The sequence below is a fragment of the Pseudomonas sp. MF09150 genome (genome assembly GCF_059862355.1).
Genome location: NZ_JCBCUS010000016.1, coordinates 55,843 through 105,796 on the forward strand (window position 1 = coordinate 55,843; position 49,954 = coordinate 105,796).

A 49,954-nucleotide genomic window follows, 5' to 3' on the forward strand; every position below is an offset into this window, starting at 1 on the left:
TGGTCGAAGATCCCGATGTACTTTTGTGAACGATTGAAATGCAGGCGGCAGATGGGTTTGCGGTTGTTGTCATCGAGCAATATGCCGAAGTAGCTCTGGGTATCTCGCTGCACAATGCGCTTGGCATCGACCACAGAACGCACTACTGCACGCACGATGTGGTAACCCTCCAGTTCCTCCAAGGTGGTAAACACCTTGTCCTCGATCTGGTCGAGTTCCTCTTCCTCCGCGCCCCCAGCAGCCCTCCCGGTAGTGGCCATGACAGCAATCGGCGGTTGAATCGCGCCACTCATTGCCGACTTGAGCCGATCGTTGATCTGGTCATTGAGAAATTGCCCCAGGGCCTTTCTCGTCAGCTCATAAAACTGCTCGCGAACCTTCTGGGTAATCACCCCGTCATAGACCCGCGAAGCAAAGACTTTGACAAAGTCGTCGTCGGGTTTGCTGACCTGCGAAGCGATGACCTTTTTAATCTGACTGACATACTTCAACTCCCCCGCTGCATTGATGATCGACTCGACATCAAAGGCTGACTTGGTGAGTTTTGTCAGTTCCGGCACCGCGTATTCATCGATATCCAACAGGTCGAGTTCGAGAAACGGTTTCTCGTCCATCTTGTTCGGCGCATCCAGGTCCGTAAAAAATTTGTAGACCTGACCATTGGTCAAAATGGATATCCGCGCACTGGTCACGTGAAAGTAGCGAAAGAGTTGCGAGGCATGATTGATATGCAAAGGCTCGCCGATCTTTTTGCACTCGATCAGGATCTGGACTTCACCTTCCTTCATAACGGCGTAATCGATTTTTTCGCCTTTTTTGGTCCCGATGTCACACACGAACTCAGGGGTCACTTCCGTTGGATCGAATACGTCGTATCCCAGCACCGTACTGATGAAAGGCATGACAAAAGCATTTTTTGTCGCCTCCTCAGTTTGAATGGCAGCTGCTTGCAAACGTACCTTGGCAGCGAGACTGGCTAATTTTTCGAAGAATTCCATGGGTGACCTCTTACCTTTTCCGATCCGTGTATGAACATGCTGGCAATTTGCCGGCCAACTGATACTAGACACAAACCGACACAAAGAAAGATTTCCCCTCATATAGCGCTGCAACCTAGGGCCGCTAGACCTCGCGCAGTTAAAAGAAATTCCGCCACCGCGCTGCGGTCAGAAGCTCAGGTCCATTCTGATAAGGAATCCGCTCATGAAGTTTTCCAAGATCTCGCAATCGTTGTCGATGTGGGCCGGGAGCCCGAAGACGTTTCTGGTGGCGGTCGGCCTGATTGTGCTGTGGGGGCTGAGTGGGCCGATTTTCCATTTCAATGACACCTGGCAGCTGATCATCAACACCTCGACCACCATCATCACGTTTCTGATGGTGTTCCTGATCCAGAACACCCAGAACCGCGACAACGACATTTTGCATATCAAGATCGATGAGTTGCTGCGCGCCACCCAGGATGCGCACAACGCGGTGCTGAGCCTCGATGGGCTGGACCTCAAGCAGTTGGAGAAACTGCGCAGCCAGTACAAGGAAATCGGTCGTGGCGATTCCCTCAACCTCGAGGCCTCGGGCGCCGAAGACGGTCGCAAGACCGATTTGAATCAGTGCTGAATTCGCCCCGGGGCTGGCCAGCGGCCGGCACCGAAGCGCTGGGGCTTATGGCAGTGGATTGCCGCCGGTGACGCCGAACACTTCGCCGGTGATGTAGCTCGACTCCTGGGACGCCAGCAGCACATAGAGCGGCGCGCACTCTGCTGGTTGGCCGGGGCGTTTCATTGGGGTTTGCAGGCCGAATTCGGGAATTTTCTCCCGCGGCTGGCCGCCACTGGGCTGCAGCACGGTCCAGATCGGACCGGGTGCCACCGCGTTGACCCGGATCCCCTGCTCGATCACTTGCTTGGCCAGGGCCTTGGTGAAGGCCACGATCGCCGCCTTGGTGGTGGCGTAGTCGAGCAAGGTGGCCGAGGGCTGATACGACTGGATCGACGCGGTATTGATCACCGTGGCCCCGGCCGGCATCAGCGGCAACGCCGCCTTGCAGATCCAGAACATGGCGTAGACGTTGGTTTTCAGGGTGGCGTCGAACTGCTCGGTGCTGAGTTCGGCGATGTGTTGCTGCGCCACCTGCTTGCCCGCCACATTGACCAGGATATCCAGGCCACCCAGTTGCTGATGGGCGCTGCGCACCAGTTCCAGGCAGAAGGCTTCGTCGCGAATATCGCCGGGCAGCGCCACTGCCTTGCGCCCCTCGGCCTGGATCAGTTCGATGACCTGGCGCGCGTCCCGCTCTTCCTCGGGCAAATAGTTGATCGCCACATCGGCGCCCTCCCGGGCATAGGCAATGGCGGCCGCCCGACCAATGCCCGAGTCGCCGCCGGTGATCAGTGCCTTGCGTCCCTTGAGTCGGCCAAAACCCTGGTAGCTCTGCTCACCGTGGTCCGGCCGGGGCGTCATGTCCTGGTCGATACCGGGGGCGGTTTGTGGCTGATCGGGAAATTTCGGCTGCGGGTACTGGGTCAGGGGGTTTTGCATTTCGTACTGATTGCGCACGTGTTGAGTCGACATCGCCGGTCTCCTTGGAAGGGCTGATCAAAATCTGACAGTGGGCTGGGGGCCTGGAACAGGTCGCGGGTGAGCGGCCAAGGCGGCTCACCCGCAGGCCTCAGGAAATCAACGGCTGGCTTGCAGGGCCCGGGCCATTTGCAGGTGATTTTCCAGCTTGGGCAGGGTTTCCTCGGCAAACGCCTGGAGCTCGGGAACCTCGCTGGTCTGGGCCTGCTGCTGGATCTGCTCGATGGCTTCTTCAGTGGCCTTGACCTGGCTGGCGGCGTAGGCGGCGTCGAAGGCTTCGCCTTCGGGCACCTGCGGCATCATGGTCTTGGCCTTGCTCAGCACTTCTTCACGGGGCGCCACCGGCAGGTCCAGTTGCTTAGCGATCTTGGCCAGGTGCTGGTTGGCTGTGGTGCGGTCATTGATCACCACGATGGTGTAGTCCTTGACCTCCTTGGACGAGGTTTTCTGGTGCGCCATGCGGCTGGCTTCAATGTCGGCGATGCCCTTGGCCGAGGCGTCGTCGATAAATGCGGCTGGCGACTGCGCAAAGGCGCTGGTCGCGCCCAGGCTCAGCAGCAGTGCCAGGCTGGCAGTGCGTAATGGGTTGGCCATGCGGCTCATGGTTTCGCCCTCCTTACTCAGGGGTGAACAACTCAGGGTGTGATAACGCGACTCGGTAGTGCCGCCTGTACGGCATGTGAAATTTCGCGGCGACAAAGGTTTAGAAAAATCCCCCTTGCCGCGACGAACGGTGCCTGGCCGCGCCGGCCAACACCTGCCGATCGCCACGCGAACCGCGGACACAGGATGGGCCCCAGGTGCAGGTGCCAGCCACCTCGGGCAAGGTGCTTCAGTAGGCGGCAATCACGCTCGGGAGTGGGCCTTGCGCGCCCGCTTGGCCCGGTACATCGCGTCGTCGGCGTGCTTGAACAGTGACTGTTCTTCCAGGCCATGCTCGGGGTACAGACCGATGCCGATGCTGGGCCGGATGCTCAGGGAGTGGCCGTCCAGGCGCAGTGGGTCGCCCAGCACCTGGCAGATCTTGTCGGCCACGGTGTCGGCGTCCGCGGCCGCCTGCATGCTTTCAAGCAGAATCACGAACTCGTCGCCGCCGATCCGCGCCACGGTATCGCACTCACGCACACAGCCCTTGAGCCGGTTGGCAACGGCCTGCAGCAGCATGTCGCCGACGGCATGGCCGTAGGTGTCGTTGACCTGCTTGAACTGGTCGAGGTCGATGTACAGCAGGGCCATGCGCCCCGATTCGCGCCGGGCCCGGGCCAGTGAATGACGCAGGCGCTCCTTGAGCAGCTCGCGGTTGGGCAACTGGGTCAACTGGTCGTATTCGGCCATGTATTGCAGGCGGGCCTGCAACTGCTGGCGTTCGATGGCGGTGGTCAGTTGGGCGCAGACGTACTGCAGCAGTTCCTGGTCCTGCTCGGTATAGCGTTCGCCCCGCGCGCTCCTGACCACCAGCGCTCCGATGGTGCCTTTCTGCGAGTTGAGCGGCACCCCGAGCCAGCACGTGCTGTCCGGCTCCGGCATGGGTGGGAAAGACTCCGGCAGCGGCTCGCCGGAGTCTGGGGTCAGGCGCAACGGCAGGCCGCTGCGGATCACTTCGGCACACACCCGGCCGGTGAAACTGCCTGTGCGTTCCGGCTGCTGCTCGCTGGGGTCGACATGGTAGGCAAAGCTCATGGCCTGGGAGTGCGGGTCCTGCAGGGCCACTGAAAAATTCAGTGCCGGCAGCCATTCACCGATGATCCGATGCACCCGCTGGAACAGGCCGAGCAGGTCTTCGGCGCCCTGGGCCGCTTCGGAAATCGCATACAGCGCGGCCTGCCTGGACTCGGCCAGCTTGCGCTCGGTGATATCCCGGGCCACGGCAATGCGCAGTTGATCGACCTCCGACCAGCGCGCCGACCAGAGGATATGGGCGATGCGCCCGTCCTTGCGCAGGTAGCGGTTTTCGAAATTGGGCATCGGCACCCCGGCCATGATCTCCCGCGCGGCCTGCAGGGTGCGCTCGCGATCTGCCGGGTGCACCAGTTCGATCATGGCAGTGCCCACCAGCTCTTCGGGGGTGTAGCCGAAAATCCGCTCGCAGGCGGCGCTGACAAAGACGAAGCGGCCGTTGCTGTCCACCGCACACACGGCATCCAGCAACAGGTCGATAAAGCTGGCCAGAGGCGCTGAATTCTTGGTTGCCATCAGGGAAAGGGACTGCCTTGCAAATGAAACGCCGAGTATCAATCCCTGGGCCTGGTCAAACGGCATCGGCCGCTGACGCTTCGCTGCTGCAGCCTTGCAGCGCGGTTATCCCTTGTTGCTGATCAGCCCCGGCAGCGCATGCACCAGGGCATTGATGGCGAAGCCGATGAACATTACTCCGCAAACCCGCGTAATAGCCAGCTCATGGCGCTGGTACAGGGTGCGTATCTGACGGGCACCGACCACGCCGATCAGGATCGCGTAGGCCACCACACCGCCCAGGAAGCTCAGCAGAATCAGCCACGGCAGCATCGACCAGGTCAAGAGCTCGGCGCGGCTGGAAAGCAGCGCGGTAAAGGTCGCCACCGCCACCGGGTAGGCCTTGGGGTTGGTCAGGCCGAACAGAATGCCGTGCCAGAACGGTTGCCGCGCCGCGCCCTGAGGGGCGTCGCTGCCGGTACTGCGGGTGCGGATCGCACGCAGGCCGAGCCAGAACAGGTACAGGCCGCTGAGCACGCCCAGTACATCAAAGGCACTGCTGCCGATCTCACGGGCGCCGACAATGGCGACCAGCGCGGTGCTGCACCAGACCACATCACCCAGCAGATGGCCGCAGAGAAACCCGGCCCCGGCCCGTCGGCCCCGGGCGGCGCCAATGCCGAACACCGCCAGCACGCCCGGGCCGGGGGTGATGCCATAGATAAAGCCGGAAGCGAGCACGGCCAGCAACAGTGATGCAGTCATCGACAAAACTCCGCAATGTGCCCCGCAGACAATGCCTGGCACAGAATCAAGGGGGGATTCTGCACGAAGCCTGGCGCTGATCACCAGCCGGTTCGATCAAAAGACCAGGTCCGGTCGGTAGACCGCAACGCCCTTCTTCGCGACTCGGGCTGGGGCATCAACCCGACCTCGGCGTCGAGCGCCAGCGCCGCCGCGAGCCGGCCGTGGATCGGGCAGGCACCACGCATGGGTTCGCCGCAGCCCTCAGCGCCAGGCCTTCAGACCTGGGGGCACGCTGTAGCGCTGGCCGTCATAACGCAAGGTGGTGGTGGCGGTACGGGTGTGGCTGGAGGCCGTGGTGCAATCGTCGCCCTGCTCAAGGGCTTCGCTGTCGGTGGCCACGGTGGTGACGATCAGGTCGGCGTACCCCTGGCTGCGGGTCTTGGCCACGGCCACGGTACTTTTGCTGTCGGAGAAATGCCCGTTGCAGCGGGTATCCCATTCGCCACTGGAAGACTCCACCACCAGCTTCTTCAGGATCGGACGCAGCGTCTTGCCATCGCGCACGTACAGGGTCAGCCAGGTTTCGCCATCGGGGTTGGCGCGGGAGGAGCCTTCGAAAAAACTGCGGATGCCAAAGGCCCGCACCTGCTCGTTCAAGCGATAGCGCGCCGTGTCGATGCCCAGGCCACGGAAGGTGCTGGTGTCGGAAAGAATCGCCGCAGGCAGGGAGTAAGACGCCTGGACGCTGCCGTTGCGACTGGACACCAGCGCCAGCTGCAGCTCATAGCTGCCGGGCTCTTCGGGCGGCAAGGCCTGTTGCGGATGCTCCAACCGCGCCTGCCCGGTGATTCGGGTGCCGGGGTAGGCTGGCCAGTCCTTGCACACCTCATACAGCACCTCGGCCCCGGAATAGGCACTGGCTCGGCATTCGGCCGCAGCCTGGACGGCGACGCCACACAGGCCCAGCGCGATCACGCCACGCAGGCAAAACCGCTTCATGTTCATCCACACCTCTTGAAAATGTTCATTCATCACGCAGGCCCTGGGGCACCACGTAGCGTTGGCCGTCGTAACGCAGGGTGACCTGGCTGACCTGTGGCGGGCTGTTTTTTTCCAGGCATTGGTCGCCGCGCTGGGTGGCTTGGCGCTTGACCACAGAGGTCTTGACGATCAGGTCGGCGAAGCCGTGGCTGCGGGTGGTGGCCATGGCCAGGGTACGTTTGCGGGTGCTGAATTGGCCCTGGCAGCGACCTTCGCTTTCGCCCCCGTACTGATACACGTTGAGGTCGCTAAGCAGCGGGCGCAGTGCTTGCCCCTGGACCACGAACAGCGAGAGGTTTTCACTGGCGAACGGGTTGTACATCGATTCGTGGCTGAAATGGCTGCGAATGCCGAAGGCGCGAACACCTTCGCCCACCTGATAACGCGCGGTGTCCACGGACAACCCATCGAAGGCAACGGCATCGGAGCTGATGGCTTGTGTCTGCGTGTAAGACGCCTTGACCTGCTGGCTGCCCGCATCGACCTGGGTCACGAGCAGGTCGAACAGGCCGGCCTGCGCTTCGCCCGTGACGTTATCGGGCGCGGTGGCCAGGGCGCGGATCTGCACCCCGGCCTGGGCCGGCCAATCCTTGCACGCCGTGTACCCCAGGGTGCCCGGTGGCAGCGGCGGTTCCTGGCATTGCGCGTGACTCTGGCTGGCCAACAGCAGCAGGCCACTGGCGGCCAGGCCTGTCAGCAAAGGGTGGTTGAAGATCATTGCCTGCTCCCTGCGTTACCCAAAAAAGCCCGTTTCGGCGGCGCACTATCGCCGCTCAGCCGGTTGCTTTCAATGGTGCAGGCCAGGGAGTGTGAGGGCACGCCGGCCCCTGAGGTTCAGGGGCCGGCGTGGGGTGCGGGGTCAGCGGATCAGAAGGCGCTGCGGAAGATTTCTTCGATCTGCCGTTGGTCCGCCGCCCGAGGGTTGGTCAGGCCGCAGGCGTCTTTCAGGGCGTTGGCGGCGAGGATCGGGATGTCCGGCAACTTGGCGCCCAACTGGCGCAGGCCGGCCGGGATGTCCACGTCCCGTGCCAGGCTGCGAATCGCGGCGATGGCCGCCTGGGCGCCCTCTTCCGGGCTGAAGCCGCGAATGTCGGCGCCCATGGCGTGGGCCACATCGGTCAGGCGTTCGGCACAGACCGAGGCGTTGAAACTCTGCACATGGGGCAGCAACACCGCATTGCACACACCGTGGGGCAGGTCATAGAACCCGCCCAACTGGTGCGCCATGGCATGCACGAAACCCAGGGAGGCATTGTTGAAGGCCATGCCGGCGAGGAACTGGGCGTACGCCATGTTCTCCCGGGCCGTGAGGTCGGAGCCGTCGTGCACCGCCTGGCGCAGGTTGTTGCTGATCATGTCGATGGCTTTCAACGCACAGGCGTCGGTGATCGGGTTGGCCGCAGTCGACACATAGGCTTCGATCGCGTGGGTCAGGGCGTCCATGCCGGTGGCGGCAGTCAGGCCCTTGGGCATGGCGACCATCAGCGCCGGGTCGTTGACCGACAGCAGCGGCGTGACGTTGCGGTCGACAATGGCCATTTTCACGTGGCGCGCTTCGTCGGTGATGATGCAGAAGCGGGTCATCTCGCTGGCAGTGCCGGCGGTGGTGTTGATGGCGATCAGCGGCAGCTGCGGCTTGGCCGACTGGTCGACGCCCTCGTAGTCGCGGATATGCCCGCCATTGGTGGCGCACAGGGCAATGCCCTTGGCGCAGTCATGGGGCGAACCGCCGCCCAGGGAAATCACGAAATCGCAGTTGCCCTCGCGCAGACGCAGCAGGCCCTGTTCGACGTTATCAATGCTCGGGTTGGGCTTGGCGCCGTCGAACACCAGCGAGTCGATGTCCTGCATCGCCAGCTTCTCGGCGATCATGCTCGCCACCCCGGCTTTGGCCAGGCCGGCATCGGTGACGATCAGCGCCTTGCGAAAGCCGTAGTTGCGAATCGCGTTCATGGCCTCGTCGAGACAGCCAATGCCCATGATGTTGACCGCGGGAATAAAAAACGTGCTGCTCATGGAAAATCCTCTTGGCTGGGCCGAACCGCGAAACGCCAATTCAGCAAATGCCTACAGGATCGACCCATCGGTCACCGCCGATCTTGACCTGGCTCAACAGTCGGTCGTGATAAAGTCGGCGCCCTGTGCCTTGAGACGACGAACCGCGATGATGGATTTCCAGGAATTTGACGCCAACCTTGAAGACTGGGAGGCCTTGCGCGCCAGCACGCCGATTGCCGGGCTGTTGATCGGCAATGGTGCCAGCCGTGCGGTCTGGGACGATTTCGCCTATGACTCGCTGTTCGAAAACGCGCGCACCGTCGAAGAAAAACCCCTGAGCCAGTCCGAACTGAGTGTGTTCGATGCCCTGCAGACCCGCAGCTTCGAACAGGTGCTCGGCGCCCTGAAGACCACCAGCCGGGTCAACAAGGCCCTGGCCGTGAGTTCGGCAGCGCCGCGCAATCGCTACTACGCGATCAAGGAAGCGCTGATCAACACCGTGCACGCGGTGCACATCCCCTGGCGCCTGGTGCAGCCAGCGAGCCTGGCCTTGATCAATCAGGAACTGCGCCGCTATCGCACGGTGTTCACCACCAATTACGACCTGCTCAACTACTGGGCGATCCAGCATGACAACCCGGGTATCGACGACCTGTTCCACGGCAGCGAACCGATGTTCGATGTGCGCGATACCGCCAGCAGCGACACGCGCTTTTTGTACCTGCACGGGGGCCTGCACCTGGTGCGCAACGTCGACGGCAGCGCACGCAAACTGACCTCCACCGAGGGCACGCTGCTGGGCAGCTTCGCCATCAACAACACCATCAAGACCCTGGATGACGTGCCGCTGTTCGTCACCGAAGGGCCGCTGGCAGACAAGCTCAAGACCATTCGCAGCAGCGATTACCTGTCGTTCTGCTACGAGCAACTGCTGGGCCACGGCGACGCCTTGTGCATCTTCGGCCACAACCTCGGCCCCCAGGACAACCACCTGGTGCAAGCCATCCGCCAATCCGGGAGCAAGACCCTGGCGATCTCGATCCACCCGCGCAGCAAGGCCTTTATCCAGCACCAGAAACGCCACTACGCCACGCTGTTCGACGGCATGGACGTGACGCTGCGTTTCTTCGATGCCAAGAGCCATGCGCTGGGCAATCCGAAACTGTCGGTGCCTGTCGAACGTTGAATGCGTAACCCCGCGCATCCCCCTGTAGCCGCTGCCGCAGGCTCGGAGCCGCGTTCGGACGCTGGCCCTTACCGGCGCCGTGAGGCGTCAGGCAAATGGAGGTCGTTGCAGATGGCCTGCGCAGCCTCGCACGCTCGGCAGCGGCTACAACGCTCAACGACGGCGTTGTGTGTCATGCAGGTCGCTACTGCTCCCCGCTATGCACCACCACCAGCAACTGCGCCTGGACCTCGCCCACCGAGCGGATGCGGTGGGGTTTCTGGGCGTTGAAGTGCAGGGCGTCGCCGCGATTGAGCAGCACCCGTTCGCTCATGAAGTCGACTTCGACCTGGCCTTCGTGGACAAACAGAAACTCCTCCCCCAGGTGCTCCTTGAAGGTCTTGTCGCTGAACTCCCTGGCCGGATAAATGATGAACGGCAACAGGCTGCGCTCGCTGACCTGATGGGCCAGCACCGCATATCCCGGCTGGTCGCCGGCCGCCAGGGACTGGCGCTGGTCGCTGCGTACCAGGCTGTAGCTGTCGAGGCTGACGGCGTCTTCGGCGAACAGTTCCTCGACCTTGACGTTCAATGCCTTGGCCAATTTCAGCGCCGCGGCAATCGATGGCGTGTTCAGCCCGCGCTCGACCTTGGACAGGTAACTCTTGGTCATCCCGGATTTTTCAGCCAGGGCCTCCAGAGTCACGCCAAGTTTTTTTCTGAGTAATTTCAAACGGATAGACATGTAGAGCGGTTAATCCATTGAGGAGGCGACGATTTGTGCTTGCCAATGACACAAAGTGTCATATAGCCTCTTTAGTGTCATTTGCTTTAACCCAACGACCTTGCGAGCAGCGGGGGCTGGCAAATCCGACGTCCAATAGACTCAGCAAAGGACACCGATATGGCCAAGACATTAGCACTACCCAAAGAGCAACTGGTCAAGCAGGCGCTGACCCAGATGCAAAACACCCTGGCGGATAATACGTGGACCGACCGGCAAAAGCTGGCCCTGACCTGCCGCATCCTGTTCGAGAACGGCCACGACTCCGGCCTGGCCGGGCAGATCACCGCCCGCGGCCCGCAACCCGGGACCTACTACACCCAGCAATTGGGCCTGGGTTTCGACGAAATCACCGCCGGCAATCTGTTGCTGGTCAACGAAGACCTGGAGGTGCTCGAAGGCCACGGCATGCCCAACCCGGCCAACCGCTTCCACAGTTGGGTGTACCGTGCGCGGCCGGATGTGAACTGCATCATCCACACGCACCCGACCCACGTCGCCGCGCTGTCGATGCTGGAAGTGCCGCTCGAGGTGTCGCACATGGACCTCTGCCCGCTGTATGAAGATTGCGCGTTTCTCGAAGGCTGGCCGGGGGTGCCGGTGGGCAATGAGGAAGGCGAAATCATCGCCTCGGCCCTGGGCGACAAGCGCGCCATCCTGCTCTCGCACCATGGCCAACTGTCCAGCGGTGCGAGCATCGAGGAAGCTTGTGTGATCGCCCAGTTGATCGAGCGTGCGGCCAAGTTGCAGCTGCTGGCCATGGCCGCCGGCCGCATCAAGCCGATCCTTCCGGAACTGGGGCGCGAAGCCCATGACTGGATTTCCCGGCCCAAACGCCACGCCGCCGCCTTCAACTATTACGCTCGGCAGAACCTCAAGCAGCACGCCGATTGCCTGAACTGAAACCACCCGCACATTAAAGGAGCGACCCCATGTCGACCCCACGCATTCACGGCATCATCGGCTACACCATCACCCCCTTCAGCGCCAACGGCGAACAACTGGACCTGGACGCCCTGGGTCGCTCCATCGACCGCCTGATCGACAGCGGCGTGCACGCCATCGCGCCCCTGGGCAGCACCGGCGAAGGCGCCTACCTGAGCGACGCCGAGTGGGACCAGGTCAGCGAGTTCAGCATCCGCCACGTGGCCAAGCGCGTACCGACCATCGTCAGCGTGTCCGACCTGACCACCGCCAAGGCCGTGCGTCGCGCGCGCTTTGCCGAGCGCCACGGCGCCGATGTGGTGATGGTGCTACCGGCGTCGTACTGGAAACTCAGCGCGGCGGAAATTCTCGCCCACTACCAGGCCATCGGCGCCAGCATCGGCGTGCCGATCATGCTCTACAACAACCCGGCCACCAGCGGCACCGACCTGCCGGTGGAGCTGATCCTGAAAATCTTCCACGCCGTGGAAAACGTGACCATGGTCAAGGAGAGCACCGGCGACATCCAGCGCATGCACCAGCTGCAATTGCTCGGTGAAGGCCAGGTGCCGTTCTACAACGGTTGCAATCCCCTGGCTCTGGAAGCCTTCGCCGCCGGTGCCGCCGGCTGGTGCACCGCCGCGCCGAACCTGATCCCCGAGCTCAACCTGGCGCTGTACCAGGCGGTGCTGGCCAACGACCTGAACCAGGCCCGCGCGCTGTTCTACCGCCAGTTGCCGTTGCTCGACTTCATCCTCAAGGGCGGCCTGCCGACCACCATCAAGGCCGGCCTGGAGCTGACCGGGCTGCCCGTCGGCGAGCCGCGCCGGCCGCTGTTTGCCCTGGACGACGCCGGGCGCCACCAGTTGCGGCAGTTGCTCAACACCCTGGGTTGAATCCAGGCCGAAAAAAAACCCGGGCGCATCTGCGCTCGGGCTTTTGCCTGGGCGATGGCCAGCCACTGCTCAGTGGCTGTTCAACGCCGCCGCCGGCATCGGCTTGAAGATCGGGTCCTTGAGCATCTGCGCGATAAAGTCATCGGTGATGCGCTGCACGTGCGGGTACTGGCCGCCATCGAGATTGACCCAGCCGCGCCAGGAGCTGGTGTGATTGCTGATCAGGTATCGGGCCAGCGGCTGGTCGCCACGGCTGACATGGAAAACCACCTGGCTGTCCCAAGTGGCCGGGGCCGGCACGATAAACAGGGTCAGGGCGCTGAGCAGGCCCAGGGGGATATTCTGCCAGCCGAAGTAATCACTGTTGGCCGCCACGATCACGTTGTAGCCCTCGGCGCTGTGGCCATCGAGCACCTGTTCGAAGGTGCCACGGCGCCGCAGTTCATTGCGGATCAGCGCACCGGGGATGGGTCCGATCACGCTGACATTGATCGGCGGCAGCGACTGGCGGTAATCGACCTCGGCCGGCTTGAGGCTGTGAGTGGTCTGGCATCCGCCGAGGCCCAGCATCAGCAGCACCCACAAGCAAAACGTACTGCGCATCACAGGTCTCCCGACAGCATGGCTTTAAGCATCGAGGCCTTGGGCCCCTGCTCCTTGACGATCAACGGCGTGGCTTCTTCCATTTTCTCCAGGTCGACCCGTTGCAGGCTTGGCACCTGCGGGTACTTGGCCCGCACCAGGGCGGCATCGCGCTCCAGATGATCGCTGTGCAGGAAGATGCATTTGGCGCCACCAGCCGACAGACACCCGGCGCGGAAATCACCGACGTAATAGGCCTTGCCGGCTTCCAGCTCCAGGGGGATGGAGAAGTCTTCACGGCTCCAGGAGGTGGCGTTGCCGCGATCGAAATGCAGGTTGTAGATCTCATAGCGCCCGGGCTTGAGCGGCATCACGAACAGGCTGCCGATGCCGTGCCAGGTCTCGCGCACATCACGTGGGGTACGGGCATAGAACTGGTTGTACAGACGCGCGGTGGCAAACCCGTCGCCACCCCGTGGACGGATCAGCAGCTTCTGTTCGTTGGCGGTGTACACCGCCTGCGGCCAGATACCGACCACACCCACCACATAAGCCACGCCCAACTGCGGGTCGGGGTTCATGCTGTCGGCAATTTTGGTGGGAGACAGGCTGTAGCAGCCGCTCAGGGCCAGCAGCGCGGCGAGTAAGACGAGAGGGCGAATCATGAGGTCGCAGGTCCCTTGGACGATGATCGATAACGTCAGCCAGGGCACCAGGCATCCCCACTTCCCTGTGACGGGCGCGGAGGATAAAACAAGCGATAGCATTTCGCCATAATTCGGTCGTCAAACCGCTGACGGTTTATCTCGAAGACAGCCAGGCTGCGCCGCCCCTGGGAGCGGCGAGCCTGTAAGGACGCGGCCTACAGCGCCGGCGCGGTCTTGTCCTTGATCGGACCGACGGGGCCATTGGCCTTGACGCTGGCGATGCCTTTTTCCAGCGCAGCGCTGGAGGAATAGGCCTCGCCGTTGCCGATGACCTGGTGGTTGGCGGCCTTGAGGTTGAAGTACGGATGACCGTCCTTGGTGGTCTTGCGTTCGTAGCGCTCATCCAGTGCGCTGTTGGTGCGTACCGCAGCGATGCCATTTTCGGCGGCGCTGCGGGTGGTATACAGCTCGCTGGTGAGCAGGGTTTCGGCATTGGCCGCCTTCAGGACAAAACGGAACTGGCCATTGCTGCTTTTGCTCAACTCGTACCATCCGGACATAAACGTGCTCCTTGGGTGATCAGGCAGTGAAGGGTGCCTTGAGAGTAAAGACCCTGGCCAAACTTTAGCCACCCGCCCTCAACCACCCCTCGCGCCCTCCTCCACCACGCCCAGGCCCTGGGGTTGACGCTGGCGCAGCAGCACACTCACCGCCGCCCACACCGCCAGGGTCACACCGGCCAGAAACAGCATCACGGCGCGGTAACCGTTGAGAAAGGCAGCGTGCCCATCGTCCACCGGGGTCGCGGAAAAGTGGTGATACAGGCCCACCCCCAACGCCAGGCCCAGGCCGCCGCCGACGTTGTGCAAGGTCATCAGCGAGCCCATGGCCACCGAGCCGACCTCCTGGGGCACCGAGGAAATCCCCAGTACCGTCGATGGCCCGAGAATGCTCGCCCAGCCCAGGCCCATGATCACAAAGGCGGCCAACAGGTACGGCAGCGAGGTCTGGCCATCGAAACCGGCCTGCAACAGCGCCGACAGCACAAACAACAGCAACCCGGTCTTGATCAGCAGCGCCGGGCCCTTGCGGTCCACCAAGCGTCCCACCAAGGGCGAGAGCACGGCCACGCCGAGGGTGGTGGGCAGCAGCAGCCAGCCGCTGGCCTGCACGCTTTCGCCACGGATCAACGCCAGGTACAGCGGCATGACAAAGAACGCCACGCAATAGAACACCGCCAGGCCAAAGCTGGCCAAGACCCCGGCGACAAAGCGCCGGTTGGCGAACAGTTTGAGGTCGATGATCGGCGCCGCGACCCGTTGTTCAACCGCCACAAAGGCCGCCAGGGCCAATACGGCAATGGCGATCAGCGCCAGGGTGGTCGACGACCCCCAGCCCCAGGCCGCGCCCTGGACGATCACCAGCACCAGACTCGGCAAGCCGATCAGCAACAGCAGCGCCCCCAGCCAATCCAGGCGTGCCCCGCTGGCGGGTGCCCGCGATTCGTCGACGCTGACGCTGCAAATGGCCAGGCTCAGGAGCACGAATGGCACGTTGATCAGGAAGATCCATTGCCAGCCAAAGGCGCTGGTGATGACACCGCCAAGCACCGGCCCGATGGCCAGGCCCACGCCGTTGACCCCGAACAGCACGCCAAACGCCTTGCCCTGTTCGGCGCTGTCGAAGGTACTGGAGACAATCGCCCCCGACGCGGTGTAGAGCACCGCGCAGGCCAGGCCCTGGACGATCCGGGCGACGATCAGGCCGTCGATCCGGCTGGCCAGCCCGGCCGCCAATGACGCCAGGCCAAACACCGTCAGGCCGATAAACAGCACGCGCTTGCGCCCATGCAGATCAGCCAGGCGCCCCACCAGCACCATGAAACTTGAAAGGGCGAGGATAAAACCGTTGATCACCCATTGCAGGCTGTCGACCGAGGCGCCGAGGTCGGTTTGCAGTGCCGGCAGCGCGGTGTTGACGATGGTGAAATCGACACACCCGAGAAAACTGGCAATGCTCACTCCGAGCAGTGCCCACCATTTGCGTTGCTGTTGCGCAAAAACGCTCATGGAAACTCCTTAACGAAAAATCATGGAAATCTGCTGCCGCTGCGGCCGGCCGGGCCCTGGGCTGGACGATGGGCGGTTGGGCCGAGATCGTCCGGGGGCTGAGGGCCAGCGCCGCCTCGTACCTTGGCAGCGGCTACAGATGGCGGGTTGCAGGTGGGGCTAGATGGCGATGGCTCCACTGGACCAGTTGGGGTGGATGACGCCGGGCAAGGTGAAGGGGATCGGGATCCCGCGTTTCTTGAACTTGAGCGGCAGCCAGCGCACCCGGTCCGGGCTGTGGGGCTCGATCAACAGGTCGCGGCTGGTGGCCATGGCGGCGGTCATCTGCTGCGGGTACAGCACGTAGTCATACCCCTCGGCCGCCCACAGCGGCAGGATGATCGGGATTTCCTCGAGGATGTATTCGCGGCACTGGGCCGCCGCGCGCTCGATGTCGGCGTGTTCGTCCCGCAGACGCAGGCGATCGGTAAACACCGCGATGGTGCTTTCAATCGCTTCGCGCAGTTCGTGGCGCTCGTGGTAGACCAGGTTCAGTTGCTGGCGCAGTTCGGCGTAGTGATCGCTGGCCAGTTCCTGGTTCCAGCGGGTGATCTGGTACGGCACCCGCAGGCCATCGAGGATGCTCTGGTTGCGCGCCAGCCAGGCATCGCCGTCGCGGATCGAGGCCGACAGCGCTTCGCCCGGAGATTTGCCGTGCTTGTTGTGGCGCTGCAAGGTGTCGGCCACCACCACTTTGACGTGGCTGAAGCCGGACTGATTGATCAGGTGGATGGTCGAACGCAGCTTCTGGTCCTCGTGGTATTCCTGGCCGACGCTGACCGCCAGCACCACACGCTTGCCTTCGAACTCATGTTCTTCGCCGCCCTTGTTGAAGTAGGCCTTGAGGTTGATTTCCTGCACGTTGCTCATGGGGTTAGCTCCAGTAGGCCAAAGGCTGGTGTTCGCCGTAAAAACCGATAAAGACGCCGAGGGTGATCCGGGTGCTGCTCGCCGAAGGGCGGACCGCGTGGATCAGCCGTGGGTTGAGCAGGATCAGGTCGCCCGGTTCCGGCTTGATCACAAAATCCGGGGGCGGCAGCAGGTGGCGTTCGATGCCGTAGGCGCGCTCGCCGCGCAGGCGGTTGTATTCCTCCTCGTCGGGCTCGATGCCCCAGATCTCCAGCTCGCCGCCGTCTTCAGGTATCTCCAGGTAAATGTTGGTCGACAGCTGGCTCAGCAGCGGCTGGCTATGGCCCTCGGGCGCATTGCGTTCGAGGTTGTCGGTGTGCGGCGTCAGGTCCACGCCGCTGCCCTGGAAACGGGCGATGCCGACGAAGCATTTCTGCCCGTCCACCTGCAACAGGTGCGCGCCCTGGGGCCAGACTTCGTCCAGCAACAGGCGCAACTCGTCGATGGGTGAGGCCAGCGGGCGGAACACCTGGCGGATCTTGCGGATATTGCCCAGCGCCTGGGCGTGGTACTCGGCGCGGCTCTGCTCGTCCTGGATTTCGATGTAGGCCTTGCCGATGCGCACGAATTCCTTTTGTTCGCTGAAGGCGCTGCGCAGCTCGTGCTGGTACAGATGATCGCGCGCCACCTGCAAGGTATCCGGTGGGCAGAAACCTTTGAGCTGCACCCCATAAGAGCGCTTCTCCACGACATCGAGGATATGCCGTGCTTCAAGTTGATCGGCAGTAATGACTGTAAACATGCAAGCTCCCTTATTCCCTGGAAGTAGTGCGAAGAGAACAACGTAATATTTTGTTGCAAAGCCACCTTAGTCAGCCAAAAGTCCGTTGTGAAATACCCTTTACCTCTATTATCCAAACTTAAAAATGTATTGAAAAAAGAGCGAAAAAGGCCCTGCAACAGCCTTTACAGGCCGAGCAACAACGTACTTTCAAATACACTAAGAGCGCACGAGCAAATAACTTCAATCGCCGCACATAACAGCAAAACTCCCGAATTTAATTAATGAAAGCTTCATCTTCTTACTTCACTTCATTGAAGCGGTCATCAAAGTAGGCCGGTGCATCGAATGTGCTCTGGATAATGCCCTCCTCGCGATACAGATCGGCGGTGTGCTGGACGTCCTCGATCACCGCCGGGCCGATGGCGATCCGTTGCGGTCGTGAATAACGATTGGAACGTTCGTGGATTTCCACCGGCAGGCCGCTGTACACCGCCTGGATCCGGGAGAACTCTTCCTGGTGCTGGTCGGCCCAGACATAGGCCCGCGCCAGGCGCCGCAGGAAATCGTCGATCTGCGGCGCCTTGTCCTGGATCGCCTGATCGCTGGCCACCAGCAACATATGCCCGGCGAACAAGCCCTCGCCGCTGATCAGCACCCGGGTTCCACCGGCCATCTGCACCATGCTGGTGTAGGGGTCCCAGGTCGACCAGGCATCGGCCTGACCGTTGGCCAGCACGCTGCGCGAGTCGCCGGGCTGGAGGAAAATAAACTGCGCATCGGTGCCATGCAGGCCCACCGAGCGCAGGGCCGCCAGGGCCAGGAAATGGCCGATGGAACCGCGGGTAGTGGTGATGCGCCGGCCCTTGAGGCTGGCGGCGTCGGTCAGGGGCGAATCCTGGTTGACCACGATTGCCACCGCGGTCGGCGTGACCTTGAGTTTGATCACCCCGACGGTCTTCATCGCCGCCCCGGCCGCCGCCGCAAACACAAAGGGCGCATCGCCCAGGGCACCGATGTCCACCGCCCCCGCCGACAGTGCCTCGGCGGTCGGTGCCGCGGCGGCAAAGGAGGCGAATTCGATCGGGTACGGCACCTGCTCCAGCTCGCCGGCGGCCTGCAGCAGAATCTTCAGCGACTGCTTCTGGCTGGAGACCCGCAACCGGTTGTCGGCCTGGGCTGCGGTGCCCAGCAAACACAGAATCAGCAACAGCATCCTGTAGCCGCTGCCGAGCCCGCGAGGCTGCGCCGGCCCGGCCAGGCACCGCAACGCAGCACGCACACCCCACTGCATACCCACCTCTTAAAACGCCAGGCTGACGCGGCTGTAGTAATAACCACCGCCCAGCCCATACGGCGAAAACATCCCGTACTCATAGGTCCCGGCCCACGCCTTGAGGCCGATCTTGTCCGGGTACTCGTCGAACAGGTTGTTGGCGCCCAGGGCCACGGTGAGGTTCTTGGTCACGTCGTAGGCCACATCGATATCGGTGATCCACTTGGCGCTGTAGGTACGGTCGTTGGCCGGAATGTTCGAGCCTTCGGTGTACTCGCCAAAACGCGTCAATTGCAGGTTGGTGGTCCAGTCGCCGACCTTGTAGTTGGTCGACAGGATCCACTTGTCCTTGGGCGTGGACTTGGTCAGGTCGATCTGCTGCTGGCGGTCGAACAGCACATAGTTCGAACCCAGCCGCGCCAGGGCCGCCGGGGTGTCGGCCAGATCACGGATGGTGGTCTTGTTGTGGTTGTAGGCAACACTCCACTTCGCCGTGCCGTATTCACCGAACGACTGGCTGTAGTCGGCCACCAGGTCCACGCCCTTGGTCCGGGTGTCGGCGGCATTGGTGTAGTACTGCCCGGCCAGGTTCGGCGACAGGCCGTTTTCCACCAGGATCTGCGAGACCTGGGTGCCTTGCAGCAGGCCGGTCTGGAGAATCCGCTTGTCGATGTCGATCAGGTAGAAGTCGGCGGTCAGGCGCAGGCGCTCGGCCGGTTCGGCGGTAAAGCCCAGGCTGTAGTTGCGCGAGGTTTCCGGCTCCAGGTCGCGGGCACCCAGGGCCACGGCTTCCGCCGAGTTGGGGCGCATCTGCTTGGTACGCACCGAGGTGGTGGTGCCGCCCGCGCCGAACTGGGTCACGGTGCTGGTGGTGGAGAACACGCTCTGGGCCAGGGACGGCGCACGGAAGCCGTTGCTCACCGCCGCCCGCACCGCATACCCGGGGATGAACTCATACCGGGTGGTGAGCTTGCCACTGGTGGTGTCGCCGACCCCGAGGTTGTACTTCTCGTAGCGCCCGGCCGCGCCGACGTACCAGTTGGGGGTGATATTGAGGCCAAAATCGACATAGGCCGCTTCGCTGTGACGCTCCAGGCTGTAGGCGTCCTCCGGGGTGGTGCCGTTGACCGAGAACAGCCCCGGGTCCGGGCGCACCCCGGCGAACGGGCCGACATTGGGCACGTAGCTGCCGTAGTTGTAGGAGTTGGGTTCACCGCTTTCGAGGGCGTATTTCTCCCGCCGGTATTCCAGGCCGAAGGAGGTTTCCAGCGGGCTGCTCCAGCCGATGTCCAGGGCCCGGGAGAAGTCCAGGTTGTTGGTCCACTGGTCGAACACCAGGTTGCCGAGGTGGAAGTCGTGCTGGCCGTAGGGGCCGTTGGAAATGTTCAGGTTGTTGGCGGTGTCCAGCACGCCGCGGTCCTTGCCGTAGGTGCTCGACAGGTCCCAGTCCCAGCCGCCGGCCAGGCCCTTGGCGCCGCCGGCAACCTGGAAGTCGGTCTCGTGGATCTCGCGCCGCGCCTGGCCGCCATTGGGGTATGGCGCGTTCGGCACGCCGGCCAGGCTGGTGATGTCGGTGGGCTTGCGGTGGCCCAGGTCCTTGTTGCTGTTGCGGTAGCTCAGGGTCGAGAACGAATACAGCTTGAGGTCGTCCTGCAACGGCAGTTCGGCGTTGTAGGCGACGCTGGTGGTGCGGTCGCGGCCCAGGCCGTACTCGGTGCCCCAGCCCTGGCGATTGCTTTCACGGGGGTCGGGGGAACCATCGGCCTGGTTGAAATACAGCTGGCCGGTGGCGGCGCTGGAGCGCTCGTAGGGTTCCTGGATCTTGGCGTCCCACGACAGGTTGAAGAAGCCCCCGTTCTCCCCCAGCTTGTTGCCCCAGTTGAAGGCTTCATGGCCGGTGGTGCCGTCGCCGTCGTAGTACTGGCCCAGGCTGGTGTCGGAAGTCAGGCCCTCGGCATTGCGCTTGAGGATGATGTTGATCACCCCGGCAATCGCGTCCGAACCGTATTGCGCCGCCGCGCCGTCGCGCAGCACTTCGATGCGCTCGATGGCGGCGGTGGGAATCAGGTCCAGGTCCACCGGCACCGAAGCGTTGCCGACCCGCGCGCCGTTGTTGATCAGGGCCGAGTTGTGCCGGCGCTTGCCGTTGATCAGCACCAGTACCTGGTCGCCGCCCAGGCCGCGCATGCTGACGCCGCGCACCAGGAACGCCGTGCCGCCGCCGTTGATGGTCGGCACGTTGAACGACGGCAGCAGCCGCGCGAGCATTTCCTTGAGGCCGTTCTGGCCGATGGTGCGCAGTTGTTCGCTGTCGATCACATCGATCGGCGCCGGGCTGTCGGTGACGGTGCGCTGCTGGCTGCCGCGAACCCCGGTGACCACTACGGTGCCGAGGGTTTCATCGGCAGCCAGGACGTTGGGCGGCAAGGTCAGGCCGAGCAGGCCAAAGCTGAGCGGCGCCACGCCGACGAGGGTTTTGTGCAAGTTGGAACGCATGGCTGAAGATCCTTTTGAGCGGCGCTTAGTGCGACCTGGCGGCAACGGTTTCGACTTCGATCAAGGCCCCGGGCAATACCAGCCCGGCTACCTGCACCGTGGTTCGCGCCGGTTTCAGCGGCTGTTTTTCAGTGCCGAAGAACTCGCGGAAGGCCCGTTGCAGGCCATCGAAATCCAGCTTGCCGCCCAGGGCCGGGTCGCCCACCAGGTAGATCCGCAGTTGCACCACATCGCCCAGCTTCAGGCCCTTGCCGGCCAGGATCGACTCGACCTTGTGCAGCACTTCGCGGGTCTGGGTTTCGGTATTGCCGGCGGCGCGGATCTGCTCCTTGCCGGCCTTGGGGTCGACCGGGTCCGGCAGCAGGCCGGAGAGGTAGGTCACTTCGGTGCCGGCGGGCAAGGTCACCGATTGCAGGATCGGCGAATTCGGATAGGTCGACGGCACACGCTCGATGGACGCGGCCCAACTGCTGCTCGCGGCAAAAACGATCCCCAACCCCAACAAGGCTTTTTTAAAAGGCATGACAGACGCTCCAAGGTTATTTAATGCCAGCCTCGGAGGTCCGCTACCTGGCAAATCAGTGACTGCTGTTTTGATGAAAGCGCGGCTTTTTCAGGCCGTTTGCTTGAGTGGCGAGCTTTGCGCCCGCTCGAATAAATGGCGCACTACGCGCCGCGCTGCGCCGGCAGCGGCTTCCTGCCAGATGCCGACGCCGCTGTGGGCCAGGCCGTCGCTGGTCAGGTAGACCCGGCCCTGGGCCTGGTTCAGCAACTGGTAATCGGGCTCGGCCACGGCGTGGTTGATCCAGGGCCCGAGGTTGTAGGGGATCTTGCTCCAGGCAATCGCCAGGGGCTTGCGCAGTTCATGGCTGTGGCCGGGGTGCAGCAGCTCCACGGCCTGGCGGGAAATCTCGATCTGCTCGGCCAGGCTTCGTTCGCCGAATCTGCGCGCAGTTTCGCCATTGTTGTAAGCCGCCACCAGCACCCCTTCGGCCTGGTTGAAGCCACCGCTGGGGTACCACAGGCCGGAGGCTTCCTGATTGATAAAGGACAGGCCGCCGTAGATCTGGTAGTCGCTTTCCCAGAAGCGCCGCGACTGCCAGGCCACCTTGTTTGCGTAGCCGAACTGCACCTGAGCGATGGCCTGGCGCACCGGGGTGCTGAGGTTGTTTTCGACCTTGGCCAGCAACGGCAGCGGCAGGGAACTGATCACGTAGTCGGCGCGCAGGCTCTGCTGGCGGCCGCTGCGCTTGTCCAGATACGCCACTTCGACACCCTCGGCCTGGTTGTGGATGCCAAGCACTTCGGCGCCCAGGCGCAATTGGCCCTGCAACTGTCGGGCAAAGGCTTCGGGGATGCGGTCCATGCCACCCACCGGCTGGAACATGGTGGGCGAGAATTCGGGGTATTCGTCGATCATCAGCGCGGTGGTCAGCGCCGGATTGAGCAGGGTCTGCAACGGCAGCGGGTCATTCTTCTGCGCCAACTGGTCACCGGCACCGGGCCAGACCTTATAGCCGGAACGGGCCGAACCCAGGTATTCGAGCTTGTCGGAGAGGTCGCCCCAGGTCTTGAGAAAACTCAGCAGATTGCTGCGATCGGCGGGGCTGAGTTCCTGATCCAGCGCATTGCGATTGACCGCCTTGGCCAGCAGCTCGGAGAAGTGCCCACGGCTGTCATTGACCGCCTGGCGAATCTGCAGCGCCGGCTGGTTCAGGTCCGGCCGCACCAAGGCGTTGCGGCTGGTGTTGACCAGCACTTCCAGCTCCACCCCCAGTTCGCGGCAATAGCCGAGCATCAATTGGTGGTGGCTGGGCAGGCGCCCGGGGCCGGCATTGAGGTAGAAGCCATCGGCGAAATCCGCCACCTGCACGCTGCCATCGGTGTACTCGACCCGATCGCCGCGACGCACCGTCCAGTTGCGCCCGCCTACCCGCTCCCGGGCTTCGAGCAGGGTCACCTTGAACCCGGCTTTCTTCAACTCGTAGGCGCTGACCAGGCCTCCGATACCGGCGCCGATCACCACCACGCTGGCACCGTGGCCGACACTGGCCGTCGGCAGCGCGGCGTAGTTCTCTTCAGCAGCCTGCGCCCCGTCGCTCACCCCGAGCATGCCCATCACCGCACTGGCGGCCTGCAAGCCACCGACGGCGGCCACTCGGGCGATCAATTGTCTTCTGGTCAACGGCATGCAAGGGCTCCCTGCCTGGCGGATGGATAGTGCATTCGGTTATAGCCCAGCGCTACGATCAGTCACTTGGGTCTATGGGAAGCCATCCTAGGGGGAGCACTTTAATAAGAGAAATACATTTTAAGCATATGCAAATATTACTTTGTTTCATATCTTGGCGAGAGAATACTGCGAAAGGCGCATGCAGAGCCCAGCCAGGAGAGAATCCGGTTCGAAGGCAGTGTGGCAGCACCGAAAGCCGCAAATAACATAATTATTGAACAGTAACACCACCAATGATACCGTTCACAAATCATGTTAGAGGTAGCGTCATGAATCCCGAACTGCAGCAAGCCGCCCCTTACTTGCCTGCTCTGGCCTCTTATATCGAGACGGTGCTCGGCGACTCCCCAACATTCAGCGGCTGGGACCAGACCTCGCGTCTGCCCTACTACCTCAACAGTAGCTATTTCATTCTGCAGATGACTCTGTTGGGACAGACCTGCATTGTCCTGCTGGAAAACCAGCAGCGTTCGGTCAGCCTCCCGGACGTAAAAAAGCACATGGATGCGCTGCGCCAATTGACCGAGTCCCCACTGGTCTTTGTCACCGAGACCCTGGCCTCTTATGAGCGCAAGCGCCTGATCGAACGAGGCGTGCAATTCATCGTGCCGGGAAATCAGTTGTTCATCCCGGAACTGGGTCTGGACCTGCGCGAGTATTTTCGTGCCCGCCAAAAAAAGATCGAGTTCATGAGCCCGGCGACCCAGGCCATGGTGATTCACTTGTTGATGAACGACTGGAAGCATTCCCTACAGTTATCCCAGGCCACGCTGGGCCAGCCTTTCAAGTACTCGAAAATGACCATTTCCCGTGCCGTCAAAGAGCTGAAGGGACTGGGGTTGATTACCGTTGAGGCGGACAAGCAGCAGCACATCGAAATACTTGTTCCAGCTCGACAACTCTGGCAAAACGCCAGAAAGCACATGCGCTCCCCGGTCAAAAGGACCCTGTGGCTAAACCGGGTCCCCCTGCTGGATAGACAGCCACTGCTGCTCGCCGGCGAATCGGCACTGGCCCGACAGACCCTGCTGGTCGAACCCTGGCTGGCCATTTATGCCTGCTCAAGTGAAACCCTGAACGCCCTGCAAAACGCAGCGGAGCCCATCACCGAAGTGGCTCCCGAGGAAGCCGCCTGTGCCCTGCAGATCTGGTCCTACGACCCCACCGTCTATGCTTGGGCGGTTCCTTACGTCGATCCTTTCTCGCTGATCCTGAGCTTGCAGGACAGCAAGGATGAACGGATACAGATCGGCTTGAGCCAACTTGAAGGAGACATGAAATGGTAAGGGGGCTGGACCGCTTTCGTGAGTATTTTGCCGACTACACAGATCGCTACGTGATGATCGGAGGCGTAGCCGCCTATTTGAGCATGGAGCAAGCCGGCCAAACGTTCAGAGCCACCAAGGATCTGGACCTTGTCCTTATCATCGAAGCCTTGGACGGTGCATTTGCCAGGCGCTTCTGGGAGTTCATCCGGGCAGGCGATTATCAGATCAAGCAACGCAGCAACCAACAGCCGGTTCTCTACCGTTTCATGACGCCGGCGGATAGTAGCTTTCCTGCGCAGATCGAACTCTTCTCACGCAGCCCCACAGGAATCGACCTTGCGCAAGGCGCAATCCTGACGCCTATTCCCGTCGACGAAGCCGCCTCAAGCCTGTCCGCCATCTTGCTCGACGATGAGTACTACGACTTTTTAATCGCAGGCAAGCAGCAGATCGACGCCATCACCCACATCGGAGCGGATCGGCTGGTTCCTCGCAAGGCCCACGCCTGGCTGAACATGAGCGAGCGACAGGGCCAGGGCGAACATGTCGACAGCAGGAGCATTCGCAAACACCGCAACGATATCCTCGGTCTATCAGTCCTCCTTGCACCCAGCTCCACGATACTTCCCGGCCAGATAGCCGAGGACTTGCAGCAGTTTCTGCTTCAGTTGTCCGGGCAGGACGTAGATCCGGCGGCCTTGGGACTGGCTGAAGATCTGCCACAAACGATCCTGCGCATAAAACAGGCCTTCCATTTGACCTGAAATAGAAGCCCTTCTACCGAACCGCCCTGCCCTGGGCCGCCGTCAAAACCCGCAACAGGTTGCCGCCCCAGATATTGACCAGGTCCTGCTCGCCGTACCCCGCCGCCAACAGGCGCTCGGTGATCCGCGGCAGTTGGGTGACGTCCGCCAGGCCCTCGACCCCACCGCCACCGTCCCAGTCGGCGCCGATGCCGACATGCTCGGGGCCTACCACTTGCAGGATGTGCAGTAGGTGTTGCATGTAGTCGTCCAGGCTGGCCTGGGGTTGCGGGTAGCGCGCCTCGACCTCACGGATACGCGCGGCGAGGTCGGCGACCTGCTCCGGGCTCATGCTTGCCGCCAGGCGAAACTCGCGGTACAGCGGCCCCAGGGCCTTGTCGCGCTCGGGGCTGGGCGGGCGCTGGATCAGGTCACTGCCGAAACTGTTGACCTGCACCACCCCGCCTTTGGCCGCCAGCTCTCGCAGGCGTCGGTCATCGAGGTTGCGCGGGTGGGGGGTAATCGCCCGACTGCTGGAGTGGGAAGCGATGATCGGCGCTGTGGACAGCGCCAGCACCTGATCGAACACCTGATCCGAAGCATGGGACACATCCAGCAGGATCCCCAGGCGGTTAGCCTCGGCCACCAGCTCGCGCCCTGCCGGACTGAGGCCGCGCCATTGCGGCAGGGCCGTGGCCGAGTCGGCGAAATCGTTATTGGCCGAATGCACCAGGCCGAGCATGCGCAGGCCCAGCCGCTGGTAGGTCTGCAAGCGCTGGGGGTCGGCGGCCAGGGGCTCGGCGTTTTCCATGCTGATAAACACCACCCGCTGCCCACGGGCGACGATCGCCGGAACGTCTTCGGCGCGCAGGGCCAGGGCGAACTCCGCCGGGTGTGCGGCGATCAGGTCGCGGATCCGCGTGATTACCGCCAGCCCGTGCTCGCTGGCCAGGGTCCGGCCTTCGGCAGTCAGCGGGCCCTGAGGCGTGAAGACCGCCCAGAAGCCGCCGTCCAGGCCACCTTCGCGCATCCGGGGCAGGTCGACCTGGGACAAATCGGCCGCGAAACTGTGGCGCTGAGTGATGTCCCAACCCGGGCGCGCGAGTTGCATCGGGGTGTCGAGGTGGCTGTCGAGGACGGTCAGGCGTTGGTGCAGTTGCAGCGGGGTTTCAGCGGCCAGGGCCAGGGGGCTGGCCAGCGCGAGCACTAAAAGAGAGTGGGCAAACATCGAGGCCTCCGTGGCCTTGGGGGGAATGGACGTACTCCCGTAGCCGCTGCCGAGCCTGCGCTGGCCCTCTCAAGCGCCGGAATATGCAGGACAGATACACGGCTTTATGGATGGACAGCGCAGGCTCGGCAGCGGCTACAGGTCATTGGCACGCGACTACCGGTGACGAGGGTTCAGCTCCAGCGGAAGCTGCGGTCCCACAGGCCGGAGACGTCCAGCGCCTGGGGCAGGACGCCGGCTTCGAAAAACAGGTCGGCCACGTCCTGCTGCGATTTGACCGCCGCGTCGTCCACTGGCTGCAAAATCCGTGGCCCGCTCTGGGCCCGGTACTGGGCCAGGAACACTTCACGCGGCATGCCGAGGATCTTCGCGCTCTTGCTCGCCCACTCCTCCGGGTGGCTGGCAATCCATTGCCAGGCGCGGTACTCGCGCAGGATGTAATCGGTGATCGCCGCGTGCTTGAGCGGGTCGGCGATGCTCGCCTGGTTCGCCGCAATCACGTAGTTGCCGGACAGATAACCCTGCCCGGTCTTGAGCACCCGGGCCTCGGCGCGCAACTCGGCGAGCTGGATGAAATAGCCAAAGCTGACCCAGGCATCCAGCGCGCCATGTTGCAGCGCGGCAAAGCCGTCCTGGGGAGTCAGGGCCAGGGGGATGATGTCGTCGAAACCCAGGCCCTGTTCCTTCAGGGCCTTGAGCAGGAAGTAGTGCGAGCTGGTGGAGCGGATATAGCCGATGCGCTTGCCCTTGAGCTCGGCCACCGACTGCACCGTCGACCCCTTTGGCACCAGGAACGCCTGGTTGTTGACGTCGCCGGTGAGCACCGCGATCAACTTGACCGGGGCGTGGTTCTTGATGCCGAAGATCGGCGGGATCTCACTCATCGGCGAGATATCCAGCGTGCCGCTGACCAGTGCCTCGAAGCTCAGGTTGCCGCCCGTGAATTCGGCGTACTTGACCTTGTACGGCGGGGTTTCGATGCCGGCCTCGGGAAAAAAGGTCGGCGCCGCGCCCTTGTAGGTGGCCACGTTCAGGGTCACGCCACTGAAGTCCGGGGCCGCCAGGCTCAAGCGCGGCATGCCGCCGGCGACACTGGCCAGGCCGGCCAGGGCCGAGAGTTGGAGAAAACGACGACGCTGCATGGGCACATCCTTAATCGAGAAAGTCCGGCTCATCACGCAAGATCCGCGCGTGATAAGGCTGAAAACTGAACCAGCCACCGAATTCGGTGCCGACCTGGCGTGCGGTGTGGCGCGCCACGTCAGGGGGGATCGGCCGCGGCGTACCGGCAGCCTCGGCCAACAGCTGGGTCTGGGCGGCGTTGTCCATGGCGATAAAACGCCAGGCCGCGGCCTCCACGGTCTGGCCCACGGTCAGCAGGCCATGGTTTTGCAGGATCAAGGCCGGGTGCTGGCCCAAGGTCTGGGCAATACGCGCGCCTTCGCTGCTGTCGAGCACCACACCGGAAAACTGGTCGAACAACGCGTGCTTTTCATAAAAGGCGCAGGCGTCCTGGGTCAGCGGATCCAGCAGGCGCCCCAGGCTCGACCAGGCCTTGCCGTACAGCGAATGGGCGTGGGCCGCGGCCACCACTTCCGGGCGCGCTTCGTGCAGCGCCGCATGGATGGCAAAGGCCGCCAGGTTCAGCGCGCCCTCGCCTTCGACAATTTCGCCCAGGGGGTTGACCAGCAGCAGGTCCGACACCCGTATATGCCCGAAATACACCCCCACCGGGTTGACCCAGAAATGATCCGGCCGCCCCGGGTCGCGCACGGTGATATGCCCCGCGCCCCCCATGTCGAAACCGTGCCGGGCAAACACCCGGAACGCCGCCGCCAGGCTTTGCTTACGCTGCACCCGCTCCAGCTCGACCGTCGCCTGCTGCGGCGGCTGATCCCAACGCAACACCGTGTGCCCCTGGCGCGGCAAGTCATACACCGCCGGGCGCTTATATGCCGTCATGCCCGCTCTCCCCCTGCAAAAAATCCCACGCCCCTCGTAGCCGCTGACGAGCCTCGCCAGGCTGCGCGGGCCCAGTTGGCCGCTGAAAATCCGCAACTGCCCAGTTCAATACCCACGCCCCACCTCCACCCGATTCTCCAGCTCCAGCTCCTGGTCAAAACGCTGGATATTGCGCACCAGCAACTGCGCGATATTCAGATAGACCTGAGGCGAATTGGCTGAGGTATGGGGCGACAGGCGCACCCGCGGATGGCGATAAAAGGCATGCCCAGCCGGCAACGGCTCAGGGTCGGCGACGTCCAGGCTGGCAAGCGCGACCGCCCCCGAATCCAGGGCCGCCAGCAACGGCGCCTGCTGGATCAACGCCCCGCGCGCAATATTGATCAGGTGCAAACCCGGCTTGGCCGAGGCCAGGACCCGGGCATCGATGATGTGCCGCGTCTGCGCAGTCAGCGGCACCGCCAGCACCAGGTGATCGGCCCGGGCGAACAGCTCCTGCAAGTCAGCCACCGCCTGCACCCCCGGCACCTCGAACGGCCGCGTCGATTGACGCAGGGCCAGCACCTGCATGCCCAGCGCCTGGGCCTTGGGTGTCAGACTCTGGGCGATGCTGCCAAAGCCGAACAGGCCCAGGGTGCTGCCCGCCACCGCCGCCAGCGGACGTTGCTGCCAGTGCTCGGCAGCCTCGATCCACACCTGGGGCAATTGCTTGGCTGCTGCGAAAATCGCGGCCAGGGCAAACTCGGCGATGGTCTCGGCGGTGCTGCCCCGGGCGCTGGCCACTGGCAGGCTGTCGAACAGCCAGCGGGGAAAATAATCCAGGCCCGAGGTCACCAGCTGCACAAACTGCAAGCCGAAGGGCCAGCCCGCTGGCGGCTCCACGGCATCGCGAAAATCGCCATGGGGCGCTGCCAGCAAGACCCGCACATCCACCGGCAACGCCTGGGGCAGCCCCCGGGGCAATTCCAGCACCTCGACATCCGGCAGCAGCACCCGCAGGCGGGCATTGAAGGCCGCGTCCAGCTGGCTGGCGATACGGGTCATGCCTGGGCTCCCCGGGCGGGCAAGGCAAACGCGGCACGCCCGGCGGCGCTGAGGATCGCGTCGTTCTGCGGGGTATGAATCCGGCTGCAGAGCACGTCGCGGTAATGGCGCTCGATCGGATTGCCCCGGGCCAGCCCCGGATTGCCAATGGCTTCAATACCCAGTTCGACGGCGCTGATGGCGTTGCTGGTGACCAGGTACTTGATCTGGGTCGCCTCACCCGGGGCGATCCGCCCTTCGGCGGCGGCATCCAGCAGCACCCGGTTGTTCAATAGCAGGGCGTCGATGCGTCCGATCAACTCCTGAAAACGTGGCAGGCTCGCCAACGGCGCGCCGAGGTTGGCCGGTGTGCGCTCGGCGAGCCAGGTCACCAGCCAGTCGCGCGCGGCGCGGGCCACCCCGTCATAGATCGACGACAGCAGCACTGCCAGCCACAACACCCCATTGCTGTCGAGCTCGGACGGGCGCGGCACGTTGGCCGGCTGGATATCCACCGCCTGCTCCAGGGGCACGAACACCTCATCGAAAATCACGTCGTGGCTGCCGGTGGCGCGCATGCCCAGGTGATCCCAGGTTTCTTCGACGCTGATCCCCGGGGTCTCGCGGTGCACCAGCCAGGTGCCCACTTGCGGCTCGGCGTCGTCGCTGCGGGCCCAGACCGAGAGCCAGGTCAGGCCGGGGATCCCGGTGGAATAAATCTTGCGCCCGCTGATGCGCCAGCCGCCTTCAACGCGGCGTGCCAGGGTCCCGGGCAAGCCGCCACGAGCCGGGGTGCCCAGGTCTGGCTCGACCCGCAGGGCATTGATCAGCGCCCCCGACTCCACGGCCTCCCGCGCCACACGCTGGCGCAGGTGCAGGGGCCAGGCCTGGTTGTGTTGCAGGCGGGTGTGTTGCAGGTATTGCATCACCAGCACCAGGGCAGTGGACGGCTCGCCCCGGGCCACGGCGCTGATGACCCGCCGTGCCTGGGCCAGGCTGGCCTCGCTGCCGCCCAACTGGCGCGGCACGGTCAGGGCCAGCAAGCCATGTTCATGCAGGCGCTGCAGGTTGGCATGGGGAAACTCGCTGTGCCGGTCGTAGTGCGCGGCACTGGCGGCAAACTCGCCGGACAGGTTTTGCAGCAGCTCGGCGAATTCAGGCGAGTCGAGGCCGGCGTGGGATAACGCCACCTGCGGCCCCGCCGGCGGGCGCTGGGCCACGGTAGAAAGGCTCATGGGTGGCTCCTGCGCGACCGCTGCCGATGCACGGAACCTGGCAGGAATGCGGACAAGACTGAGTAATGGGGGGCTTGCGCGGGCATCTCGACTTCCCTTTTTCGACGCGTTGAGCCCCATGCTAACTACATAAAAAACCCTCGTGAAATTCGTTTTGGTTCTAACTTAATATACAAAAAATGCATTTATCCTAATTTTAGATATGCAATAAGCGGATGAATCAACCGATGCTTGCGGGCCATGAGCCGGCGTTGCGCGGCACGGCGCCCTGGGGTTCCGGCAGAACCTTGAAAATCATCTATATTCATTCTTTTTTAGCATAATAAATCACTGGAAAAATACCCAAAAAGAATAATACCTTCTAGCGCACAGCGGTCGTTCGCCTCGAACTTTCCAGCTTCCACGGAGGGAGCCCATGCCCCACAACGCATTAACCGCCCAACCCGCCCCGGCCAACCTGGGACGCCTGCGGCTGTTCGTCCAGCAACTGGCGCAACTGCTTGAACAGCAGCCTCCCGAGGCACAGATCCTGGACCACGGCGCACGCCTGCTGCGCGAGCTGGTCAGCCATGACGATTGGCTGCCCGAAGCCTTCGCCCAGCCGGACCCCGAGCGCTACCAGCAGTTCCTGTTGCACGCCGATGCGCTGCAGCGTTTTTCCATCGTCAGTTTTGTCTGGGGCCCGGGGCAGCGCACGCCGATTCACGATCACCGGGTCTGGGGGCTGATCGGCATGCTGCGCGGTGCCGAGTACTCCCAGGGCTTCGCGCGCCAGGCCGATGGCCGCCTGCAAGCGGCGGGCGAAGCACTGCGCCTGGAACCCGGGCAGGTAGAAGCGGTGTCGCCGCAGATCGGCGATATCCATCAGGTGGCCAATGCCTATGCCGACCAGGTGTCCATCAGCATCCACGTCTACGGGGCCAATATCGGCGCGGTCAAACGGGCGGTGTATGGCCTGGACGGCACTGAAAAACCCTTTATCTCCGGCTACTCCAACAGCCTTTTGCCAAACTTCTGGGACCTGTCGAAGGAGCCCCCGCAATGACCGATTTCCCCACCCGCAGCCACGCCCAGATCCGCCAGGCCCTGCTCGACCGCCAGGAACTGGCGCTGCTCGACGTCCGTGAAGAAGCCCCCTTCGCCGAAGCCCACCCGTTGTTCGCGGCCAATATCCCGCTGTCGAAACTGGAGCTGGAGGTGTACGCGCGCATCCCGCGCAGCAACACGCCGATCACCGTCTACGACCAGGGTGAAGGCCTGGCGCAGCTGGCCGCGCAACGCCTGCGAGCCCTGGGTTACCACGATGTGGCGCTGCTCGAGGGCGGCCTCGACGGCTGGCACGCGGCGGGCGGCGAGCTGTTCAAGGACGTCAATGTGCCGAGCAAATCCTTCGGCGAACTGGTGGATGCGCAGCGCCACACGCCGTCGCTGCCGGTGGAGGAAGTCCAGGCCCTGCTCGACGCCAAGGCCGACCTGGTGGTGCTCGATGCACGGCGTTTCGACGAGTACCAGACCATGAGCATCCCCGGCAGCACCAGCGTCCCCGGTGCCGAATTGCTGCTGCGGGTGCGCGAACTGGCGCCCGACCCGCAGACCCAAGTCATCGTCAATTGCGCCGGGCGCACCCGCAGCATCATCGGCACCCAATCCCTGGTCAACGGCGGCATCCCCAACCCGGTGGCGGCCCTGCGCAACGGCACCATCGGCTGGACCCTGGCCGGGCAGCGCCTGGAACACGGGCAGCAGCGCCGCTTCAAGGCCGCCACCCCGGGCAACCAGGCCCTGGCGCAACAGTCGGCACGGGCCGTGGCCGACCAGGCCGAGGTGGCGCGCATCGACCGTACCCAGTTGCACCAGTGGCAAGCCGACGGCCAGCGCACCACCTACCTGTTCGATGTGCGCACCCCGGAGGAGTTTGCCGATGGCCATTTACCCGGCGCCCGCTCCACCCCTGGCGGCCAGCTGGTACAGGAGACCGACCACGTCGCCAGCGTGCGCGGTGCGCGGCTGGTGCTAGTGGATGACGACGGCGTGCGCGCCAACATGAGCGCTTCGTGGCTGGCGCAAATGGGTTGGCAGGTGGCGGTGCTCGATGGCTTGCAAGCGGCCGACTTCAGTGAAACCGGAGCCTGGCAGGCCCCCTTGCCCGCCGTGCCCGTGGCCGAGGAAATCAGCCCGCAGACCCTGGCCCAGTGGCTGGAAACGCCCGGGACCCTGGTGCTCGACTTCACCGCCAGCGCCAACTACGTGCAGCGCCACATTCCCGGGGCCTGGTGGGCCCTGCGCAGCCAACTGGCCGAGTCCCTGGCCGGCATCGATGCACCGCAGCGCTTTGTCCTGACCTGTGGCAGCAGCCTGCTGGCGCGCTTTGTGGTGCCCGAACTGCAAGCCCTGACCCAGCGTCCGGTATTTGTGCTCAAGGGCGGCACCACGGCCTGGATCGCCGCCGGCCTGCCCGTGGAAGAAAGCCGCCAGCATCTGGCCGCGCCACGCATCGACCGCTATCGCCGGCCCTACGAGGGCACCGACAACCCACGCGAAGCCATGCAGGGTTACCTGGATTGGGAATACGGACTGGTGGCGCAATTGGGGCGTGATGCGACCCATGGCTTTTTTGTGATCTGAGACAAACGCTGTGTCCAGCCGGTCGCTTGACCGGCTGTTCCGCGCTCCTCCCCGAGCCGCCTGCCCATGGCTCGATGCCCTCATGACGGGCAGCCCTGATAAAAAATGACAAATAATAATAGTTCTCGATATCATTCGCGGCTTTCGCGTCCTTGCGTTGTCCAGAAGGGTATCCATGTCTCGTCTCAAGCCCGACCCTATGTCGGCTGACACCGTTCGCGGGTTTTATGCGGACATCCTGCATTTCCTGCGCAAGCGCACGGACAACGCCAGCGACGCGGCGGACATGACCCAGGACGTGTTCACCCAATGGCTGGACTACCGCGACCAGGCCAAAGTCGAACAACCCCGTGCCTTCCTGTTTCAGATGGCACGCAACCTGCTGCGCGATCACTGGCGACGCCAGCAGGTTCGCCATGGCGTGCACGGCGAAATTGGCAGCGACAGCGAGCCGCTGGCCGATGAACACAACGAGCCACTGCCCGCCGCCCAACGCCTGCAGAGACTGGAACAGTTGAAAGACGTCCTGGCAGAACTCTCGCCGCGCCGGCGAGAAGCCCTTATGCTGCACCGCTTCGAAGGCCTGAGTCAGGCGCAGATCGCCGAGCGCATGGGGATTTCATTGAGCATGGTGGAAAAACACATCGCCTCTGCCCTGTTGCACTGCAAGCAGCGCCTTCAACAAGCACACGGCAAGGAGCAGCCCGAATGACCCGCCTTCCCGGCACACACAGTGACATCGACAGCGACAGCATCGATGCCCAGGCCGCCAGTTGGTTTGCACGCAACCGCAACGACCCCGACCGCGACACCCGTCGCAGCTTCGAAGCCTGGGTTGCACAGCCGTTGCATGCGCGGGCCTATGCCGAATTCGAACAACTGTGGGCCGACCTTGCCGAGCTCCAGCAACTCAACCGCCCAGTGCCGTTGCCGGTGCGCAAGACGCCGCTCTGGCGCCCGGCGCTGGCCGTGGCTGCGGCCCTGGTGTGCGCGGTACTGGCGCTGAACCTGGGCACGCCGCAGTCGGCGTACACCCAGGAGGTCGCGGCCCAGGCCAAGGGCAGTCGCACCCTGAACCTGCCCGATGGCAGCACCTTGTACGTCAACGCCAACACCCGCTTGCGCATCGATTTCAGCGCCCACCAACGGGAAATCTACCTCGACCAGGGCCAGTTGTATGTGGAGGTCGCTCCCGACAAGGAACGCCCGTTGTGGGTGCACGCCGGCGAGGCCAAGGTGCGCGTGGTCGGCACCGCCTTCGATGTGCGACGTGGCCAGCGGCAGCTGGTGGTCAGCGTCGCCCACGGCCAGGTGGCGTTCACGCCGGACGGCAACCCGGCCGACAACACCCTGCTCGGCGCCCGGCAACAGGCCATCTATGACCTGGCCAAGGGCACCCTGCAACGCCAGACCCTGGCCAGCGATGACGTGGCCGACTGGCGCAACGGACGCCTGGCGTTTCGCAACCGCGAGCTGATCGGCCTGGTGGACGAACTCAACCTCTACCGCCGCCAGCCGGTGCAATTGGCAGACGGCGCCCTGGGCGCATTCAAGGTGTCGGGCAACCTCGACATCAACGATCCGGACGCCTTGATCAAGGCCCTGCCAGCGCTGATACCGGTGCGCACCGTGGCCCTGGCCGATGGCAAGATCCGCATCGAAGCCCGTCCCTGAGCCTCATATGCGAATATTTTGCATTCGCATATGAGGTTTTTTTCCAGCGCCGCGTCTTCTTCCCGTCTGCGCCGTCATTGCGGTGCTTTTGGCCTTTGTTGCCATACCGGGGGGAAGTCATGTTTCGCGTGCATCAGCATCTTCAGTTCGTTTGTTCCCGTCCAACTCTGCTGGCGGTCTGCATGGCGTTCAGCCTCCAGGCCCAGGCCGAGTCGATCCATTTCCAGCTGCCGGCACAGGCACTGGCCAGCTCGCTGAGCCAGATCGCGCAACAGGCGAAGATCCAGTTGCTGTTCGACGAAGAGCTGCTGCGCAACATCAAGGCCCCGGCCCTCAACGGCGACTACAGCCCCGAGGCGGCGATTGGCGCGCTGCTCAAGAACAGTAACTTCAGCCTGGTCAAGGTCGACAACACCTACGTCGTGCGCCCCGCTGAAAACGACAGCAGCACCAGCGGTTCGGCGTTGCAGTTGGGGGCCATGAGCGTGATCGGCAATGGCCAGGAAGTGGATGCGGCCACCGTCGGCCGCTCGACCCTGAACCAGGAAGAAATGGACCGCCATCTGGCCAACAACATCCCGAGCCTGATCAACACCCTGCCCGGCGTGACTCTCGGCGGCTCGCTCAAGCCCGGCGGCCAGACCGTCAACATCTGGGGCCTGGGGGATGCCGAAGACGTCCCGATGAGCGTCGACGGTGCGACCAAGAGCGGCTTCGAGCGTTATCAGCAGGGTTCGATCTTCATCGAGCCGGAAATGATCAAGCGCGTCGAAGTGGAAAAAGGCCCGCACTCGCCCAGACCGGCAACGGCGGCTTTGGCGGCACCATCCGCATGGAAACCAAGGACGCTCCGGACCTGTTGCAGGAAGGCCGCGATGTCGGGGCCATGGTCAAGTACGGCTACAGCAGCAACAGCCATGAACAGGCCTACACCTCGGCCGTGTATGGCCGCACCGAGGACCGTCGGTTCGACGTGCTGGCCTACTGGACCAAGCGCGACGGCGACGACATGAAAATGGCCAGCGCCCAGCCCGACCCGCGCAACGTCTACCCGGTCAACCCCAAGCGCCTGCCCAACACCGCCCAGGACCTGGAGGGCGAGCTGTACAAACTCAATATGCAGCTGACCGACGAGCACCGCCTGGGCTTTACCTACATGCGCTCCGACAGCGATATCTTCGCGCCGTTTTCGGCCAAGAGTTACCCGTCGCCGCCAAGCCAGTCCGACATCAATCGCTTCGGTTATGACGGTGCCACCAAGCGTTACCTGGCCCAGCGCAACACGGTCGATACCACCTGGCAGACCAAGTACGAATACACCCCGCTGGACAACCCGTGGATCGACCTGGAGCTCAAGTATTCCAACTCCAAGACCGAGCAGACCGACGAGCGCGGCCCGACCGCCTTCTATCAGCCGACCTCGGGCGGACGCAAGATCACCGTGGGTTATGAAGACAAGATCCTCGAGTTGAAGAACGTCAGCCGCTTCGAAACCGGCCCGCTGCAACATGCATTGACCAACGGCGTGCAGATCCGCAAGCACACCCGCGAAGTCGACATGTGGATGCCCGGCAAAACCTACGAGGTGGCCCAGTACAACTACGGCCATTACCAGCCGGGCTTCATGCCCCATGGCAAGGTCGACAACAACGCCTTCTACATTCAGGACGCGGTGAGCCTGGGCAACTTCACCCTGACCCCGTCCCTGCGCTACGACTATGTGCGCAACCGCGGCGAGAAAAACGACGCGCCGCTGTACAACAGCCCAGATCCCAAGGCCGGTCACGACTACAGCGACAAGACCTACACCGGCTGGTCGCCGCGCCTGTCGGCCTTCTGGACGGTGACCCCGGAAGTTGCCCTGTTCGCCGACTACAGCAAGACCTGGCGCGCGCCGGTGATCGACGAACAGTATGAAGTCCAGTCCCCAAGCTCGACCCGCTCGGCCACCAGCCGCAACCTCGACCCGGAGCGGATCACCGCCCTGCGTGCAGGTAACGTCACCAGCTTCTCGAAGATCCTCACCGACTCCGATGCGGCGCAAATCCGCACCACGCTTTATCACAACACCATCAAAGACGAGATCATGAAAAACCTCGGGATCGGTTGCCCGGAGCAATTGATCAACGGCCAGAGCATCAGCCAGGTGTGCAGCGGCTCGCCGATCTCGGTGTACCGCAACATCGGCGACCTGACCATCAAGGGCATTGATATCGAAAGCTTCTACGACTCGACCTATGTGTTCGGTTCGCTGTCGTATTCCTGGATCACCGGCAAGCACGAGGGCGCCTACACCAACCCGTGGGGGCCGAATGTCTGGGCGCGGGATATTCCGCCGAGCAAATGGGTGGCGACCCTGGGCTTTAAAATCCCGCAGTGGGATGCGCAAGTGGGCTGGCAGGGGATGTGGATGCGCCAGACCGACCGCGTGCCGAGCGACAAGTACGCCAAGGGCCCGGCCAGTGTCCTTGGCGACAGCAGCTGGGACCAGTACGAGAATGATCGCTTCAACGTGCAGGGCCTGTTCGCCAGCTGGAAACCGCAGCAGGCGTACCTCAAGGGCACCGAGGTCAACTTCACCCTGGATAACATGTTCAACCGCGACTACCGCCCGCCGCTAAGCGGCGAAAACGCCACCAGCCTGGGCCGCAACGCCAAGGTCAGCGTGACAAGGTTCTTCTGAACCGCTGTAGCCATCACCGACGCCGTGGCGTTTCAGGAAACCAACGGCGTCTTCAAGGGCCAACGTCCGAACGTGGCCCGAGCCTTCGGCAGCGGCTACAGATGCGGGTGCGCGGGGTTTAGGGAAGGAAGGTCAACCCTTCCCGCGTCCTGCGCTTTTGTTCCCGGCGCGCAGGAAATCGCCCCAGCGGCGCACCAGATAATTGTGCTCATCCATCACCGAATTCCACACCGCGATATGCCCCATGCGCTGCTCGTAGGAGCCGCCGTCGCGGGTCTCGCCGATTTCGATCAAGGGCTCGCCATCGCTGCCCAGCAACTGTTCGCGGGCCGGCTTGCCGGCGTACCAGTAATCCCATTCGGCACTGCTCAGGTGGTCGCGGCTGCGAGCCGGGTTGCCGATGTAATAACCCTGGCGCGCCATTACCGCGCCGGGCCAGCCCGACAACCACCAATTGAGGTAGGCGTAGGCCGCATCCAGCACCGGCCCCTGGGCATGGCGCGACAACGACAACCCGCCAAACCACGCGCGGTACCCTTCGCGCGGCACCGCCAGGCGGTATTTGACCCCGGCCCGATGCAGGCGCATCAGCGTCGGTGACCACAGGCTCTGGATATCGATGCACGGGCTGAGCATCAATTGCGCGGCTTCTTCATCGTCCGACCAGAACGCCGCAAAATGCCCCTCGCGCTGCTTGCGCACAAGGATCTGCGCCAGGCTGTCGATCTCCTCGATGCTCAGGTTGCCGATGTCCTTGAACGACGCCAACCCACTGCCCTGAATCGCCAGGGCCGCGTCCAGCGCACCAATCGCCGCGTCGCTTTGCAGGGCGATTCGCCCGCTCCAGGCCGGGTCGAGCAACCAGCCCCAGCTCTCATTGGCGCAACTCAAACCGGCCGGCAAGCGCTCCGGGCGGTAGGCAAAACTGTCGGCATTGTGGGTCAGCGGCAACATGCTGATGCGCTCGCTGACCGCACTGCCGAGGCTGCCGTCGTGCTGCACGAACAGCCGCTCGCTGGGCACGCTGCCACTGCCCAGGCGATCGCTGGCCGACAGCCGTCCGCGCTTGGGCAGGTCGTTGATTTCATGCCACAGGGCAATGCGCCGGGTATCGATCGGCTGGATCGCCCGCGCCGGCCAGACAAAGTCGACGTTGTGAAACCACTGGTCATAGAGGTCGTAGCTGTCGGGCTGCATCACCGCGATGCGCTGCGCCTGCTCGACGTCGTGCACCTGGTACACCAGACGGATGCCCAGGTCCTGCTCGGCGCGGACCCGCAGCGATTCCAGCAAGGTCACCGAGGTGCCCAGGACCCGCAACGTGATCGGTTGCGTGCCACTCATCAGGCAGGCTCCCCGGGGGCCGGGGCAAAACTGCGGGCAAACACCTCGAAGGAACGGCGCAGCTGGGCCGGGTCCAGCCCACGCAGAATAAACACCAGCCGCGAATGCCGATCGCTGCCGGGCCAACGGGCAAGGTGCACGGGAGCGTGCAGACAATGCTGCACACCATGGATGACGATAGGGGCTTGGCTGGCGTTCACGTTGAGCAATCCTTTGACGCGCAAAATACGTTCGCCGTGGCATCTTAGCAGCATCGACAGCCAGACCCCGAAGCCGGCCCAATCCAGGGGCTGCTCGAACTCCAGGCAGCACACCTGCGCCGCGCCATGCTGCGCAGTTACAGGCTGCACGCGTTGCAACTGCCAGCGCGCGACCTCGACTTCAGGCTGTGCGCTGCGTACGCCCTCGCCCAGCAACAGTTGCTCGCCGCTGTGCACGGCATGGCTGTCGAGCATCGGTGCGCCGGGGTTCAATACCTGCAACCGCTCGCGCAACCGCGCCACCAACGCGGGTTCGGTGCAGTCGGTCTTGCTCAGCAGCAGACGATCGGCCGCTGCCACCTGGGCCAGCCATTCCGGGTGAATCCGTTCTTGCAACTGGGCATGACTGGCGTCCACCAGGGTCACCACCAGGCCGATATGAAAGCGCCCGCGCAGTTGCGGGTCGTTGTTCAAGGTGGCGAGGATCGGCGCCGGATCGGCCAGGCCGGTGGTCTCCAGAATCACCCGGCGAAAGGCCGGGATCTCGCCGCGATTGCGGCGCGCCAGGAGGCCGAGCAACGCGTCCTTGAGCTCACCGCGAATCGAGCAGCAGATGCAGCCGCTGGGCAGCAGCACGGTGTCGGGCGCGACCTCCTCCACCAGCAGATGGTCGATGCCGACGTCGCCGAATTCGTTGATCAGCAGCGCCGTGTCACCCAGGCTTTCGCCCTGCAACAGGCGGTTGAGCAAGGTGGTCTTGCCGCTGCCGAGAAAGCCGGTGATCACGTTCAGGGCGATGCTCATCGGCCGTGCTCCAGGTGCTGTAACAGGCCGGGATCCAAGGGGTCCAGCGGGCGGCCGAGCATGGCTTCGGCCTGGCCCCAGAGCTGCTCCAGGCCGCTGGCCAGTTCCTGGCGTCCGGTGGCGCCGAGCAGCAGGTAGGCCGAGCCCTGGAAGTCCTCGACCTTGAGCCGCCAGGGCGCCAGTACCCGGTTGATCGCGGCGATCCGCCGCAAGCGTTCGCGGCGCCGGGGCAGTTCACCGCCCAGGGGGTCGCTCCAGTGCACGTCCTCGCCCAACAAACCGCACAAACCACACATGTTCAGGCCTCCTTCAGGGCATGACGTCGCCGGAGTTCGGGCCCAGGGTCTGGCCGACAAACAGGTTGCCCCCCGGCTCGCTGGCCAGCAGCACCGCGACCGGCGCCACTTCATCGGCCAGGCCGAAACGCCCAAGGGGCAGCTCGGCGGCCTTGGCGGCTTTCCAGGCGCTGCTGATGCCGGCCACCAGCGGTGTCTCGATCGGCCCCGGGGCAATGGCGTTGACCAGCACATTGTCCTTGGCCACTTCCAGGGCCAGGGACTTGGTAAAGCCGATCACCCCGGCCTTGGCCGCGGCGTAGTGAGTCAGCTCGGCGCCGCCCTTGATCCCCAGTTGCGAGGCGACGTTGATAATCCGCCCCCAACCTTGCGCCAGCATATGCGGCAAGGCGCGCTGGCTGGCGACGAAGACGCTGGTGAGGTCGACCCGCAGCATGTCGTTCCACATCTCGATGCTGAGGTCGACGCAGCGGGCCTGGGTCAGCATGCCGGCGTTGTTCACCAGGATATCGATGCCGCCAAACTGCGCGACACAGGCATCGACCCCGGCCTGGGCGCCTTCGACGCTGCCGACATCGGCTACGCATTCGAACACCTGCGCCCCCAGGTCACGGCAGGCCCGGGCGCTTTCGGCCAGGCGGGCGGGGTCGCGATCAGCCAGCACCAACCGCGCACCGGCCATCGCATAAGCCCGGGCGATGGCCGCCCCGATACCACTGCCGGCCCCGGTGATCACGGCGCGGCGATTGGACAGTTGAGACATGGGAAACTCCTGTAGCAAAAATTCTGTGACCGCTGCCGCGAGGCTGAGCGGGCCTGAAAAAACACCCCTTATTTAACCGACACTCCTACGGCGTCCGTTATGGCCAGCGCAGCCTGGCGGCAGCGGCTACAGGTAGATATCGGGTGGTCGGTCAATCAGGCCAGCGCACGGTCAGGCCGCCGTCGATGATGATGCTTTGCCCGGTCAGGTAGCTGGCTTCGTCACTGGTGAGGAAGCGCACCAGCGACGCCACTTCATCGGCGCGCCCGACCCGCCCCAGGGGGATGGCCTTGGCGGCTTTGGCCAGGCCTTCCGGGCCCAGGGAGTTTTGCCTGTCCAGGGACTGCGGGGTTTCGATCAGCCCCGGGATCACCGCGTTGCAGCGGATGCCGCGCCCTGCCAGTTCCACCGCCAGCGAACGGCACAAGCCCGGCACACCGGCCTTGGCCGCCGCGTAATGAGCATGGTCCTGCCAGCCATATACGCCGCCGGCAATCGACGAGATCGCCACCAGCGCGCCGCCCTCGCCCATGTGCCGTACCGCTGCACGAAAGGTGCGCATGACCCCGGTCAGGTCGACGTCGAGCATGGCGTTCCAGGCCTGATCGGTCATCTCCAGCAACGGCGCGCGGCGCAGCAGGCCGGCGTTGGCCACCGCGTAATCCAGGCGGCCAAAGGTCTGCACCGCCTGCTCGGCCAGCGCGTCCACCGACTGGCTGTCAGTAACATCCAGGGGCAGCATCAGGCACTGGCCGCCGGCCTCCTCAACCAGGGCCCGGGTGATCTGCGGGTCATGGGGATCGGCCGGGAAATACCCGCCGACCACCGCCACCCCACGCTGGGCATACGCCACTGCCAGGGCCTGACCGATGCCGCTGGCGGCACCGGTGATCAATGCGACTTTCTGAGTCATGGGAGTCTTTTTCCTTATTTCACGGTTTCAGGACGCACATGGCGCGCGGCGAACATCAGCGCCCCCGAGAGGAAGCAAGGCAGTGCGCCGAAGTACAGGGCCGAGGTCTGCCAGTCGCCACCGGCCGACAGCACCTGAGTCGCGCCAAAGCCCGCCACCACCGCGCCGATCGGGCCCATGGCGTGGATGATCGCGCCGCCGGTGGCGCGGATGCTGGTGGGGAAGCTTTCACTGATGAAGAACAGCGCCGCCGAGTAAGGGCCGATCAGGAAGAACAGGCCCAGGCTGTACAGCCCGACCACCGTCGGCATGTTGCTCGGGCCGTAGAGCATGCCGGCGAACGACAGGCCGCCGAGCATCCAGCCCAGGCCGATAACGTTGCGCCGGCCGATCTTGTCGCCCATCCAGCCGTGACTCAGGTAGCCGCAGTAGCCCACCAGGTTCGACAGCACGAGGATGATCAGCGAGTTCTCGAACGAGAGGTGATGCACGCTGACGATCACCGAAGTGCCGAGCACGCTGAACACCTGGATCGCCGCCCAGTTGAGCAGGATCGCCGCGCCGATCACCAGGGTCGCGCGGCGCGAAGTGCCGCGAAATGCCGCCTTGAGGCCGGCCTTGCTGTGTTCGTCGTAGTCCACGCCGTAGGTGCTGGCCACCGCTTGCGCTTCGCTGACCGCGCCGCTTTTACGCAACTGGGTGATGCGTTGGTGAATCTGGAACTGCGGGCTCTCCTTGAGCTTGCGCGCCATGAGCGCGATGACGATGGCCGGGATCGCGGCGAAGATAAAGCAGCCCTGCCAGCCAATGATCGGCAGCAGCACCGCAGTCAACCCAGCGGCGATCAAGGCCCCGACCGGCCAGCCGCCCTGCACCAGGCTGTAGATAAAGCCCCGGCGCTTGGCCAGCTTCGGGTCATCCGAGGCGGCGTACAGCTCGCTGAGGTAGGTGGCGTTGACCGTCTCCTCGGCATACCCCAGGCCGCCCAGGGAACGGATCAGAATCAGCGGCGACTTGCCCCAGGCACCGCCGATGGCGGTCAAGGCCGAGCACAGGGCCGAGCCGGCGACGGTGAAGATAATCCCGGTGCGCCGCCCCAGTTTGTCCACCAGCGGGCCGATGGCCAGGGCCACCACCGCGGTGCCGACCGCGACCCAGGTAGCGATCTCGGCCTGCTCGACCTCGCCCCAGCCAAAATGCCGGCCGATTTCCGGGAGCAAGGTGCCAAACAGAATGAAGTCGTACACCGCAAACACCCAGGCGAAAAACGCGATCCAGGTGGCAAAGCGCACTTGGGCCGGGGTCAACTGCTGGGGTTTCCAGCCAGTCAGGTCGAGCTTGTTGTAGATAGACATGGATCGCGCCTCAAGTAAGTTGCGGTGATCAGCGGTTACGGGGGTTACGGCGGATAAAGTCGTCGGCGATCTCGTCGAAGGTGACGAAGCGCACGCCAGCATGGCTCTGGATGTGTTCGATCAGGCGTTCGAGCATCAGCAGCACTTGCGGGCGGCCGGAAACGTCGGGGTGGATGGTCATGGTGAACACCGCGTGTTCGTGCTCGCGGTAGACCCAGTCGAACTGGTCGCGCCACATTTCTTCGAGGTGACGCGGGTTGACGAAGCCGTGGCTGTTGGGCGATTTCTTGATAAACATCATCGGCGGCAGGTCATCGAGGTACCAGTTGGCCGGGATCTCCACCAGCTCGGTTTCCTGGCCGCGCACCAGGGGCTTCATCCAGGTGTCGGGGTGCTGGCTGTAGTCGATCTTGGTCCAGCTGTCGCCGACCCGCACGTAGTACGGATGGAAGTCGTTATGCATCAGGCTGTGGTCGTACTTGATGCCCTTTTTCAGCAGCAGTTCGTTGGTCACCTTGCTGAATTCCCACCAGGGCGCGACGTAGCCGGTGGGGCGTTTGCCGGTGACCTGGGTGATCAGCTCGATGGACTTGTCGAGGACGATTTCTTCCTGCTCGGCGGTCATCGCAATCGGGTTTTCATGGCTGTAGCCGTGCACGCCGATTTCATGGCCGGCGTCCGCCACGGCCTTCATTTGCTCGGGGAAGGTTTCCATCGAGTGCCCGGGAATAAACCAGGTGGTACGCAGGCCGTAGCGCTCGAACAGCTTGAGCAGGCGTGGCGCGCCGATCTCGCCGGCGAACAGGCCACGGGAGATATCGTCCGGGGAATCTTCACCGCCGTAGGAACCGAGCCAGCCGGCCACCGCGTCCACGTCGACACCAAATGCACAGAGAATTTCTTTAGCCATGAGCGGCCTCCAATCGTTGCGTGTTGTTGGAAAGGGCAAAGGGAATTTCAGGAATCGAGCAGCGCTGCCTCCACCGACAACGCAGCGCGCAGCAGGCGTGCGTCCTCGCCCTGGGGCAGGCTGAGCAGCACGCCAGTGGGCAGGCCCTGGGCATCGCGGCCGCTGGGCAGGCTGACGCCGGGCATATCCAGCAGGCTGCCGGGCATGGTCAGGCGCAGGGTGGCGAGGTTGGTCTGGGCAAACAGTGAGTCGTCGGCCTCAAGCGGCGCCAGGGGCGGCGCAACATGGGCCACGGTCGGGGTCAGCAGCAGCGCGCCGTCGAGCTCGGCTTGCAACTGTTGCTGCAACATCCGGCGCGCCTGGTACAGCTTGAGCAACTGGCTGGCCGGCATCGCACGCGCGGCCTCCAGGCGCCGCCGCACGCGGGGGTCGAGGTGCTCGGCTTCGGGGCTGTCGAGCAGGCTCTGATGCAGGGCAAAGGCTTCGGCCGCGCCCAGCCAGCCGTGGTCGGCGATCAGTTGCAGGCTGGCCTGGAACGCCGGCAGCGGCCGCACTTCCAGCAGCGCTCCGGCACTGCGCAGGCGTTCAACCGCCGCCCGCAGATTGGCCCGCACTGCGGGCTCGACGCGGGCATCTTCCAGCACTGTTTGCTCAACCCACACCCGTTGCCCGGCCAGGCTGCGCACCGGTGGCGACTGGCGTGGATCATGGCCGCGCAGCAGTTCATCGAGCAGCCAGGCGTCACGCACGCTGCGGGTCAACGGACCAAGGCTGTCGAGGCTGCGGGCCAGGGGGAAGACCCCATCGCGGCTGTAGCGCCGGCAACTGCTGCGAAACCCAACCAGGCCATTGAACGCCGCCGGGATGCGAATCGAACCGGCAGTGTCGGTGCCCATGGCCAGCGGCACGATTCCGGCCGCCACCGCCACCGCCGAGCCCGACGACGAACCGCCAGGCACCCGCGGCTGGGCATCGCTATGGGGGTTGAGCGGCGTGCCGAAGTGCGGGTTCAGGCCAAGCCCGGAATAGGCGAACTCACTGAGGTTGGTCTTGCCCAGGCTGACCAGGCCGGCGCGGCTGAGCTGAGCCACGCTGTGAGCATCCAGCAGGGCCGGGGCGATTTCGCGGCGCACCGCCGCGGCCGCCGTGGTGCGACTGCCGGCGAGGTCGAACAGGTCTTTCCAGGCCAGTGGCACGCCATCCAGGGCGCTCAGGGGTTGCCCATCACGCCAGCGCGCGGCAGCGGCTTCGGCTTCCCGCCGCGCCCGCGTCGGGCTCAAGGCAATAAAGACGTGGGGCGTACGTTCGGCCTGTTGCAGCGCCTGTTCCAGCACCTGCACCGGGTCGTTGCGGCGCTGGGCAAACTCGGCGGCCAGCGCAGTGGCGTCCAACAGCGGTGAAGGGGTCATGGCGGGTACTCCAAATCCAGATAAAATGTACTAATTATTAAAATGTACGTTTTATACAGAGCAGGTTCCGTGCCATCTGGAGTTCGCCTTGGGCAGGCAGGGTCTGTCGAATCATGCCGAATGGGGCAACAGGACCGGTGTAGAGAGGATGAATAAGGAGGGCGGGATGCCGACGGACGGAAAATCGGATCGGTAAAAGAATCACCATTGAAATAATGTACCTTTTGCTAAAAAGTACATTTTAGTGCAGAAAAGTAACATTCCCCCTCTCCAAGCCCCAGGACGGGGCACAAAAACGTGGCGCGCAGTGACACTGGCCAACTGTGAGAGAATCCCCGGCCATCGCCGCACAGCCCCCAGAGGAACCGATGAAAGCAGCACCCGCCGAGGACCCACGCACCGCATCGCGCTACGCGATGATCCGTCAGGTATTACGTGACGCGATCATCCAGGGCACCGCCTTGCAGGGCCTGGTGTTGCTGGAGGCGCCGCTGGCGGAACTGTTCGGCACCAGCCGCGTGCCGGTGCGCAAGGCGCTGAACCTGCTGCACGACGAAGGCCTGATCAGCCGCTTCGATGGCCGTGGCTACCTGATCAACCCCGAAGGCCTGGCCATCGAGCCATTGCGCCTGCCCTTGAGCCATACCCACCTCGGCCTGGACAGCGGCGAAGAGCTAGTGGACACCCGGCCCCTGGGGGAACGGATCTACGAGGAAATCGGCAGCGCGCTGTCGACCTGCATCGCCTTCGGCCATTACCGCCTCGACGAACAGGCCGCCGCCGAGCACTACGGCGTCAGCCGCGCGGTGGTGCGCGAGGCCTTGATGCGCCTGCGCGATCGCGGGCTGGTGGAAAAGGAACCCTACTCGCAATGGCTGGCCGGACCGCTGACCGCCCGCGAAGTCACCGAAGACTACGAACTGCGCGCCTGCCTCGAACCCGAAGCCCTGCGCCAGAGCGCCCCGGGGCTGAGCCGCGACGTCTTGGAAGCCATGCTGGAACGCATCACCCAGGCACAACAGGTCGAGCATTGCAGCCTGCAACAACTGGAACGCATCGAAGAAGACCTGCACCAGCACTGCCTCGCCGGCCTGCAGAATCGCAAAATGGCAACCCTGATCCGCCAGGCCCAGAGCCCGATGATCATCAGTCGGATTTTCTACCGCCTGCTGGGCATCGGCGCCGACCCGGCGATGCTCGCCGAACACCGCCTGATCCTCGAACTGCTGCTGCACGGCGCCTTCGACGCCGCCGCCCTCAACCTCAAGGAACACCTGCAACGCGCCCGCCAACGCATGCTGCAACGCCTGAAAGTCCTGTCGGTCGTCCCCGAACAGGAACTGCCGGCCTTTCTCAGCAAAATCAGCTAAGCCCTAGCCCGCCCTGATGGCTGGGTTGTCACCGATCTGTAGCCGCTGCCGTCAGGCTCGGGCCGCGTGTGGGCGCTGGTCCGAACAGACGCCGTGATAATCCGGAAGGAATGCGGTGTTTCGAAGGGCCAGCGCAGCCTCGCCTTTCACTCGCTGTCTGCCGGTAAAAAGTGGATGGAGCGAATAATTTCGAGGACCTCCGGTAAAGCCTCCTCTGAAGTGGGAAGAACCGGTTTGTTTCGGGCTTGCCAGATTTCGCGAGGGTCGGCGCCGAGCCGGATACCGCCATTTCTGGTGATTAGCGTATGGTTTTCATCGTCCATACATAGGCTGAGGATGCGTGATCGAGGCGGGGCGACACCGGTGTAAGTTGAATATAGGCTTCAGTGTAATAGTACGAATTAAGTGAGCCTAACTTCCGCATCTGAATATCGCGAATATCTTCTGCGAATAGTTCACGGCTTAAACTCCATCGGACATACCTTAGTGGCTGCGCCTGATCGGAAACTAAAGTAGAGCGATGGCGGCTTCTTGCCATTCACACGCCGCACACCGTGGCAGCGGGAAAGATACTTTGATCAAGTAACAGCGCTTGCGTGTAGGCATGGGCGCGATAACACTCGTCCAAGTCGTTGAGCTACGGGCGGGTACAGCCAACATGAACGGACAGTTTGATCAAGCAACTCATGCGTCGGAAGAATACATGTTAGTAACAGGTGAGATGTAGCCCTGACCATTGTTGGCTGTGGGCATGAAAAAATGGTGAAAATCAATATACCAGCCACAGCAGATCAACATAATAAAACTCGAAAATAAATATTGATAAACCCTATAAATTCATCACTCAACAGAAAGGCTTTTGATGACCTCGGCTTGCCAGCTTTTTTGTGATGCAAACCCACTATTCCTAGCCGAACCAAGACTGCATAGAGCTAGAGAAATTGCGGTAGTTTTGCCGTAAAGTACGCCATCCCAACATTCGTATATCTCTTTGACCGGCGTTAATATTTGCCCGCTTTTATCTGGCTTATCATAAGTAACTTCAAGCTCGGAAACGATGACAATATCTCTCTTCCCTTCTGTGAGCCCAAGAAGCTTCTGAGATCTTACTTGATACTGCGTGACATCTCTCTGAGCATCGTAGTAATCGGTTCGCGTCGACATCGGAGACTCTTCAGACAATCGAATTGCCCCTACAAGTTTTTTCTCAGTCAAATACTCTTTATTGGATGATACTGATCCGTAGAAGAAGGGACTGTGTGTTTTATCTTGATATATAAATCCACATATTTTCTCGTCATAAACAAACGTACGTTCTGAACTGAAGGAGAAGCCGCATGCCGATAGCAAGTCATAATAGTGTTTCTGCAAAATATCGAATGATGATTTATGTGCACCGCCCTCCGAAGCGATGGAAAAAATCGAGACCACAGAGAGAAAGAAAAATATTAATACCTTACTCATGGTTTTAAGTTCCCATCTGGAAGATTGGTAGTCACATCATCACTGAGCATTTTGTAAGCGTACTTGAAATATCTGATGCGTCGATCCAGGTGCAACGCAGCCCTGTTAACTTGGCGCGTTACATTTAAAACGTCTGCTGACACCGTCTGTTCATCAGTGAGCACCTGAAATATCGAGCTGTCGGCCCGGGTGTTTATATTTGTCTTGCCATCTAATACCCATCTATAGGGTTTCAAGCTGCCCGGAGGGTTGGCATATCTATCTCGTGTGGCTTCAGCTGCCCAATAGAAGCCGGATGCGTCGACTGCAACGTACGCATCTGACTGCAGGAGGAGCTGATTTGGCTCGTTGGTGTAAGTGGCATTGCGATATTTCTCATATCGATCGTAGTTCACACGCCCTGTTACCTGGATGACTCCTCTCCCTCGGAACCGAACGCCGTCTCCAGGTTGCGTATTTCCGAGATCTGCTCGACCTTCGTACGCGGCACCACTCGCATATTCGCGGACTGTCTGAAGACCGTCCGTTTCTTGCGCGATCTGTCCCCAGAAATGTGCCGTCCTCAGCGCGGATAGAAGATAGTATTTCCTTCTGACCAGATTCAGTATCACCCACATACGTGGAGGCAGTAAATGCTGTTCAGTAGATTGGCCATTACGGATGAGGGTTATCGCTCGGTCGTATGTTAGGCCGATACCTTTAGCGGGCAGCAGTTGTACCGTCTCCAATTGGCTCAACCACCCACACCTCTTGAAGACCTCAATAAACCGCAACGGATGAAAGTGATAATGCACCTTGCCCAAGGCCAGCCCCCCTTTCACCGCGTCCTCCCAAAACGCCAGCGCTCCATGGTGGCGCTTGAGCTTGTCGTAGGCCTCAGGTGACAGGCACAGGCTGAGCAGCACGTTGGCCGGAACGTCGTTTGGATCGTCGCCTTTGATCCAGCCCCAGCGCTGGTCGAAGTCGTCGCGCGACCACTCGGTAGGGAGTTTGGCCACGCAGTAGCTCAGGCGCTTGCGCATGCTGGCGTTGTGGATCTTGGCGTAGGCTCGGGCAAGGCGGTCTTTGTAGTGCAGGGCCGTGTCCAACGCCTTGGCGGCGGCATGCACGGCTTCGCCCAGCACTCCCGGCAAGCTCGGCGCGGGGTTGGGGGTGGGCGCCATGGGCTCGATCAGGTCCAGTAACTGTTTCGAGTCGCAGCGACTGTTGCCATCGGTGTCGTCGTCGATAAAGGTCCAGCCGAGCCAGTCGGGGAAATCGGCGTCGCTGTATACCTTGACCCCTGCCGGGTTGAGGTCGACGAACGCTTGCACGCCGCCCGGGGTGACGATCTTGCGCACATGGGGCAGACGCCCGCCTTGCATGTCCGTCGCGGCGGGCGCATCAGGGCCGAGGATGCGTCCGAAGCGCAG

Annotated in this window: 45 protein-coding genes and 1 pseudogene (1 of these 46 cut by a window edge); 12 read left to right on the forward strand and 34 right to left on the reverse strand. The window is 63.1% G+C overall.

The window, feature by feature from the left end; genetic code table 11:
• A protein-coding gene (locus AC19YX_RS33215) for a type I restriction endonuclease (protein WP_201129842.1) crosses the window boundary here: on the reverse strand, positions 1–998 show its 5' portion. 94 nt of this gene lie to the left of the window's left edge; only the first 998 of its 1,092 coding nucleotides appear in the window; it begins with the start codon at positions 996–998; the stop codon falls past the left edge of the window.
• A gap of 205 nt (positions 999–1,203) precedes the next feature.
• On the opposite strand from AC19YX_RS33215, the gene AC19YX_RS33220 reads away from it, so the two are divergent.
• On the forward strand, positions 1,204–1,614 hold the full coding sequence (locus tag AC19YX_RS33220) for a low affinity iron permease family protein (RefSeq protein ID WP_500607924.1): 411 nt from the start codon (positions 1,204–1,206) through the stop codon (positions 1,612–1,614).
• A gap of 45 nt (positions 1,615–1,659) precedes the next feature.
• Here the strand turns inward: AC19YX_RS33220 and AC19YX_RS33225 are convergent, their stop codons facing one another.
• The 7 genes from AC19YX_RS33225 to yiaY form a co-directional block, all read right to left on the reverse strand.
• The gene (locus tag AC19YX_RS33225) at positions 1,660–2,568 is read right to left on the reverse strand and encodes an SDR family oxidoreductase (protein WP_078473150.1); all 909 of its coding nucleotides are present in this window, start codon (positions 2,566–2,568) and stop codon (positions 1,660–1,662) included.
• Positions 2,569–2,673: 105 nt separating this feature from the next.
• Positions 2,674–3,177 (reverse strand): DUF4142 domain-containing protein, encoded by a 504-nt coding sequence (locus AC19YX_RS33230; protein WP_020297438.1) that lies wholly within the window; start codon positions 3,175–3,177, stop codon positions 2,674–2,676.
• A gap of 243 nt (positions 3,178–3,420) precedes the next feature.
• Positions 3,421–4,767 carry a sensor domain-containing protein gene (locus tag AC19YX_RS33235; protein WP_500607925.1) on the reverse strand — a complete coding sequence of 449 codons (1,347 nt, stop codon included), beginning with the start codon at positions 4,765–4,767 and terminating at the stop codon, positions 3,421–3,423.
• 105 nt (positions 4,768–4,872) lie between these two features.
• Complete coding sequence (locus tag AC19YX_RS33240; RefSeq protein ID WP_078473148.1) at positions 4,873–5,511, reverse strand: LysE family translocator; 639 nt, start codon at positions 5,509–5,511, stop codon at positions 4,873–4,875.
• Positions 5,512–5,754: 243 nt separating this feature from the next.
• Positions 5,755–6,525: a PA3715 family protein gene (locus AC19YX_RS33245; RefSeq protein ID WP_500607926.1), complete on the reverse strand. Its 771-nt coding sequence runs from the start codon at positions 6,523–6,525 to the stop codon at positions 5,755–5,757.
• Positions 6,518–7,252: a PA3715 family protein gene (locus tag AC19YX_RS33250; protein ID WP_500607927.1), complete on the reverse strand. Its 735-nt coding sequence runs from the start codon at positions 7,250–7,252 to the stop codon at positions 6,518–6,520. Before AC19YX_RS33250 ends, AC19YX_RS33245 begins: the two co-directional genes overlap by 8 nt.
• Positions 7,253–7,401: 149 nt before the next feature.
• A complete protein-coding gene (gene yiaY / locus AC19YX_RS33255; protein ID WP_078473145.1) occupies positions 7,402–8,550 on the reverse strand; it encodes an L-threonine dehydrogenase in 1,149 nt (382 codons plus the stop codon).
• A 148-nt stretch (positions 8,551–8,698) separates the two neighbouring features.
• Here yiaY and AC19YX_RS33260 point away from each other — a divergent pair, with 148 nt between their 5' ends.
• Positions 8,699–9,718 carry a DUF4917 family protein gene (locus tag AC19YX_RS33260; RefSeq protein ID WP_078473144.1) on the forward strand — a complete coding sequence of 340 codons (1,020 nt, stop codon included), beginning with the start codon at positions 8,699–8,701 and terminating at the stop codon, positions 9,716–9,718.
• 184 nt (positions 9,719–9,902) lie between these two features.
• Here AC19YX_RS33260 and AC19YX_RS33265 read toward each other — a convergent pair whose 3' ends face one another.
• Complete coding sequence (locus AC19YX_RS33265; RefSeq protein ID WP_500607928.1) at positions 9,903–10,442, reverse strand: helix-turn-helix domain-containing protein; 540 nt, start codon at positions 10,440–10,442, stop codon at positions 9,903–9,905.
• 159 nt (positions 10,443–10,601) lie between these two features.
• Between AC19YX_RS33265 and AC19YX_RS33270 the strand changes: the two genes are divergently transcribed.
• Both AC19YX_RS33270 and AC19YX_RS33275 read left to right on the forward strand, forming a co-directional pair.
• Positions 10,602–11,384 carry an aldolase gene (locus tag AC19YX_RS33270; protein WP_078473143.1) on the forward strand — a complete coding sequence of 261 codons (783 nt, stop codon included), beginning with the start codon at positions 10,602–10,604 and terminating at the stop codon, positions 11,382–11,384.
• A gap of 29 nt (positions 11,385–11,413) precedes the next feature.
• Positions 11,414–12,301: a dihydrodipicolinate synthase family protein gene (locus tag AC19YX_RS33275; RefSeq protein ID WP_201129833.1), complete on the forward strand. Its 888-nt coding sequence runs from the start codon at positions 11,414–11,416 to the stop codon at positions 12,299–12,301.
• Positions 12,302–12,370: 69 nt separating this feature from the next.
• Here AC19YX_RS33275 and AC19YX_RS33280 read toward each other — a convergent pair whose 3' ends face one another.
• From AC19YX_RS33280 to AC19YX_RS33325, 10 genes are all read right to left on the reverse strand, one after another.
• The gene (locus AC19YX_RS33280; protein WP_078473141.1) at positions 12,371–12,904 is read right to left on the reverse strand and encodes a hypothetical protein; all 534 of its coding nucleotides are present in this window, start codon (positions 12,902–12,904) and stop codon (positions 12,371–12,373) included.
• On the reverse strand, positions 12,904–13,548 hold the full coding sequence (locus AC19YX_RS33285; protein WP_500607929.1) for a hypothetical protein: 645 nt from the start codon (positions 13,546–13,548) through the stop codon (positions 12,904–12,906). Before AC19YX_RS33285 ends, AC19YX_RS33280 begins: the two co-directional genes overlap by 1 nt.
• 197 nt (positions 13,549–13,745) lie before the next feature.
• Positions 13,746–14,090, reverse strand: coding sequence for a YegP family protein (locus AC19YX_RS33290; protein WP_020297451.1), 345 nt, complete (start codon positions 14,088–14,090; stop codon positions 13,746–13,748).
• A gap of 78 nt (positions 14,091–14,168) precedes the next feature.
• Positions 14,169–15,599, reverse strand: coding sequence for an MFS transporter (locus AC19YX_RS33295; protein WP_500607930.1), 1,431 nt, complete (start codon positions 15,597–15,599; stop codon positions 14,169–14,171).
• A 159-nt stretch (positions 15,600–15,758) separates the two neighbouring features.
• Positions 15,759–16,508, reverse strand: coding sequence for a tRNA-dependent cyclodipeptide synthase (locus tag AC19YX_RS33300; RefSeq protein ID WP_020297453.1), 750 nt, complete (start codon positions 16,506–16,508; stop codon positions 15,759–15,761).
• 4 nt (positions 16,509–16,512) lie between these two features.
• Positions 16,513–17,289: a 2OG-Fe(II) oxygenase gene (locus tag AC19YX_RS33305; protein WP_020297454.1), complete on the reverse strand. Its 777-nt coding sequence runs from the start codon at positions 17,287–17,289 to the stop codon at positions 16,513–16,515.
• Positions 17,290–17,569: 280 nt separating this feature from the next.
• Positions 17,570–18,484, reverse strand: coding sequence for an aliphatic sulfonate ABC transporter substrate-binding protein (locus AC19YX_RS33310; protein ID WP_078473251.1), 915 nt, complete (start codon positions 18,482–18,484; stop codon positions 17,570–17,572).
• A gap of 87 nt (positions 18,485–18,571) precedes the next feature.
• Positions 18,572–21,040 (reverse strand): TonB-dependent receptor plug domain-containing protein, encoded by a 2,469-nt coding sequence (locus AC19YX_RS33315; RefSeq protein ID WP_078473137.1) that lies wholly within the window; start codon positions 21,038–21,040, stop codon positions 18,572–18,574.
• Between the two features lie 25 nt (positions 21,041–21,065).
• Positions 21,066–21,563, reverse strand: coding sequence for a RidA family protein (locus AC19YX_RS33320; protein WP_078473136.1), 498 nt, complete (start codon positions 21,561–21,563; stop codon positions 21,066–21,068).
• Positions 21,564–21,653: 90 nt separating this feature from the next.
• Positions 21,654–23,231 (reverse strand): flavin monoamine oxidase family protein, encoded by a 1,578-nt coding sequence (locus tag AC19YX_RS33325; protein WP_078473135.1) that lies wholly within the window; start codon positions 23,229–23,231, stop codon positions 21,654–21,656.
• Between the two features lie 311 nt (positions 23,232–23,542).
• Between AC19YX_RS33325 and AC19YX_RS33330 the strand changes: the two genes are divergently transcribed.
• A complete protein-coding gene (locus tag AC19YX_RS33330; protein WP_500607931.1) occupies positions 23,543–24,559 on the forward strand; it encodes a MarR family transcriptional regulator in 1,017 nt (338 codons plus the stop codon).
• A complete protein-coding gene (locus tag AC19YX_RS33335; RefSeq protein WP_500607932.1) occupies positions 24,553–25,305 on the forward strand; it encodes a hypothetical protein in 753 nt (250 codons plus the stop codon). Before AC19YX_RS33330 ends, AC19YX_RS33335 begins: the two co-directional genes overlap by 7 nt.
• Before the next feature lie 13 nt (positions 25,306–25,318).
• On the opposite strand, the gene AC19YX_RS33340 is transcribed toward AC19YX_RS33335, so the two are convergent.
• From AC19YX_RS33340 to AC19YX_RS33360, 5 genes are all read right to left on the reverse strand, one after another.
• Positions 25,319–26,512 carry a dipeptidase gene (locus AC19YX_RS33340; protein ID WP_500607933.1) on the reverse strand — a complete coding sequence of 398 codons (1,194 nt, stop codon included), beginning with the start codon at positions 26,510–26,512 and terminating at the stop codon, positions 25,319–25,321.
• Between the two features lie 173 nt (positions 26,513–26,685).
• Positions 26,686–27,654: an ABC transporter substrate-binding protein gene (locus AC19YX_RS33345; protein ID WP_500607934.1), complete on the reverse strand. Its 969-nt coding sequence runs from the start codon at positions 27,652–27,654 to the stop codon at positions 26,686–26,688.
• Between the two features lie 10 nt (positions 27,655–27,664).
• A complete protein-coding gene (locus AC19YX_RS33350) occupies positions 27,665–28,474 on the reverse strand; it encodes a class II aldolase/adducin family protein (protein ID WP_201129819.1) in 810 nt (269 codons plus the stop codon).
• A 105-nt stretch (positions 28,475–28,579) separates the two neighbouring features.
• Complete coding sequence (locus AC19YX_RS33355; RefSeq protein WP_500607935.1) at positions 28,580–29,518, reverse strand: D-isomer specific 2-hydroxyacid dehydrogenase family protein; 939 nt, start codon at positions 29,516–29,518, stop codon at positions 28,580–28,582.
• Positions 29,515–30,732 (reverse strand): acyl-CoA dehydrogenase family protein, encoded by a 1,218-nt coding sequence (locus AC19YX_RS33360; RefSeq protein ID WP_500607936.1) that lies wholly within the window; start codon positions 30,730–30,732, stop codon positions 29,515–29,517. Before AC19YX_RS33360 ends, AC19YX_RS33355 begins: the two co-directional genes overlap by 4 nt.
• Positions 30,733–31,147: 415 nt before the next feature.
• Between AC19YX_RS33360 and AC19YX_RS33365 the strand changes: the two genes are divergently transcribed.
• The 5 genes and pseudogenes from AC19YX_RS33365 to AC19YX_RS33385 all read left to right on the forward strand — a co-directional run bounded on the left by AC19YX_RS33365 (position 31,148) and on the right by AC19YX_RS33385 (position 37,714).
• Positions 31,148–31,777 (forward strand): cysteine dioxygenase family protein, encoded by a 630-nt coding sequence (locus tag AC19YX_RS33365; protein ID WP_078473130.1) that lies wholly within the window; start codon positions 31,148–31,150, stop codon positions 31,775–31,777.
• Positions 31,774–33,357 carry a rhodanese-related sulfurtransferase gene (locus AC19YX_RS33370; RefSeq protein WP_500607937.1) on the forward strand — a complete coding sequence of 528 codons (1,584 nt, stop codon included), beginning with the start codon at positions 31,774–31,776 and terminating at the stop codon, positions 33,355–33,357. The genes AC19YX_RS33365 and AC19YX_RS33370 overlap by 4 nt, the downstream gene beginning before the upstream one ends.
• Positions 33,358–33,532: 175 nt before the next feature.
• The gene (locus AC19YX_RS33375) at positions 33,533–34,069 is read left to right on the forward strand and encodes an RNA polymerase sigma factor (protein WP_078473128.1); all 537 of its coding nucleotides are present in this window, start codon (positions 33,533–33,535) and stop codon (positions 34,067–34,069) included.
• On the forward strand, positions 34,066–35,031 hold the full coding sequence (locus AC19YX_RS33380) for a FecR family protein (RefSeq protein WP_078473127.1): 966 nt from the start codon (positions 34,066–34,068) through the stop codon (positions 35,029–35,031). Before AC19YX_RS33375 ends, AC19YX_RS33380 begins: the two co-directional genes overlap by 4 nt.
• 119 nt (positions 35,032–35,150) lie before the next feature.
• Positions 35,151–37,714, forward strand: a pseudogene (locus AC19YX_RS33385) (TonB-dependent receptor).
• A gap of 132 nt (positions 37,715–37,846) precedes the next feature.
• Here AC19YX_RS33385 and AC19YX_RS33390 read toward each other — a convergent pair.
• From AC19YX_RS33390 to AC19YX_RS33425, 8 genes are all read right to left on the reverse strand, one after another.
• On the reverse strand, positions 37,847–39,058 hold the full coding sequence (locus AC19YX_RS33390; protein ID WP_078473125.1) for an ABC transporter substrate-binding protein: 1,212 nt from the start codon (positions 39,056–39,058) through the stop codon (positions 37,847–37,849).
• Entirely contained in the window at positions 39,058–40,062 is a 1,005-nt protein-coding gene (locus AC19YX_RS33395; RefSeq protein ID WP_500607938.1) for a CobW family GTP-binding protein, read from the reverse strand. Before AC19YX_RS33395 ends, AC19YX_RS33390 begins: the two co-directional genes overlap by 1 nt.
• The gene (locus tag AC19YX_RS33400) at positions 40,059–40,358 is read right to left on the reverse strand and encodes a hypothetical protein (protein ID WP_020297472.1); all 300 of its coding nucleotides are present in this window, start codon (positions 40,356–40,358) and stop codon (positions 40,059–40,061) included. The genes AC19YX_RS33395 and AC19YX_RS33400 overlap by 4 nt, the downstream gene beginning before the upstream one ends.
• 13 nt (positions 40,359–40,371) lie before the next feature.
• Positions 40,372–41,121: an SDR family NAD(P)-dependent oxidoreductase gene (locus AC19YX_RS33405; RefSeq protein ID WP_500607939.1), complete on the reverse strand. Its 750-nt coding sequence runs from the start codon at positions 41,119–41,121 to the stop codon at positions 40,372–40,374.
• A gap of 151 nt (positions 41,122–41,272) precedes the next feature.
• Positions 41,273–42,034 (reverse strand): SDR family NAD(P)-dependent oxidoreductase, encoded by a 762-nt coding sequence (locus AC19YX_RS33410; protein WP_500607940.1) that lies wholly within the window; start codon positions 42,032–42,034, stop codon positions 41,273–41,275.
• Positions 42,035–42,048: 14 nt separating this feature from the next.
• Positions 42,049–43,389 (reverse strand): MFS transporter, encoded by a 1,341-nt coding sequence (locus tag AC19YX_RS33415; protein ID WP_201129802.1) that lies wholly within the window; start codon positions 43,387–43,389, stop codon positions 42,049–42,051.
• Between the two features lie 28 nt (positions 43,390–43,417).
• Positions 43,418–44,299 carry a polysaccharide deacetylase family protein gene (locus AC19YX_RS33420; RefSeq protein WP_078473120.1) on the reverse strand — a complete coding sequence of 294 codons (882 nt, stop codon included), beginning with the start codon at positions 44,297–44,299 and terminating at the stop codon, positions 43,418–43,420.
• A 47-nt stretch (positions 44,300–44,346) separates the two neighbouring features.
• Positions 44,347–45,708, reverse strand: coding sequence for an amidase (locus AC19YX_RS33425; RefSeq protein WP_078473119.1), 1,362 nt, complete (start codon positions 45,706–45,708; stop codon positions 44,347–44,349).
• 368 nt (positions 45,709–46,076) lie between these two features.
• On the opposite strand from AC19YX_RS33425, the gene AC19YX_RS33430 reads away from it, so the two are divergent.
• Entirely contained in the window at positions 46,077–47,078 is a 1,002-nt protein-coding gene (locus AC19YX_RS33430) for a GntR family transcriptional regulator (protein ID WP_078473118.1), read from the forward strand.
• An 840-nt stretch (positions 47,079–47,918) separates the two neighbouring features.
• Here the strand turns inward: AC19YX_RS33430 and AC19YX_RS33435 are convergent.
• On the reverse strand, positions 47,919–48,542 hold the full coding sequence (locus tag AC19YX_RS33435; protein WP_153050282.1) for a hypothetical protein: 624 nt from the start codon (positions 48,540–48,542) through the stop codon (positions 47,919–47,921).
• A partial coding sequence (locus AC19YX_RS33440; protein WP_500607941.1) for a glycoside hydrolase family 19 protein occupies positions 48,539–49,954 on the reverse strand: 1,416 nt, incomplete at its 5' end. The genes AC19YX_RS33440 and AC19YX_RS33435, both read right to left, overlap by 4 nt.

Coding starts and splice junctions, on each gene's coding strand:
- AC19YX_RS33220 (WP_500607924.1), top strand. CDS start 1,204: ATGAAGTTTTCCAAGATCTCGCAATCGTTGTCGATGTGGGCCGGGAGC.
- AC19YX_RS33225 (WP_078473150.1), bottom strand. CDS start 2,568: ATGTCGACTCAACACGTGCGCAATCAGTACGAAATGCAAAACCCCCTG.
- AC19YX_RS33230 (WP_020297438.1), bottom strand. CDS start 3,177: ATGAGCCGCATGGCCAACCCATTACGCACTGCCAGCCTGGCACTGCTG.
- AC19YX_RS33235 (WP_500607925.1), bottom strand. CDS start 4,767: ATGGCAACCAAGAATTCAGCGCCTCTGGCCAGCTTTATCGACCTGTTG.
- AC19YX_RS33240 (WP_078473148.1), bottom strand. CDS start 5,511: ATGACTGCATCACTGTTGCTGGCCGTGCTCGCTTCCGGCTTTATCTAT.
- AC19YX_RS33245 (WP_500607926.1), bottom strand. CDS start 6,525: ATGAATGAACATTTTCAAGAGGTGTGGATGAACATGAAGCGGTTTTGC.
- AC19YX_RS33250 (WP_500607927.1), bottom strand. CDS start 7,252: ATGATCTTCAACCACCCTTTGCTGACAGGCCTGGCCGCCAGTGGCCTG.
- yiaY (WP_078473145.1), bottom strand. CDS start 8,550: ATGAGCAGCACGTTTTTTATTCCCGCGGTCAACATCATGGGCATTGGC.
- AC19YX_RS33260 (WP_078473144.1), top strand. CDS start 8,699: ATGATGGATTTCCAGGAATTTGACGCCAACCTTGAAGACTGGGAGGCC.
- AC19YX_RS33265 (WP_500607928.1), bottom strand. CDS start 10,442: ATGTCTATCCGTTTGAAATTACTCAGAAAAAAACTTGGCGTGACTCTG.
- AC19YX_RS33270 (WP_078473143.1), top strand. CDS start 10,602: ATGGCCAAGACATTAGCACTACCCAAAGAGCAACTGGTCAAGCAGGCG.
- AC19YX_RS33275 (WP_201129833.1), top strand. CDS start 11,414: ATGTCGACCCCACGCATTCACGGCATCATCGGCTACACCATCACCCCC.
- AC19YX_RS33280 (WP_078473141.1), bottom strand. CDS start 12,904: ATGCGCAGTACGTTTTGCTTGTGGGTGCTGCTGATGCTGGGCCTCGGC.
- AC19YX_RS33285 (WP_500607929.1), bottom strand. CDS start 13,548: ATGATTCGCCCTCTCGTCTTACTCGCCGCGCTGCTGGCCCTGAGCGGC.
- AC19YX_RS33290 (WP_020297451.1), bottom strand. CDS start 14,090: ATGTCCGGATGGTACGAGTTGAGCAAAAGCAGCAATGGCCAGTTCCGT.
- AC19YX_RS33295 (WP_500607930.1), bottom strand. CDS start 15,599: ATGAGCGTTTTTGCGCAACAGCAACGCAAATGGTGGGCACTGCTCGGA.
- AC19YX_RS33300 (WP_020297453.1), bottom strand. CDS start 16,508: ATGAGCAACGTGCAGGAAATCAACCTCAAGGCCTACTTCAACAAGGGC.
- AC19YX_RS33305 (WP_020297454.1), bottom strand. CDS start 17,289: ATGTTTACAGTCATTACTGCCGATCAACTTGAAGCACGGCATATCCTC.
- AC19YX_RS33310 (WP_078473251.1), bottom strand. CDS start 18,484: ATGCTGTTGCTGATTCTGTGTTTGCTGGGCACCGCAGCCCAGGCCGAC.
- AC19YX_RS33315 (WP_078473137.1), bottom strand. CDS start 21,040: ATGCGTTCCAACTTGCACAAAACCCTCGTCGGCGTGGCGCCGCTCAGC.
- AC19YX_RS33320 (WP_078473136.1), bottom strand. CDS start 21,563: ATGCCTTTTAAAAAAGCCTTGTTGGGGTTGGGGATCGTTTTTGCCGCG.
- AC19YX_RS33325 (WP_078473135.1), bottom strand. CDS start 23,231: ATGCCGTTGACCAGAAGACAATTGATCGCCCGAGTGGCCGCCGTCGGT.
- AC19YX_RS33330 (WP_500607931.1), top strand. CDS start 23,543: ATGAATCCCGAACTGCAGCAAGCCGCCCCTTACTTGCCTGCTCTGGCC.
- AC19YX_RS33335 (WP_500607932.1), top strand. CDS start 24,553: ATGGTAAGGGGGCTGGACCGCTTTCGTGAGTATTTTGCCGACTACACA.
- AC19YX_RS33340 (WP_500607933.1), bottom strand. CDS start 26,512: ATGTTTGCCCACTCTCTTTTAGTGCTCGCGCTGGCCAGCCCCCTGGCC.
- AC19YX_RS33345 (WP_500607934.1), bottom strand. CDS start 27,654: ATGCAGCGTCGTCGTTTTCTCCAACTCTCGGCCCTGGCCGGCCTGGCC.
- AC19YX_RS33350 (WP_201129819.1), bottom strand. CDS start 28,474: ATGACGGCATATAAGCGCCCGGCGGTGTATGACTTGCCGCGCCAGGGG.
- AC19YX_RS33355 (WP_500607935.1), bottom strand. CDS start 29,518: ATGACCCGTATCGCCAGCCAGCTGGACGCGGCCTTCAATGCCCGCCTG.
- AC19YX_RS33360 (WP_500607936.1), bottom strand. CDS start 30,732: ATGAGCCTTTCTACCGTGGCCCAGCGCCCGCCGGCGGGGCCGCAGGTG.
- AC19YX_RS33365 (WP_078473130.1), top strand. CDS start 31,148: ATGCCCCACAACGCATTAACCGCCCAACCCGCCCCGGCCAACCTGGGA.
- AC19YX_RS33370 (WP_500607937.1), top strand. CDS start 31,774: ATGACCGATTTCCCCACCCGCAGCCACGCCCAGATCCGCCAGGCCCTG.
- AC19YX_RS33375 (WP_078473128.1), top strand. CDS start 33,533: ATGTCTCGTCTCAAGCCCGACCCTATGTCGGCTGACACCGTTCGCGGG.
- AC19YX_RS33380 (WP_078473127.1), top strand. CDS start 34,066: ATGACCCGCCTTCCCGGCACACACAGTGACATCGACAGCGACAGCATC.
- AC19YX_RS33390 (WP_078473125.1), bottom strand. CDS start 39,058: ATGAGTGGCACGCAACCGATCACGTTGCGGGTCCTGGGCACCTCGGTG.
- AC19YX_RS33395 (WP_500607938.1), bottom strand. CDS start 40,062: ATGAGCATCGCCCTGAACGTGATCACCGGCTTTCTCGGCAGCGGCAAG.
- AC19YX_RS33400 (WP_020297472.1), bottom strand. CDS start 40,358: ATGTGTGGTTTGTGCGGTTTGTTGGGCGAGGACGTGCACTGGAGCGAC.
- AC19YX_RS33405 (WP_500607939.1), bottom strand. CDS start 41,121: ATGTCTCAACTGTCCAATCGCCGCGCCGTGATCACCGGGGCCGGCAGT.
- AC19YX_RS33410 (WP_500607940.1), bottom strand. CDS start 42,034: ATGACTCAGAAAGTCGCATTGATCACCGGTGCCGCCAGCGGCATCGGT.
- AC19YX_RS33415 (WP_201129802.1), bottom strand. CDS start 43,389: ATGTCTATCTACAACAAGCTCGACCTGACTGGCTGGAAACCCCAGCAG.
- AC19YX_RS33420 (WP_078473120.1), bottom strand. CDS start 44,299: ATGGCTAAAGAAATTCTCTGTGCATTTGGTGTCGACGTGGACGCGGTG.
- AC19YX_RS33425 (WP_078473119.1), bottom strand. CDS start 45,708: ATGACCCCTTCACCGCTGTTGGACGCCACTGCGCTGGCCGCCGAGTTT.
- AC19YX_RS33430 (WP_078473118.1), top strand. CDS start 46,077: ATGAAAGCAGCACCCGCCGAGGACCCACGCACCGCATCGCGCTACGCG.
- AC19YX_RS33435 (WP_153050282.1), bottom strand. CDS start 48,542: ATGAGTAAGGTATTAATATTTTTCTTTCTCTCTGTGGTCTCGATTTTT.